Consider the following 56,416-nt stretch of genomic DNA (forward strand, 5'->3'; position numbering starts at 1 on the left):
ACCAAGAAGCCGCGCATCTTCGAGACCGACGGCAAGTATGATTTCGACGCGACCGAGACCGAGCCGCCGAACACCAACTCGTTCTTCGGCCCCGGCGGCTATTCGGTCTGGGCCGCCGACGTCACCGCGCAGAAGGTGCGCGGCTGCATCATCATCTCCTCCGGCCTCGGCTCCGATATCTCCAAATGCCTGGACATGACGTTCCAGTGAGGGGGCTGGGCATGGTGTGTTCAATCGCCGCCTCGTAGGAGGTGCGCTCCCTCCCCCGCCTGCGGGGGAGGGTGGGGAGAGGGTGTCTCCGCATTGGGACAATCCCCTAGAGGAAAGAGCCCTCACCCGGCGCACGGGACGATGCTGCGCATCGCCCGGCCGCGCCGACCTCTCCCGCATGCGGGAGAGGCTGCACCGAGCCTGCGACACGAGCGCTCGATCCTCATATGAGGCCGCTCATCGCCCACTGCGCCACGTCGCCGCACCTGTCCGGTTCCCGAAAAGATCGAGCCGGATCGGCCATTTGCCGCAGTCCTGTTTTGCCTTTTGGATGGGTTGACCCGCACCCCTCATCCGGCCAATTTCGCCGCCGGTTTGGGGAGTACAACAACCATGAAACGAACGATTTTCGGCGTGGCCGCGGCTCTTGCTCTGGCGGCGTCGGCACCTTGCGCGCAGGCGCAATCCTTCATCAACGTGCTGACCGGCGGCACCTCGGGCGTCTACTATCCGCTCGGGGTCGCGATCGGAAAGATCTACGGCGACAAGATTCCGAACGTGAAGACGCAGGTGCAGGCCACCAAGGCGTCGGTCGAGAATTTGATCCTGCTGCAGCAGGGCCGCGGTGAGCTGGCGTTCACGCTGGGCGACTCGCTGAAAGCGGCCTGGGACGGCGAGGAGGAGGCGGGCTTCAAGACCAAGCTCGACAAGCTCCGGACCATCGGCGCGATCTATCCGAACTATATCCAGATCGTCGCGACCGCGGACAGCGGCATCAAGACGCTGGCCGATCTCAAGGGCAAGAGCCTGTCGGTCGGCGCGCCGAAGTCGGGCACCGAGCTGAATTCCCGCGCGATCCTCAGCGCAGCCGGCATGAGCTACAAGGATCTCGGCAAGGTCGAATATCTGCCGTTCGCCGAATCCGTCGATCTCATGAAGAACCGGCAGCTCAACGCCACGCTGCAATCGGCCGGGCTGGGCGTCGCCTCGCTGAAAGACCTGTCGACCTCGAGCCCGATCACGGTGGTGTCGGTGCCCAAGGAGACGGTCGACAAGATAGGCCCGCCCTTCGTCTCCGCGATCATTCCGGCCAACACCTATACCGGCCAGGACAAGGACGTGCCGACTGCGGCCGTGATCAATTATCTCGTCACGAGCTCGGCGGTGTCGGACGATCTCGCCTATCAAATGACAAAACTGGTCTACGAGTCGCTGCCCGAGCTCGCCAACGCGCACGCGGCCGGCAAGGAGATCAAGCTCGAGACGGCCGCCAATGGCAGCCCGGTTCCGCTGCACCCCGGCGCGATCCGCTATTACAAGGAAAAAGGGCTGATCAAGTAAGTCGCTCGGTCGTCATTCCGGGGCGGCTCGCCAGAGCCGAACCCGGAATCTCGAGATTCCGGGTTCGATGCTGCGCCTCGCCCCGGAATGACGGAGAGAATGATCGTGGATGCCCGGGATAATCCCGGGCATGACGTTTTTGGGGCCCCGTGCCAATGCTATCTGGCATGGACAGGCTGAGGACGAATGAGATGCTGGAAAAGGTAGAGGGCACTGAAGCTGCGCCCGTCAAGGTCGAGTTCGACAATTTCGAGCATGGCTTTCCGGAAGGGTTCGGCCCGGGCTGGTGGGGCGCGCTCGCCTATTGGGTCGGCATCGCCTTTGCCACCTTCCAGCTCTATGTCGCTGCCTTCAACTATCTGCCGAGTCAGGTGGTGCGCGGCGTCCACGTCGGCTTCCTGGTCCTGCTCACCTTCGGCCTGATCGCCAACTTCACTGCCAAGAGCAATTTCGGCCGCGCGCTGGGCTGGCTGATCGGCGCTGCCGGCTTTTTCTGCGGGCTCTATCAGTGGATCTTCTACGCGGACCTGATCGCGCGCGACGGCGATCCGACCAGGCTCGACCTCGCCGTCGGCACGCTGCTCGCGGTGCTGATCTTCGAGGGCACGCGGCGGCTGATGGGCGCGGCGCTGCCGCTGATGTGCGGCGCGTGCCTCGTCTACTGGTTCTTCGGGCAGTACCTGCCGTCGCCGCTCAACCATCGCGGTTACGATTTCGACCAGATCGTCACGCACCTGTCGTTCGGCACCGAGGGCTTCTACGGCGTGCCGATCTACGTCTCGGCGACCTACATCTTCCTGTTCATCCTGTTCGGCTCGTTCCTGGAGCGTGCCGGCATGATCCAGCTGTTCACCGACGTTTCGCTCGGCCTGTTCGGCCGCACCCGCGGCGGACCTGCCAAGGTCGCGGTGTTCGCCTCGGGCATGATGGGCACGATCTCCGGCTCGGGCGTCGCCAATGTCGTCACCGTCGGCCAGTTCACGATTCCCTTGATGATCAAGTTCGGCTACCGCCGCGCCTTCGCGGCCGGTGTCGAGGCCACGGCCTCGATGGGCGGCCAAATCATGCCGCCGGTGATGGGCGCGGTGGCCTTCATCATGGCCGAGACGCTCGGCGTGCAATATTCCGAGATCGTGAAGGCGGCCGCGATCCCCGCCATCCTCTATTTCGCCTCGGCGTTCTGGATGGTGCATCTGGAAGCCGGCAAGCACGGTCTCACCGGCATGAAGCGTTCGGAAACCCCGAGCGCCTGGAAGGCGCTGGTGAAGGGCTGGTATCTCGTGCTGCCGCTCGCAGCCCTCGTCTACATGCTGTTCGAAGGCTTCACGCCGCTCTATGCCGGCAGCATGGGTCTCGCGCTGACCGTGGCGCTGATCCTGGGGACCAGCATCACGGCGGGCGTCTCGGCGACAATCATCCGTTATATCTTCTGGATCGGGCTCGCGCTGGTCGTCGCCGCGCTGTCGCGCGATGGCCTCCAGATCGTGCCGGTCGCGTCCGTCGTGGTCGGGCTGATTTTGATCACCGCCTTCGTCCGCGGTGGACTGAAAGCATTGCGCGCCTGCCGCGACGCGCTCGCCGAGAGCGCGAAATCCGCCATCACCGTCGGCATGGCCTGCGCCATCGTCGGCGTCATCATCGGCATGATGTCGCAGACGGGCGTCGGCACCATCTTCGGGGGTTGGGTGATCGGTCTCGGCGAGAAGAGCCTGTTCCTGGCGCTGGTCATGACCATGCTGCTGTCGATCCTGCTCGGTACCGGCATTCCGACCATCCCGACCTACATCATCACCGCCGCGCTTGCCGCGCCAGCGCTCGCGAAACTTGGTGTGCCGCTGATCGCGAGCCACATGTTCGCGTTCTACTACGGCATCATGGCCGACCTGTCGCCGCCGGTGGCGCTCGCCGCGCTCGCAGCCGCGCCGATCGCCAAGGAGAACCCGGATAAGATCGGCTGGGAGGCGATGCGCATCGCGCTCGCCGGCTACGTCATTCCCTTCATCTTCGTCTATTCGCCGGCATTGATGCTGCAGGCCGGCGATCCCATGGCGGCCAAGCTCGGTTTCTATGGCGCAGTCGCGCTGGCAAGCTTCAAGGCGCTGGTCGCGATCGCCCTGTTCGGCATGGTCGCAATCGGCTTCCTGTTCACGCGACTAGCGCTGATCGAGCGCCTGGTCGCGCTCGGCGCCGCGTTCTGTCTGCTCGGCGAATTCCCGTTCAGCGACACCGCGGGTTTTGTGCTCGCTGCGGCGCTCGTGCTGTGGCAATGGCGGCAGCGTCCGCCGGCAGTGGTCGAGGCGGCGTGAGCCTCTGCTTCGCAACGGCGGTCGGCGTGAAGGCGCTGGCGCTGTCCGCGTTCACGCTTGTCTGGACGCATTCGATCGCGAAGGTCGACTGGCAGGAGGACTGGCGGGTGACGCCCGCCGGGCTCGCGCTGGTGCAGGCCCGCGTCAAGGGCACCGGCCCCGGCATGGAGCCGCCGCCGGAGGCGCGGCTGATCGACGACTGGTTTCAGTGGCAGCCGAAGCGGAGGCCGATGCAAGAGGTCGTGCTTGGCAATTCTGGTGCGGCCGGGGAGTGGAGGCTATGCCATGATGGAAAGTGCCGGACGTTGTCGGAGATTGTCGGGCATCCGATCGGTGCTAACGTCACGACGATGAGCGTCTGCAAGGATCCGTAGCCCGGATGAGCGCAGCGATATCCGGGAACGGCTGTCCCGAATGTCGCTGCGCTCATCCGGGCTACAAGAACAACAAGGGAGATACGCGATGGATCGGCTCAAGGGCAAGGTTGCGATGGTGGTGGGGGCCGGCTCGATCGGACCGGGCTGGGGCAATGGCAAGGCGACCGCGGTGACCTTTGCGCGCGAGGGCGCGCAGGTGTTTTGCGTCGATCGCAATGGTGCGGCGGCCGAGGAGACCGCGAAGATCATCGCCGACGAAGGCGGCAAGGCGACGGCGTTCACGGCCGACGTCTCACGGCCTGCCGAGATCGAGGCGATGGTGGCGGCGTGCCTGAAGGCCTATGGCCGCATCGACGTGCTCGACAACAATGTCGGCATCGCCGAGATGGGTAGTGTGGTCGAGGTGAGCGAGGAGAGCTGGGACCGCGTTTTCAGCGTCAACCTCAAGAGCGCCTATTTCGCCATGAAGCACGTCATCCCCGTCATGGTGAAGCAGGGCGGCGGTTCGATCATCAACATCTCCTCGATCGCCTCGATCCGTCACATGGGCATCTCCTATGTCACCTACGGCACCTCGAAGGCGGCGATGAACATGATGACGCGCACCACCGCGATCGAGTTCGCGCGCCACAATGTTCGCGTCAACGCGATCCTGCCCGGCCTGATGAAGACGCCGATGGTGGAGCATTCCGCCGGTCTCGCCGCCAGCTACGCCAAGGGCGATGTGGAAGCGATGTGGCGCGCCCGCGACGCGCAAGTGCCGATGGGCCATATGGGCGATGCCTTCGACGTCGCCAACGCCGCGCTGTTCCTGGCCTCGGACGAGTCGAAATATGTGACGGGGATCGAGCTGGTCGTGGACGGCGGGATCACCTGCAAAGCGGGGGCATAGGCGCCTCATACTCCACTGTCGTCCCGGACAAGCGCGCCTCAAGCGCGCGCCGATCCGGGACCCATAGCCACAGGGTGGAGTTGTTTTGCCAAACAGTAACTCCGAATCATCGTAACCACATCTGCCTGTGGTTATCGTGACGAGCGCAAGCGCTCGCGCGGGGGTCCCGGATCTGCGCTCCGCTCCAGTCAACGCTGCGCGTTGTCCATAGCTGCGCTTGTCCGGGACGACAGCGGAGTGTTGGGTGGCTTACTGCGCCAGCGCCAATATCCCGCCGGCGAACGAATGCCACGCTGCCGTCTCGCTGACTGGCCAGTTCAGCACCTTCACCGCCAAAAGCGCGAGCGTGCCGTAGATGTAGACCGGATGCACGCGACCTTCGGTGCGCCAGTCGCGTACCATGGCGACGACGAGCAGAAGGGACGCGACCACAGCCGGCGCAATCGTCACGGGCACCGGCGGCGGGCCGGGCGGTCCGGGAGGTGCGAGGAAGGTCAGGAACCAACGCGCAATCGCGGCATCGAGGATCGAGACCGCCGCCAGCAGCATCAGGCGCTTGTGGATCTCGGGCCTGCGCGTGTTCACGATCGCCAGCACGAACACGATTGCGAAGAACGCAATCCCGCTCATTGGCACGATCGAGAAAGCAATACCGGCGTCCTTCTGCCCGAGCGCGGCGGAATGCTGCATCACGTGCACGGAGGCGAGGAAGCCGAAAATCGTCATCGCCGTCGCGAGCGAAACGCCGGCGATGCCGAGCGAACGGTGATTGACCACGCGGCCCGAGGCCGCGAGCCAGGTCTGGACCACGAAATAAAGCGACCAGGTGAAAAACAAGAGTCCGTGAAAGTGAATCACGGGACTTGCGGAGAAGGTCCGCTGGGCGAGCGGCACCCAATAGGTTGGTGCGAAGCCGAGAAAGGCGGTGGCCGCGCAGGCGAGGGCCATGTGGAAATAAAAATATCGTGCAGGCGACGCATCACGCGCGCGTACACGACGGTCGTCGATCAGGGTCGTCATCAGGAGTGAGTCTCGGGAGGCGGGGTTTGGTTCAACGTCCGCTGTCGTCTCGGACAAGCGCAGCGCAGATCCGGGACCCATAATCAAAGGCCGTGGTTATTGCACTCGCTGGCAACTCCGAGTCTTCGCCAAACACAATGTCGTGGCTATGGGTCCCGGATCGGCGCGCGCCTTTGGGCGCGCTTGTCCGGGACGACGGCGAGATTGTTGGATTCATCCCCCCGCGCTCAATTCTGCGCGATCGAGCTCTTCCTCGAGCCGATGGAACGCGTCGTCGCCGATCACCTCGGTGGCGCGGAGATCGAAGATCGATTTGCGCGCCGCTTCGATGGCGCGGCGGCGCAGGGGATCGGCGGGCAGTTCGCGGTTGGCAATGCCGCCGTTCGGATCGGTCTCGGTCTGCATCAGGATGGCACGATATTCGAGCCGCAGGATCTCCGCCTCCTCCGACGGATCGCTCTCGATCGCATCGAGCGCGGCGCGATAGGCGACCGCGCGCCCGCGGGCGACTTCGATGCCGACGGGATCATCGTCCTTGAGGTCGAAGGCGAGGATCAGCGGCCGCAGCGTCAGGCCCTGAATCACCAGCGATCCCAGCACCACCGCAAAGGCGATGAAGACGATGAAGTCGCGATAGGGAAAATTCTCCGGCAGGGCAAAGGCGGTGGCGAGCGTGACGAGGCCGCGCATGCCGCACCAGGAGATGATGAGTCCGCCCTTGGCCGAGGCGACCTGCTTCGGATCCTTCGGATGATAGATCCCGTGGGCGACCAGCACGCGCAGCGTCGTGCGGTAGAACGTCACCCAGAACAACCGGACCAGAACCACTGTGAGCAGTATCCAGGCAGCGGCCACGCAATATTCCCAGCGCACGTCCGCGTCCAGCCGCGTCCAGATCGGCCGCATCTGCATGCCGATCAGCATGAAGGCGAGCACGTTGAGCACGAACACCGTCGTCTCCCAGACCGCATAGGACGGCACCCGCAGCCGCGCCGGCATGCGCTCCCCTGCCGTGCGCGCGAGGGTGATGGCGTAGACGACGATGGTGAGGATACCGGAGAGGCCGAGATGCTCGGCGGCGATCCAAATCATGAAGGTGGTGGCGAATTGCACGATGATGGCGCTCGGCGCCTCCGTCACCCGCTCCATGAACAGCGGGATGATGCGGCCTGCGGCGAGCCCGGCGATGACGCTGCCGACCAGCGCCAGCGCCATGGTCGGTGCGACCTGGCTCCACGCCAGATGCTCGGTGGCGACCGCGCCGACGGCGATGCGATAGATCAGAAGCGCGCTGGCGTCGTTGAGCAGGCTCTCGCCCTCCAGGACTTTCACCATGCGGTAGGGCAGTTTCACCTGGCTCAGGATCGCGACCGCGGCAGCCGCATCCGGCGGTGCCACGATGGCGCCAAGCGCGACCGCTGCGGCCCAGGGCATATCAGGCATCAGCCGGTGCGCGACGAAGGCGACACCGGCCGTGGTCAGGCCGACCGCGGCGACGACCAGGGTCGAGACCGGAACCCAGTTGTTGCGCAGATCGCGCAGCGAGGTGTCGAAGGCGGCGTCGAGCAGGACCGGTGCGACAAAAAGGGCCAGCGCCAGGTCCGGCTCCAGCGTCCAGGACGGGCTCGACGGCACGAACGCGATCAGCGCGCCGCCGATGGCGAGAAAGGTCGGGTAGGGGACCTTGATCCGCCGCGCCAGCGCCGATAAGCCAACGGCGCCGAGAAGCAGCGCGATGATCCATTCGAATGTCGACACGTTGATCCCCGAAGCCGATTTGATCGGTACTACAAGCTAGCACCAATCTGGCCGTATGATGGATAGTACGGCCCCAAGGCAAGACCTAAGGCAAGCCCTCAAGACAAGACCTCCGACTGTAACAAGCATGCGTTTTCTCATTCACCTGTTCGGCGCCGGGCTGCTCTATGCACTCTCGCTGGCTCCGGCCGATGCGGCGACCGGCGACGAGCCGGTTGCCGTGACGCAGGTCGATGTCGCGCCGTGCCTCGCGGCGACCGCGGCCGATGATATGGACAAGGCTGCCACGGCCTGCGCCGCCGTGATCGACAATGAGAAGACGGCGAAGGGGGACCTGATCAAGGCGCTGATCGCGCGCGGCGCGCTCTATGCGCGGCACGACCAGGTCGACCGTGCCATCGCCGACGACAGCCGTGCTTTGCTGCTCGACCCCGGCCTTGCGGACATCTTCAATGCGCGCGGCGAGCTCTGGCTGAAGAAGGGCGACAAGCCCAAGGCAGTGCAGGATTTCGGCGCGGCGCTCAGAATCGATCCGAACCACGCGAAGGCCAAGGCCAATCACAAGGCGATGGCGCGCGAGATCGAGCGGATAGGCGCGCAGATGGCGGTCGCCGGCAAGCCCAGCTTCAATTGCGCCCGAGCGCGTCGTGCGGTGGAAAGAGCGATCTGCGGCAACCGCGAGCTAGCCGATCTCGATCGCGAGGTCTTTGCCTCCAATGCCCGTGCGATCCGGGAGGCGCGCAATGCGGCTGAAGCGAAGGCGCTCCAGCGCGAGCAGGACGAGTTCATCGCGCGCCGCAACGCCGATTTCGGCCGGCCGGGCTACGACCTGAAGAAGGCGATGCAGGAGCGCTTGCAGCGGCTGAACGGGGTGGATGGGTATTGAGCTGTTCGCCTCTCCCCGCAAGCGGGGCGAGGGAGAGAAGCGCCGGTGCTCGCCCGACAGCCCCTCATTGAACCCATCCCTTGCCAGCCGCGACAACGGTGAGAACCCGACGTCACGGAGCCCTATGTCATGTGCGGCACTCTAGCCTCCGCGCACGCGCTTTCGCCTGCTAAAATCTCGCTTCGCGCCTTCTTCCTTGGCGCGGCAATGAGTCTTGTTCTCGCGGCCCCAGCCTCGGCAAGCACCGAGTGTGTGCTGGGCAGCAAGTCTGTCCCGGACGAGTTGATCCCGGCGTGCAGCGCCATCATCGACCAGACCGCAAATCCGACCTCCGATCGTAGCGCGGCCCTCGTCGTCCGCGCCGAAGCCAATGCGCGAACCCTCGGAGGCCAGTCACAGGCGCTGCGGGATCTGGACCGCGCCATTGCGCTCGACGGCAAGAATGCAAAGGCCTGGCGCGTGCGCGGCGACCTCCTGCGCGAGGCCGGCGGCAACCTCAATCGGGCCGCGGCGGATCTGACCAAGGCGATCGAGCTCGATCCGCAGGATGCGGAATCCTACGAGTTGCGCGGCGTCGTCTACACCAATCAGCGCCGGCTCGACCGTGCGCTCGCTGATTACGACCAGGCGATCAAGCTGAAGCCGGACGATGCGCAAGCCTGGTCCGACCGCGGGGTGGCCTATTATCTCGGCGGCGACAACGAGAAGGCGATCAGGAATTTCGACGAGGCGCTGCGGCTCGATCCAAACCGCGCGCGCACCTACACCAATCGCGGTGCGGCCTATAAGAAGCTCGGCCAGCTCGACAAGGCGGTCGCCGATGACGGTGAGGCGATCAGGCTCGATCCGAAGGTGCCGGAGTATTACGACAACCGCGGCCTGACCTATGCTGCGATGGGCGAGTACGACAAGGCGATTGCCGATTACGACCAGGCGATCCGGCGGGAGCAGCGCGCCAACTTCCTGACCAACCGCGGCGATTCCTATCAGTTCAAGGGCGAGCTCGGGGCAGCGCTGAGCGACTACGAGGCGGCGTTGAAGCTCGATCCTAATTTCGCAAAGGCCTACAACAACCGCGCGGTGCTCTACAAGAAGATGGGGGAGCGCAAGAAGGCGCTGGCCGATTATGAGACGGCGCTCAAGCTGGACCCCGGCAACGAGAATGCAGCGAACGGCCGCCGCAGCATGATCGCCGAGATCGCCAGGTTCGGCGCGGCGCCCACGGGCCCGATGCATGCGCGCTCGGCCGACGATAGCGGTCCGTCCTTCGATTGCGCCACGGCCAAGCGCGAGGTCGAGAAGGTGATCTGCGCCGATCCGCAGCTGGGCGTGCTGGATCGCCAGATCGCCGAGGCCTATGAGCGCGTGCTGCGGGCTGCGAAAGGACGTTTCGCGGGCGACCTGCGTAAGACGCAGCGCGATTTCCTCGTCACGCGCGATGCGAGCTTCCGCCGGCCCGGCTACGATCTGAAGAAGGTCATGCAGGAGCGGTTGCAGAAACTGAATGCGATGGAGAGCTAGCTGCTCTTCGCCTCTCCCCGCCTGCGGGGAGAGGCCGGAATTTGCGACAGCAAATTCCGGGTGAGGGGGACTCTCCGCGAGTCCAACTCTCACCGCCCCCGGGGAGAGTCCCCTCACCCCAACCCTCTCCCCGTAAGAACGGGGCGAGGGAGTGCACTGCCGATGCGGCAGGCACCAGCTGCGCCTCCCCCGAAAGGCCCATCCTTTTCGACTTGAACCGCGGCCCGTTCCCGCGAAAATAAGCCCCACAACAAGGCCGGCAATTGATCCTGGTCATGGCGGGGCGCCTGTCCTGCCACAAGGGTCAAGGCCAGGCGAATAAAGGCACGGGAGCGCGGGAATGAACGTCCAAGGAAACGTCGACGGCAAAAGTCGTTATCATGAGGTCCATGCGCGCTCGCTGGCCGATCCCGAAGGTTTCTGGGCCGAGGCGGCCAAGGAGATCGACTGGATCGAGCCTCCGACGAAGATCTTCGATCCCTCGCAGGGAACCTACGGCCACTGGTTTGCTGGCGGCGTCGTCAACACCTGCTATAACGCGCTCGATCGCCATGTCGAACGCGGCCGCGCCGACCAGGTCGCGCTGATCCATGATTCGCCGCTGACCAATTCGGTCACCAAGCTCACCTATGCCGAACTGCTGAACGAGGTCCAGGCGCTCGCCGCAATCATGCAGGACTTCGGTGTCGCCAAGGGCGACCGTGTCATTCTCTATATGCCGATGGTGCCGGAGGCGGTGGTCGCGATGCTCGCCTGCGCGCGGCTCGGTGCGGTTCACTCGGTGGTGTTCGGCGGCTTTGCCGCGAAAGAGCTTGCCACCCGCATCGACGATGCGCAGCCCAAGCTCATCCTCTCCGCGAGCTGCGGCATCGAGCCCGGCCGCATCGTGCAGTACAAGCCGCTGCTCGACGAGGCGATCAGGCTTGCCGGCAGCAAGCCGAAGGCCTGCATCGTGCTGCAGCGCCCGCAGCTCACCTGTGAGATGACGCCAAGCCGCGACTACGACTGGGCGAGCCTGCGCCGCAAGGCGCTGAACGACGGCAAGAGCGCGGCTTGCGTGCCTGTCGCCGCGACCGATCCGCTCTACATCCTCTATACCTCCGGCACGACCGGCGTGCCGAAGGGCGTCGTGCGCGACAATGGCGGCCATCTCGTTGCGGTGAAATGGTCGATGTTCAACCTTTATGGCGTCAAGCCGGGCGAGGTCTGGTGGTGCGGCTCCGACATCGGCTGGGTGGTCGGCCACAGCTACATCGTCTACGGCCCGCTGCTGCACGGCGCGACCACGATCATGTACGAGGGCAAGCCGGTCGGCACGCCCGATGCCGGGGCGTTCTGGCGCGTGATCTCCGAGCACAAGGCGGTGGCCTTCTTCACCGCGCCGACCGCGTTCCGCGCGATCCGGAAAGAGGATCCGGAAGGAAAGTTCATCCGGCAGTACGATCTCTCCAAGTTCCGCACGCTGTTCCTCGCCGGCGAGCGCGCCGATCCGCCGACGGTGGAATGGGCGGAGCAGCAGCTGAAGGTGCCGGTGATCGACCATTGGTGGCAGACCGAGACCGGCTGGTGCATTGCCGGCAATCCGGTTGGCCTCGGCATGCTGCCGGTGAAGCACGGCTCGCCGACGGTGCCGATGCCGGGCTACCAGGTCGATGTCGTCGATGAAGCGGCAAAGCCGGTCGGCCCCAACACCATGGGCTCAATCGTCATCAAGCTGCCGATGCCGCCGGGCTGCTTGCCGACGCTGTGGAATCAGGACGAGCGCTTCAAGGAGTCATACCTCAGCGAATTCCCCGGTTATTACAAAACGTCTGATGCCGGCTATAAGGACGAGGACGGCTATGTCTTCGTCATGGGCCGCACCGACGACATCATCAACGTCGCCGGCCATCGGCTCTCCACCGGCGGCATGGAGGAGATTTTGGCCTCGCATCCCGATGTCGCCGAATGCGCCGTGCTCGGCGTCAAGGACGCGATCAAGGGCGAGGTGCCCTGCGGCTTCCTGGTGCTGAAAGCGGGCGTGAAGCGCCCGCCTGCCGAGATCGAGAAGGAGATCGTCGCACTGGTCCGCGACAAGCTCGGTCCGGTCGCCGCCTTCAAGCTCGCCATCACCGTCGGCCGCCTGCCCAAGACGCGCTCGGGCAAGATCCTGCGCGGCACCATCAAGAAGATCGCCGATGGCGAATCCTGGACCATGCCGGCGACGATCGAGGATCCCAAGGCGCTCGACGAGATCGGGGAGGCGCTGAAGGGACGGGTGTGAGGCGATCGCGGGCCGTCTCTCCGACCTCAGCTGTCATCACCCGCCTTGTGCGCAATTGCGCACTGGGGCGGGTGATCCAGTACTCCGAGGCCGTAGTGTGACCCAATGACTGCCGCGGAGCACTGGATTCCCCGCCTTCGCGGGGAATGACCGCGCGTGGGGGAACAGCGTCCGGGGACTTACAATCTCCGCATTCCGCGCTAAACAAGGCCGGCCAATAGGGGACCCTCGATGCCACTCGCCGCCGCGCCGCGCCTGCTGACCGCCTTCGCTCTCGCCATCGCGCTCTCCGCCTGCTCGGCGCGCTACCAGACGCCGGTGGCCGTGGGCGGCGACGACGATGACGCGGTCTGCCAGAGCCGGGGCTATGCGCAAGGCTCGCCGGAATACGTGGCCTGCCGCAAGGACCGCGACGTCCAGCGCAATGCCGCGACCGCCCGCGCCGACCGCCGCCAGCGCGACCTCGGCGAGTACATGCTGAACCATCCCGAGCGGCCGTAGGCCGCCCCGCTCAACGGAGGCCGTTATGAACGAGGACCAGTTCAACACCAGCCTGCGCAAATTCCTGAAGCAAGTCGGCGTCACCTCGCAGCGTGAGATCGAGAAGGCCGTGCGCGATGCGATCGCGGCGGGCCGGATCAAGGGCCATGAGAAGCTCAACGCGAAGATGGTGCTGACGATCGACAGCGTCGGACTCGTCCACGAGGTCAACAACACGATCGAGCTGGGCTGATTCGCCGTTCGCGTGGACCGCACGTTGACGGCTCCCGTGCCGACCGCCGCCAGCGCGATCTCGGCGAGTACATGCTGAACCATCCCGAGCGGCCGTGAGCATGGGGTGCGGGAATTATCTTGCCGCGCCACTGCCTAGCACCTGCATAGGTCGTGACACATCTGCAACGCCACGGCCAAATCGTGTCGCGTTTGTCCCGATTTGATCGGCATCAAATCCTTCACCATCCCCTTTCTGCTCTGACGCTGATGTCGCGCAACGACGCGCGAGAGATGGCTGAAGGGGATTGAAATGCAGAGAACGACAAGAAATCTGGCGCGGCTCGCCACGATTGGCGCAATGCTCGTGGGCACTCTTGCCTCAGCGCAGGCTGCCGATCTGCCGGTCTACAAGAAGGCGCCGCCGCCGGTGGAGGCGTTCAATCCATGGATGGTGCGCCTGCGCGTGCTCGGCGTGTTGCCGGATGCAGGCGGGAGCACCGTCAATGTGGCGGGCGTGCCTTCGCTGTCGTCACCGAATTCCGGCCTCTCGATCAGCGATCAGGTCGTCCCCGAGCTCGACATCAGCTATTTCTTCACCAGGAACATCGCGGCCGAATTGATCCTCGGCGTGACCAGGCACTCGATCAGCGGCACCGGCTCGCTCGCAAGCCTGCCGATCGGCAAGACCACGCTGCTGCCGCCGACGCTGACGCTGCAATATCACTTCGACAATTTCGGCGCGTTCAAGCCCTATATCGGCGCCGGCGTGAACTACACCGTGTTCTTCAACAACTCCGCCGCCAACGTGCCGGCCGCCATCGTCGGACCGCCCGCGATCGTCGCCACCACCACGAACCTGCACGTCAGCAATGCCTGGGGCGGCGCCGTCCAGTTCGGCTTCGACTACATGATCGACCGGCACTGGGGTCTCAACGTCGACGTCAAGAAGCTCTGGCTGCGTCCGGACTACAGCGCGACCGTCTCCGGCCTGCCGGTCACCGGCACCGCGCATATCGATCCGTGGCTGGTCGGCGCGGGTGTGACCTACAAGTTCTGAGGCTGTTGCTGGTAAAGGGCACCCGCGCGGCAACAGATTCCGGTGTCGTCCCGGCGGAACGCCGGGACGACACCGTGGGCGCGGCGCGCTCTGTCGCTCAAACCCCTGTCACAAACAAAAACGCGGCAGGTTTCCCTGCCGCGTTTCTTGCGTTCGATCGAACGAAGAGTGGAGCCCTACTCCTCCTCGTCTTCGTGCTTCTTGCCGCCGAGCGTCTTCAGCTTGGCGAACACGGCGTCGACGTTGAGATCGTCGCTGGACTTCTCCGCGGGCTCGTACTCGTCCTTGCGGGTGGTCTCGGAGGCCGGCAGCAGGGTCGCGCCGCCATAGGTTGCGTCGATCGGCTTTTCCTTGGCGGCGCGCTGCACCTCGAAATCGAGCTCGATCTGCGAGCAGAGGCCGAGGGTGACGGGGTCGATCGGGGTCAGGGACGACGTGTTCCAGTGGGTACGATCGCGCACGCTCGCGATCGTGCTCTTGGTGGTGCCGACCAGGCGCATGATCTGGGCGTCCTTGAGCTCAGGATGGTTGCGCAGCAGCCAGAGGATGGCGCTCGGACGCTCGTGGCGGCGCGACACCGGGGTGTAACGCGGTCCCTTGCGCTTGGGCTGGGGCGGCAGCACCACCTTGCTCTCCTGGAGGCGGAGCCGGTAGTCCGGGTTCTTCTCGCCCTTCTCGATCTCCTCGCGGGTCAGCTGGCCGTTGGAGAGGGGATCCATGCCCTTGATGCCCTGGGCCGCGTCGCCGTCGGCGATGGCGCGCACCTCGAGGGGATGCATCTTGGTGAAATCGGCGACCTGGTCGAAGGTCAGCGCGGTGTTGTCGAGCAGCCAGACGGCGGTCGCCTTGGGCATCAGAGGTGCGTTGCTCATGGCAAATCTCCTTTGTGCTTCGCCCACCCCTCTGGAGGCGAAACCGGTGGTCATCAGCGATGACAGGGAATTCGCGCTATATAAGCCCGGAGGGGCTGGCCATGCAATGGTTCTGCTATAGATAGTGCCTTGACACCGCCCGAAAGGGGGCCCAATTCCCTTTGAACCGCTGTAAGGTTCAAGCCGACAGTCTTAAGCCCAATTCCCATCCATCGACCGCCCCCGCCAGAAGGCGAAACGGGTGATTCGGTCCCGAGATCGCTCAATGTCAGCCAAACCAGACCTCAAGATCGTGCTTTGTTCTCCCCGCGGCTTCTGTGCCGGCGTGGTTCGGGCGATCGACACCGTGGAACGGGCGCTGGATAAATACGGCGCCCCCGTCTATGTTCGCCATGAGATTGTGCACAATAAGTACGTCGTCGATGGGTTGAAGAAGAAGGGCGCCATCTTCGTCGAGGAACTGGCTGAAATCCCGGAGAGTACCACCGCCCCGGTGGTGTTCTCGGCCCATGGCGTGCCGAAATCGGTTCCGGCCGACGCCCAGTCCCGCAATCTGTTCTCGCTGGATGCGACCTGCCCTCTGGTGACCAAGGTGCACCGCGAGGCTGCGATCCACTTCAAGCGCGGCCGCGAGATCTTCCTGATCGGCCACTCCCATCATCCCGAGGTGGTCGGCACGCTGGGCCAGCTTCCGCCCGGCGCCGTGACCCTGATCGAGACCGCCGAGGACGCCAAGACCATCACGCCGAAGGACCCCAATAACCTCGCCTTCGTGACCCAGACCACGCTGTCGATCGACGACACCGCGGAGATCGTCGCGCTGCTCAAGGAGCGCTTCCCGAACATCAACGGCCCGCACAAGGAAGACATCTGCTACGCCACCACCAACCGCCAGCTTGCAGTGAAGAAGGTGGCACCGGTGGTGGACGCGCTGATCGTTGTCGGTGCCCCCAATTCGTCGAACTCGCAGCGCCTGCGCGAGGTTGCCGAGCGCGAGGGCTGCAAGATCGCGGTGCTGGCGCAGCGCGCCACCGACATCGACTGGAGCAAGTTCGGCAACATCAAGAGCCTCGGCATCACCGCAGGCGCCTCCGCGCCGGAAGTGATCGTCGAGGAGATCATGGACGCCTTTGCCGAGCGCTACACGCTGCACGTGGAGACGGTCTCGGCCGCGGAGGAGAACGAGTTCTTCCCGCTGCCGCGTCAGGTGCGCCCCGAAGCTGCCGCCGAGTAGACCTTTATGGCGGTCTACACCGACGTCGCCGCCGACGAGCTTGCGGATTTCCTGAAGCAATACGATCTCGGCGAATTGCTCTCCTACAAGGGCATCGCCGAGGGCGTCGAAAACTCCAACTTCCTGCTGCACACCAGCCAGGGGTCGTTCATCCTCACGCTCTATGAGAAGCGTGTGGCGAAGAACGATCTGCCGTTCTTCCTCGCGCTGATGACGCATCTCGCCGAGCACGGCGTCAATTGTCCGCTACCGGTGAAGGGACGCGACGGCGAGGCGCTGCGCGAGCTGTCGGGCCGTCCCGCCGCGATCATCACCTTTCTCGAAGGCGTCTGGCCGCGCAAGCCGAACGCGGCCCATTGCGCCGGCGTCGGCGAGGGGCTGGCCCGGATGCATCTGGCCGGCGCCAATTTCGCGATTAAGCGCGCCAACGCGCTGTCGGTCGCGGGCTGGCGGCCGCTGTTCGACGCGGCGGCGAACCGGGCCGACGAGGTGCAGCCCGGTCTGCGTGCGTTTCTCGCCACCGAGCTCGATTATCTCTCGAGCGGGATCTGGCCGACCAACCTGCCCGAGGGCGTGATCCACGCCGACCTCTTCAACGACAACGTCTTCTTTCTCGGCGACAAGCTGTCGGGGATCATCGACTTCACCTTCGCCTGTAACGACATGCTGGCCTATGACGTCGCGATCTGCCTCAACGCCTGGTGCTTCGAGCCGGATCATTCCTTCAACGTCACCAAGGCGCGCGCCTTCCTCAACGCCTATGGCCGCGTGCGCAAGCTCACAGAGGCGGAAGAGGCCGCGTTGCCGCTGCTGGCGCGCGGCGCGGCGATCCGCTTCCTGCTGACGCGGCTGGTGGACTGGCTCAATGTGCCGCCGGGCGCGCTGGTCAAGCCGAAGGATCCGCTGGAATATGTCCGCAAGCTGCGCTTCCATCAGAGCGTGACGAGTGTGCGTGACTACGGGCTGATGCCGTCAGGACTGGTCGCGTGAGCGAGCTCCCCAATGTCACGATCTATACCGACGGCGCCTGTTCGGGAAACCCCGGGCCCGGCGGCTGGGGCGCGATCCTGAAGTTCGGCGACAAGGAAAAAGAGCTGAACGGCGGCCAGCCGCACACCACCAACAACCAGATGGAGTTGATGGCGGCGATCTCCGCGCTGGAGGCGCTGAAGAAGCCGTGCACGGTCGATCTCTACACCGACAGCCAGTATGTCCGGCAGGGCATCACGGGCTGGATCTTCGGCTGGAAGCGCAACGGCTGGCGCACCGCCGACAAGAAGCCGGTGAAGAATGTCGAGCTATGGCAGCGCCTGGACGCCGCGCTGAAGCAGCATGAGGTCCGCTGGCACTGGGTCAAGGGCCACGCCGGTCATCCCGAGAACGAGCGGGCCGATCAGCTCGCGCGGGATGGGATCGTGAAGGCGCGGTTGCAGCAGCGGGTGCGGGAGTAGGGCGCACGGGGCGCGGGCAGGGCCACACTCTCCGCTGTCATCGCCCGCGCAGGCGGGCGATCCAGTACGCCGCGGCTTCTCGGTTCAACAACTACCGTCTCTGGAATACTGGATGCCCCGCCTTCGCGGGGCATGACAGTGCCACTTGTGGCTGCGAGTGGTGTAGCCTCGCAGCTTACAGCTGCCCGAGCAGCGTATCGCCGCCGGAGACCTCGACCTTGCCGGGCATGGCCTCGAGGTTCAGCTTCTTCACCACGCCGTCCTCGACCAGCATCGAATAGCGCTTGGAGCGGACGCCGAGGCCGTTGGCGGAGGCGTCCAGCTCCATGCCGATCGCCTTGGTGAAATCGGCATTGCCGTCGGCGAGGAAGATCGCCTCGTCGCGCTGGTCGGTGTCGCGCTTCCAGGCGTTCATCACGAAGGCATCGTTGACGGAGACGATGGCGATGCTGTCGACGCCCTTGTCCTTCATGGCGTAGGCGTTGAGGAAGATGCTCGGCAGATGCATCTTGTGGCAGGTGCCGGTGTAGGCGCCGGGCACCGCGAACAGCGCCACCTTCTTGCCCTTGAAGATATCGTCGGTGGTCTTCACCTGCGGGCCGTCCGCCGTCATCACGCGGAATTTCGCCTCGGGCAGCTTGTCGCCAGTCTGGATCGCCATCGTCAGTCTCCCTGAAAATCGGTCCCGCTTTTTAGACCGGGCGGCGGACCTGCACAATATTGCGAGCAGCGGAAGCGGCGAGGGCGGCGGCCGTTCACCATGATGTCATCAGCCGGAAAAGCCGCCATTGTCGAGGAACGCCTGCTCTTCCTCCGTCGTGTCGCGACCGAGGAGGCGGTTGCGGTGGGGAAAGCGGCCGAACCGCCGGATGATGTCAGCATGCTCCCGGGCGTACTTCTGGTTCTCGGTATTGTCGGTGTTCTGAAACAGCGCGATGCAGTGCAACTGGTCGGGCAGGTGCTCGGAATGCATGAAGGGCAAATAGAGGAATTCGAGCAGGATGGGGTCGATCCTGCGATCAACGCCCCGATCGATCGTGCGGCGGGCGACGTCGCGCGCCAGCGCGTCGCTGGCAAAGGCTTGCCGCGTGCCGCGGAACATGTTGCGGGGAAACTGGTCGAGCACGATGACGAGCGCGAGCGCGCCGTCGTCGCTCGCCTCCCATGACGCCAGCTCGCCGGCGGCCGCCCTCTGCCATAGCGAGAGGAAGCGACGTCTTATCTCCGCATCGAAAGCATCGCTGCGCTTGTACCAGCGTTCGCTGCCGGCCTCTCGCCAGAAGACGAGAACGCCTGATGGGGTGATGTCGCGAGCGTCGGTCATGAACGGGAGGCGAGCGTTACGCCGCCTCCGCCTTCTTCTCGTCGCGGAGCTGCCGGCGCAGGATCTTGCCGACATTGGTCTTGGGCAGATCGGTGCGGAATTCGATGTGCTTGGGCACCTTGTAGCCGGTGAGCTGTTCGTGACAGAACTTGATGACGTCTTCGGCCGTGAGGTTGGGGTCCTTCTTCACCACGAACGCCTTCACCGCTTCGCCCGACTTGGAATCGGGAATGCCGATCACGGCGCATTCCAGCACGCCCGGATGGCTTGCGATCACTTCCTCGATCTCGTTGGGATAGACGTTGAAGCCGGAGACCAGGATCATGTCCTTCTTGCGGTCGACGATCTTGGTGTAGCCCTTCTCGTCCATCACGCCGATATCGCCGGTGCGGAAATAGCCGTCCGCGGTCATCACCTTGGCGGTCTCTTCCGGCCTGTTCCAATATCCGGACATGACCTGCGGGCCCTTGGCGCAGATCTCGCCGGGCTGGCCGAGCGGGACTTCGTTGCCGTCGTCGTCGCGGATCGAGATCCAGGTCGAAGGCACGGGGATGCCGATCGTACCCGTGAACTCCGTTGCCGTCGCCGGATTGCAGGTCAGCGTCGGAGAGGTCTCCGACAGGCCGTAACCTTCGGCAATGAAGCAGCCGGTGATCGCCTTCCACTGATCGGCCACGGGGCGCTGCACCGCCATGCCGCCGCCGTTGGAGATCTTGAGCTTGGAGAAGTCGAGCTTCTTGAAATCGGGATGGTGCATCAACCCGTTGTAGAGCGTGTTTACGGCCGGGAAGCTGTTGACCTGGTATTTCGCCAGCTCCTTGACGAAGCCGGGGATGTCGCGCGGATTGGGGATCAGGAGATTGCAGCCGCCGGCGCGCACCGCGAGCAGGTAGCAGGCGGTCAGCGCGAAGATGTGATAGAGCGGCAGCGCGCAGACGATCATGAGCTGGTCGACATGCGGCGGCGCGGCGAGCGCCGGCTGGAGCCAGGCGTCGTTCTGCAGGACGTTGGCGACGATGTTGCGGTGGAGCAGCGTGGCGCCTTTGGAGACGCCGGTGGTGCCGCCGGTATATTGCAGGAAGGCGACGTCGCCCGGCGACAGTTTTGGCTTGTTGAACGTCATGCCGCGGCCGGACGACAGCGCGTCGTTGAAGGCCACTGCGCCCGGCAGCGACCAGGCCGGTACCATCTTCTTCACGCGGCGGACGACGAGATTGACGATCACGCCCTTGAAGCCGAGCAGGTCGCCCATGCTGGCGACGATGACATGCTTCACCTGCGTCCTGGTGATCACCTGCTCGACGGTGTGGGCGAAGTTCTCCAGCACGATGATGGCTTCGGCGCCGGAATCCTTGAGCTGGTGCTCCAGCTCGCGCGGGGTGTAAAGCGGGTTGACGTTCACGACCGCGTATCCGGCGCGCAGCACGGCGGCAGTCGCGACCGGATATTGCAGCACGTTCGGCATCATGATCGCGACGCGGGCGCCGCGCTGCAGCCCGCGGCCCTGCAAATAGGCGGCGAGGGCGACCGACATCTGGTCGAGGTCGCGATAGCTGATCGACTTGTCCATGCAGATGAACGCCTTGCGGTCGGCGAACTTGGTGAAGCTCTCCTCCAAGAGGTCGACCAGCGATGCGTATTGCGTCGGCTCGATATCGGCGGGCACGCCGGGCGGATATTGCTTGAGCCAGATGCGCTCCATGGAAGACTCCCCTCATTGACCAGGGCCCGTTGTTCTCGGGCTTGCCTCATTGCCGCCAGTATCCAGCTTGCCGGAACGGGTGGCAAGCCATCGTGGCTTAGGGCAAAGGTCGGGGCGCCGCTACTGGAATCGTCGCAAACCACGCTGCCGCAGGTGCGAAGCGCAGGCTGCGGTTTATTCCGAGGGCGTTAACTGTTGTTCGCCGGCTTGGCGGCGGCGGGCTTGGTCGCGGCTTTGGGCTTGGCAGGCTTTGCCGCCTGATCGCCGCTTGCCGCAGGCTTCTCGGCAGGTTTGGCCGCCTCGGGCTTGGCCGCAGCATGCTTGGCTCCGGCCGGCTTGGCTGCGGTCTTTGTGTCGCTCTTGGCGTCCGGCTTGGAGGCGGCAGGCTTGGAAGCGTCAGGCTTCGCTGCCGCCGTCTTGGCGTCCTTGGGCTTGTCCGTCGGCTTGTCAGCCGCATCGGGCTTCTTGGCGACGCGCGACTTCTTGCCACGTGGCTTGGACGCGGCCTGCTGGTCGGCGTCGGCCGCGACCGCCGCGATCAGCGCGGTGCCGGTGCGGGTCGGGCCGGTATAGACCAGCACGGGCTCGACCGCCGCGGCGGGCGAGGCCATCAGTTCGGATGCCTTCATCAGAGGCGGTTGCAGGCCCGCCGTGAAGAAGGTGACCTGAGCCTCGCCGCCGGTGGCGGAGGCCGATCCGGTCGCGCCGCCATTGGCCGCAATCAGCGCATCGTCGTCGTCGGTGGCCGGCCGCTTGCGATGGCCGCCGCACATCTCGTCGCGCAGATTCGGCGGAGTGGCGTCGACCGGCACGAGATTGTCGACGGTGCCGAGCGAGGGGCGCAGCCAGGTGAGATTGTCCTGAGCGAAGCCACGTTCGAGCAACTGCGCCGCCTTCACCGCGCGTGCGGTGCCGGAATTGGCACCCAGCACCACCGCGATCAGCCGGCGGCCGTTGCGCGTGGCCGAGGCGACGAGGTTGTAGCCGGAGGCGCAGATGAAGCCGGTCTTGAACCCGTCGGCGCCGGGATAGCGGCCGATCAGCTTGTTGAAATTGCCGGTGACGCGCTTGCCGAAGCGGATCGCCGGGATGTGCACGAAGTATTCGTATTCCGGCAGGTCGTGCAGGAACGAGCGCGCCAAAATGCCGAGATCGCGCGCCGACGTGATCTGGCCGTCGGCGGGCAGGCCGTTCGGATTGACGTAGCTCGTCTGCGTCATGCCGAGCTTCTTCGCGGTGTCGTTCATTATCGTTGAGAAGCCGTCGATCGAGCCGCCGACGCCTTCGGCGAGCACCACGGCCATGTCGTTCGCCGACTTGACCATCATCATCTTCAGCGCGTTGTCGACGGTGACCTGCGTTCCCGGGCGGAATCCCATCTTCGAGGGCGATTGCGAGGCCGCGGTCGGCGATACCGTGAGCAGCGTGTCGAGCGTCAGCCTGCCATCCTTGACCGCCTTCAGCGTGACATAGGCGGTCATGATCTTGGTGACGGAGGCCGGGTACCAGGGGATGGTCGCGTTATCGGCCTGCAGCACCTTGCCGCTGTCGGCCTCGATCAGCAGCAGCGCTTCGGCGCTCGCCGCGCGCGGCGCCAGCAATGCGGCACATGCGAGCGCTGCAGCGAACAGGTTGAACAGGGGCTTGCGAAGCAGCGGGCGAAGGGCGTGCACTATCCGATTCCGGTCCTTGGAGATCCGCCTGATACGGTCGGTTCTCGTGATCTGAGTTTCGGGTTCTGAAATCCGGCGCCGCCGCTTGCGGCGTCGCAAACCTATACCGGCTCGCGCGTCGAGAATAGAGGCTCCGGGCGGGTATTCCGCAACGAAGTAGGCCGAATTTCGACGGTCCTCTCGGGACTTGCTAGGGGGATTTGGCAGCTGTCGCGGCAGCCTCGGCGACCGTCACGCTGGCCCGTGCATTCTCCTGAACCATGAACTGGGCCCTGGCGAGCTCGGCAAAATGGCCGCCTTTGGCCACGAGTTCATCGAAAGTTCCGCTTTCGATCACCCGGCCGTTCTCGAACACCAGGATCCGCGTGGCATTGCGGATGGTGGAGAGGCGATGGGCGATCACGAAAGTGGTGCGACCCTTCATCACTTCGTCGAGAGCGGCATTCACCTTGGCCTCGGTGACGGCGTCGAGCGCGCTGGTCGCTTCGTCCAGGATCAGGATCGGCGGATCCTTCAGCAGCGCACGGGCGATGGACAGGCGCTGACGCTCGCCACCGGATAGCATGCGGCCGCGTTCGCCGGCATTGGTCTCGAAGCCGCCGCTGCGCTCGATGAATTCGAGCGCCTGCGCGCGCTCCGCCGCCTTGCGCATCTCGGCCTCGGTCGCGTCCGGCTTGCCGACGTGCAAATTCTCCGCGATCGAGCGGTTGAACAGCAGCGCTTCCTGGAACACCACGCCGATATTCCGCCGCAGCGAGGTCAGCGTGACGCCGCGCACGTCCATGCCGTCGATCTTGATGATGCCGGATTGTGGATCGAAGGCGCGATGCAAGAGCGCGATCGCGGTCGACTTGCCGGCGCCGGTCGGGCCGACCAGCGCAATGGTCTGGCCGGGCAGCGCGGTGAAGGTGAGGTCCTCGATCGCCGGCCGCTTGCCGTCATAGGAGAAGGTGACGTCGTTGAACTCGACGAGGCCCGACAGCCTGCCGGCATCGATTGCGTCGGGCCGGTCGTGGACCGCGGGCACGGCGTCGAGCACATTGAAAAACTCGCGCAGGCGCGGGGCTTCCATGAACACGTTGTTGATGAAGCTGACGACCTGCTCGAGCTTCTGGATCAGCATCGTCGCGAAGCTCACGAACATCACGATCTCGCCGACCGAGGTGAGCCCCTGGTCGTGCAGCGCGATGCCGACGGTGAAGATCGCGAGCACCGTGATGGTGGTGGAGGCGCGCGTGATGACGGTGACGAGCGCCCACCAGGACAGCACCGGCATCTGTGCGGCCAGCAGCTCGTCGGCGACGGAGCGCAGCCCTTTCACCTCGGATTCGACGCGGACAAAGCTCTGCACCAGCGCGACGTTGCCGAGCGCGTCCGAAGCGCGCGCGGAGAGTTCGCTGTAATGCTCCTCGACCTCCATCTGCATGCCGAACGTCTTGCGCACCACGAAGGTCGTGAGCGCAGTGAAGACGATGCAGAGCACGAACAGCAGGATCGCCAGCCGCCAGTTCAGGTAGAGCGACAGCGGCAGCAGCACCACGACCGAGAGGATCGCGGCAAAGTGCTCGCGGAAGAAGCCGAGCCACAGCCGCCACAGCGCATCGGTGCCGTTGAGCATCACCTTCATCAGCCGGCCCGAATGGGTCCCGGAGTGGAAGGTCAATGGCAGTTGCAGGATGTGCTCGAAATAATCAGTCAGCACCGCCTGGCGCTGGCGGTGCGAGAGCCGGTCGGCCTGCAAGGCCACGAGCGCGCTGCACGCGATGGTGAAGAGCCCGAACGCGACCCAGGCGGCCAGGAACGGCCAGGCCGAGTTCGACCCGGCCACCGTCTTGCCCGAGAGCACGTCGACGATCCGGCCGAACAGCACAGGCTCGGCGAATTGCGAGCCCGCAAGCAGGAGATTGGCGACCGCGAGCAGCCAGCCCAGCCGCGCCTCCTTGCCGAGCAGCTCGAGAACGCGGGAGTAGAGACGGAGCATGGACATGCGGACTGGCGACTCGGGCAGCTAATGGGGGCGGTATTGTAAGCCGGGATTGCCTGCCAGATACAGCGGAAGCTACCGGTTTTGCTCAGTTGATCAGCCGCTCCGCCACGGCCGGCAGGAACTGGCCGTCGAAGATGTCGCTCGCCGCCGGCCGTTTGCGGAATTTGAAATCCTGCGCGATCTGGTCGATCGAGCGCTCCAGGCGCGCCGGCTCGACGCCGCCGAGGCCGTTGCGCTTCACCTCGTCGGTCAGGACGTTGTCGGCGAGGACGGTGCGCAGGCGCTCCAGCTCGAGGTTGCGGTCGCCGTCGTCGATGCGGCTCGCGGCCTCCTCCGCCGCACGCCCCGGCTCCCTGACGGTGGCGTTGATGCCGGCGATCAAAGCGCGGACGAAGCCCTTCACGGCGTCCGGCTTTGCTGTGGCGAAGGCCGGATTGACCACCACGGCAAAGCCATAGGCTTCACAGCCGTAGTCTGCAGAGCGCAGCACGACGAGATCGGCTGCGGGCACACCGCGGTCGCGTAGATTCACCGCCGAGAGATAGCTGAAGCCGGCGACGGCATCGACCTGTCCCGCGGACAGGATCGGCTCGCGCACCGCCGCGCCGATCTTGCGGAATTTGACGCGCGATGCCTTGATGCCGTTCTGCTGCGCCAGCGCCGGCCACAGCCGCATCGACAGATCGCTGTCGGCAACGCCGACGGTCTTGCCGTCGAGATCGGGCAGGAGGTGGATGCCGCGGCTCCTGCGCGCGACCATCGCGTAGGGCGCGCGGTTGAACAGCACGAACACCGCCTTGACCGGCGCCGCGTCATCCTTGTCACGAAGGCGGATCAGCTCGTTGATGTCGACGAGCGCAAGCTCGCTGTCACCTTTGGCGACGCGTGCGAGCGCCTCCGGCGATCCGCTCGCATTGTTGAAGGACACGTTGAGACGCTCGGCGCTGAACCTGCCGTCTTTCGCCGCAAGGAAGAACGGTGCCACGCTCGCATCGATGGGACGGTCGAAGGTGAAGTGGATCGCTGTCGAGGGGACGCCGCTCTCGGCCCCCGGGGCCTCGCGCGCAGTCAATGCGGTGAACGAGATTGCAAGGGCCAGCAGGCAGTGAAGGGTGATCGTCTTGAATCCCGACATCGATTGCGCCGGTCCCGCATTGTTATGGTTTCGTGACGCTTGCAGCGCCGGCCCGCGACGAGCGTGCGCGCGCCAACATGAACGGCGGATGAGCGGCGGTTGCGTCACGATCACGCAACCCCGTTCAGCTTGTGTTGGGGTTGGGGAACCCAACTTAGGTTCTGCGGGTTTGAGAGGCATGAGCCTGTCCGCAGGCGTCCATTTCAGGTCCCAAAGGAGGGCCCAAGACATGTTCGAGCGATTCTCCAAGTTTGCGGGCCGAAAGGCCGTTCTTGCCACCGCCGCGGTGCTGGCGGTGACCACAATCGCCCCGACCGCTTCATACGCGGGCGGCCGCCACTGGCATGGCGGCGGTGGCGCGGCCGCTGCTGCGGCCTTCGCCGCCATCGGCACCGGTCTTGCCATCGCCGCAACCCGTGACGCCTACGCCTATGACTACGGTCCGGGCTATGGCTATTACGGCGGTCCCGTCTATTACAGCGCCCCTGCCTATGGGCCCTATTATGGTCCAGGCCCGAACTTCCAGTATCAGCGCTATGGCGGCACGGCTCCGTCCGAGTATTGCGGCCAGGGCTACTACCAGAACTGCTACTAGCTCCGGCCCCCGAAGGTTGACCATGACAGGCCGTCGCGCTTGCCGCGCCGGCCTGTTTTCTGCTTTTATTGTCGCGCGTTAACACGCCCGCCATTTGTTTAGAGTAGTTTTGAGTACCATGAGTGATTCGCTTGAGCGGCTATATCTGGCTGTGCTCGCGGCCAGGGATCTTGATCCGGCAACATCGCGCACGGCCCGGCTGTTTCAGCGTGGGCCCTCCAAAATGGCAAAGAAGCTGGCCGAAGAGGCCATCGAGGTCGTCATCGATGCGGTCAATGGCGATAGCGAGGCCGTGATCCGTGAGAGCGCCGACCTGCTCTACAATCTCACCGTGCTGTGGGCTTCGGCCGGAGTACGCCCCGAGGACGTCTGGCGGGAAATGACGCGGCGGGAGGAGTTGCTCGGGATTGCCGAGAAGCTGCCGAAGTCGCCGATGAAGCTGCCCAAAGTCGCGTCACCGCGCATGGCCTCACGGCGGCCAATTGTCGCGCTCGAAGGCCGCGCCGCGCGCAAGCGCCACTAGAAACGTCATAATTCGCCTCAATCTCGGCATGGACAAATCCGTCCCATGGTGCTTCATCGCGGCGCCATGCTGAAACGTATCTACGACTGGTGCATCGACGCCGCCCACAAGCCCTACGCGCTCTGGATCATGGGAGCCGTGGCTTTCGCAGAAAGCTCCTTCTTTCCGGTCCCGCCGGATGTGATGCTGATCCCGATGTCGCTGGCGCGCCCGCAGCGCGCCTGGGTCTATGCAACCGTCTGTACCATCACCTCGGTGGTCGGCGGCATCGTCGGCTACGCCATCGGCGCGCTGCTGTTCGACTCGGTCGGCCAATGGCTGATCCAGGTCTACGGCCTCGGCGACAAGGTCGACGCCTTCCGCGCCTCCTATGCGGAATGGGGTGCGATCATCATCCTGCTCAAGGGGCTGACGCCGATCCCCTACAAGCTCGTCACGATCACCTCGGGCTTTGCCGGCTACAACATCGTCCTGTTTATCCTGTGCTCGATCGTCGCACGCGGCGGACGCTTCTTCGTCGTGGCGATCCTGCTCAACCGCTATGGCGACTGGGTCCGGGTTCGGATCGAGAAGCATCTCGGCCTGTGGGTCGCGATCGGCGCCGCGGTGCTGGTGCTCGGCTTCGTGGTCGCCATCAAACTGATCTAGCACCAGCGGCTTTGCCGCCGCGCCGGCTTCGGCTACGGTTGCCGTCATGATGGTTCGATCCGGCAATCCGGCCGTGCGTCTCGGGACGCTGATATCGGCAGCGCTGCTGCTTGTGCTCGGTGGCGGCGGGCCCGTATGGACGCAATCCGCCCCGCCGTCGCTCGGTCTCCAGGAGCAGAGGGCGCAGACCGCGCCGCCGTCGACACCCGCTCCGTCGGCGCCGCCGGCGGGCGAGGAAAATCCCGGACTGATCAACGAAATGAGCAAGCTGTTCGACAAGCTGCCCTCGATCCTGCCGCCGATCAAGAGCCCCGGCGAGACCATGAACGACCTGTCGCGGCTGGCCAAGCCCTCGACCATGGTGTCGGGGCGCGTGGTCTGCCCGGTCTCGTCGAACGGCGCGCCCGACTGCAAGCAGGCCGCCGACCAGCTCTGCCAGGGCAAGGGTTACAAGGAAGGCAAGAGCCTCAACGCCGACTCCGCCGAGAAATGCTCGGCCAAGGTTCTCATCCCGGGCAGGCAACGCAAACCGGACGACTGCCGCACCGATACTTTCGTGACCAGCGCGTTGTGCCAGAATTGACGTGATGGCCTAGCGCGCGAGCAACAAGGAGCGCCCATGAGCCGGACGGAGCAGGACTTCCTCGGACAGCGTGAGATCGCCGACGACATCTACTACGGCGTCCAGACCATCCGGGGTAAGGAGAACTTCCACATCACCGGCATTCCGATGAGCCAGGAGCCTTACTTCGTGAAGGCGCTTGGCTACGTCAAGAAGGCTGCTGCCATGGCCAATCGCGATCTCGGCGTGATCGACGCCAAGGTCGCGGATGCCATCATCATCGGCTGCGACCGCGTCATCGCCGGCGACATGATGGATCAGTTCGTCACCGACTTCATCCAGGGCGGCGCCGGCACCTCCACCAACATGAACGCCAACGAGGTGATCGCCAACCTCGCGCTGGAAGCGCTCGGCTTTGCCAAGGGCGACTACCAGCACGTCAGTCCCAACGATCATGTCAATTACGGGCAGTCGACCAACGACACCTATCCGACCGCCTTTCGGCTGGCGCTGATCCTGCGGCTCGAGAGCTACATGACGGCGCTGCGCCAGCTCCAGGAGGCCTTCTTCGCCAAGGGCCGCGAGTTCGACCGCGTGCTGAAGATGGGCCGCACGCATCTGCAGGACGCGGTGCCGATGTCGCTGGGGGCCGAGTTCCGGGGATGGGGAACCACGATCGGCGAGGAGGTCGAGCGCATCTCCGAGGCCCGTGCGCTGCTGCGCGAGATCAATCTCGGTGCCACCGCGATCGGCACTTCCGTCACGGCCGCGGTCGGCTATCCCAAGCTCGCGGTCCGGCACCTCAGTGCGCTGACCGGCGTCGAGTTCATTCTCGCCAGCGACCTCGTCGAGGCGACCTCGGACACCGGCGCCTATGTGCAATTGTCCGGCGTCCTGAAGCGCACGGCGAGCAAGCTGACGAAAATCTGCAACGATATCCGTCTGCTCGCCTCCGGCCCGCGCGCCGGCCTCAACGAGATCAACCTGCCCCAGCTTCAGCCGGGCTCCTCGATCATGCCCGGCAAGGTCAATCCGGTCATTCCCGAAGTGGTCAACCAGACCAGCTTCCTGGTCATCGGCCTCGACACCACGGTGACGCTGGCGGCCTCAGCGGGCCAGCTCCAGCTCAACGTGATGGAGCCGGTGATCTCGTTCGCGCTGTTCTTCTCGATCCGCACCATGGAGCGTGCGGTCAACAGCCTGCGCGAGAATTGCGTCGTCGGCATCACCGCCAACGAGGAGCACACCCGCAACATGGTGCTGAACTCGCTCGGCATCGTCACGGTGCTGAAGCCGCTGCTCGGCTACAAGCAATGCGCCGAGATCGCGCGCGAGGGCTACAAGAGCGGCAAGTCGCTGCACCAGATCGTCGTGGTCGAGCGGAAACTGCTGACGCAGGAGAAGTGGGACGAGATGTTCTCGTTCGAGCGGCTGATCAATCCGGATTTGATCGGGTAGGCGCTGGTCTCTCCTCGCGTCATTCCGGGGCGACGCGCAGCGTCGAACCCGGAATCCATTTCGCCGCGCGTACTGACGCCCGATGGATTCCGGGCTCGCGCTTCGCGCGCCCCGGAATGACGGAAGGACGAATTCCGCTGCTTGGAATTGCGGTAACCGCATCCGCCACGGCGCCAAAACGCAATACTTGACAGTGGAAAGATTGCCTTGTTGGTATGGCTCCCAGCTTCAATTTGACCGCCAGAAGAGGATCGTTCCGCAATGTCCATGCCTGCCTTGTTCAAGGGACGCCTGTCGATCCCCGTGATCGGCTCGCCGCTCTTCATCATCTCGGTGCCCGATCTCGTGATCGCGCAGTGCAAGGCGGGTGTGGTCGGCTCGTTTCCGGCGCTGAACGCGCGTCCGCCGGAGCTGCTCGACGAATGGCTGGCGCGGATCACCGAAGAGCTGGCGGCCTATGACCGCGCCCATCCCGACAAGCCGTCGGCGCCGTTTGCGGTCAACCAGATCGTGCACAAGTCGAACAACCGGCTCGACCACGACATGCAGCTCTGCGCCAAGTACAAGGTGCCGATGATCATCTCCTCGTTAGGGGCGCGCGAGGAGCTGAACCAGGCCGTGCACGGCTGGGGCGGCATCGTCTTCCACGACGTGATCAACCAGAAATTCGCGCACAAGGCGATCGAGAAGGGCGCCGACGGCCTGATCCTGGTCGCGGCCGGCGCCGGCGGCCATGCCGGCACCATCTCGCCGCTGGCTTTCGTCGCCGAAACGCGAAAGTGGTTCGACGGCCCGATCGCGCTGTCGGGCGCGATTGGCAACGGCAAGGCGATCCGCGCAGCGCGCATCCTCGGTGCCGACTTCGCCTATATCGGTTCGGCCTTCATCGCGACCAAGGAGGCCAATGCCGTCGAGAAGTACAAGGAAATGATCGCGGGATCGTCGGCGGACGACATCGTCTATTCCAATCTCTTCACCGGCGTGCACGGCAACTATCTGAAGCCCTCCATCCTCGCCGCCGGCATGGATCCGGAGAATCTGCCGACGTCCGATCCCTCCAAGATGAATTTCGGCACCGACGCCTCCGGCGAGCGCGCCAAGCCGAAGGCGTGGAAGGAGATCTGGGGCTCGGGCCAGGGCATCGGCAGCATCGAAGGCATCGTGCCCGCCGCCGAGCTGATCGCGCGCTTCAAGAAGGAATACGACGAAGCGGTCGATCCGCCGTTGTGATCACTCTCGTGTCCCGGACGCGCTGCAGCGTGTAACGCTGCTGCGCAGGGCCGGGACCCGTGGCAACGAATGGACCCCGGCTCAGCAGCGCATCGCTTACGCGCTGCGCTGCGTCCGGGGAACGCCAGCCGAGATATCGAACAAATATGTCCCCCATCTACCGCGTCGACGGCAACAGCGTCGTCACCAGTCCGGATGCGGCCGGTCCCTGGGACCGGCGCATGCAGCACGGCTCGGCACCGGCTTCGCTGGTGACGTGGGCGGCCGAACGCATTCCGACGCCAGTTGCGATGGACATCGCGCGGGTCACGATCGATCTGATGCGCCCGGTTCCGGTCGCGCCGCTCACGATTGCGACCGAGGTCCTGCGCGAGGGCCGCAAGATCCAGCTCTGCGAGATCAAGCTGCTCGCCGATGGCGTGCAGGTGGTCGGCGCCACCGTGCTCAAGATCAGGCGCCAGGCGCTGAGCCTGCCCGACGACGTCGAGGAGCTGCCGGTCACTCTGCCGTCTCCGGAGGACTCGCTTGCCGAGGACGGTCATGCCGCCACCAGCCCGTTCGTGCGATCGGTCTCGATGCGTGCCGCGCGCGGCCGCTTCGGCCAGGCCGGTGCCGGCGCGATCTGGTTTCGCGTCGACCGTCCGCTGATCGAAGGCGAGGCCGTCTCGCAGGCGATGCGCGCCGTGGTCGCCGCCGACTTCTCCAACGGCACCGCCTCGACGCTCGACTTCCGCGCCTGGACCTACATCAACGCCGACCTCACCGTGAGCTTTGCGCGCCAGCCGGTCGGCGACTGGATCCTGCTCGACGGCGATTCCTGGATCGGCCCCGATGGCGCGGGCCTTGCGATGTCACGGCTGGCGGACAGGCAGGGCTATTTCGGCCGCGCAGTGCAGAGCCTGGTGATCGAGAAGCGGTGAGGGCCGCCTCATTCCCGGTGTCTTGACCCGCGGAGGCGGGGCATCAGTACGCCGCAGCCCATCGGCTCAATCACCGCCGTCTCGGAGCATTGGATCGCCCTGTCAAGCCGGGCGATGACACCTGCTGTGTGAGAACTATGTCGCGCATTGCGCGCTTGAACGGCAGGCTTCCGCCGCCGCGGAAGGGATGCTTGGCATCCTGCCAGTTCACATTCCGTAGAAGATCTTGATCTCCCACAGCACCACGATGATAGCCGTGATCAACGTAACCGCGGCGACTGCACTTTCCAGGGAAGCGACTCTCATGTCTTACTCCGCTTCCCAGCCCCGTCAGCGGTCTAGGTGATTCCCTGATTCGCCGGCAATCGGGTGGGGATCGCCGGCGCGCACTCCGCCGCGCGCTGTGGTGCCGGGGCCACAACGACACCGTAAAATCCCGGGGGTTTTACCCCACCATCCGGTCCCGCCCGCTCCAGAAGCCCGCCCGCAGCACCTTCTTGTCGACCTTGCCGACGCCGGTCATCGGCAGCTGCTTGACGAACTGGATCTGTTTCGGCGCATGCGCCGGGCCTTTTCGCGTCTTCACGAGATTGATCAGCTCGTCTGGATCGGGCCTTGCGCCGTCACGCGGGACGACGATGGCGGTAACGGCTTCGCCCCATTTCTCGTCGGGGATGCCGACGACGGCGACCATCGCGACGCCGGCATGCTGCGACAGCACGTCCTCGACCTCGCGCGGGAAGATGTTGAAGCCGCCGGAGACGATCATGTCCTTCTTGCGGTCGAGGATGAACATGTAGCCGCGCTCGTCCTTGCGCGCGATGTCGCCGGTGTGGACCCAGCCGCTCTTCAGCGTCTCGGCGGTGATGTCCGGCTGCTTCCAGTATTCCGCCATCGCATGCGGCGCGCGCACGCAGATTTCGCCGGCCTCGCCCGTCTTCACGTCCTGGTCGTCGTCGTCGAGGATCCTGACCTCGCACGCCGCGATCGGGAAGCCGCAGGACAAAAACAGCTCCGGGTTTCTGGGATCGTGATCGGCCTTACGCAGCACCGAGACGGGATAGCATTCGGTCTGGCCGTAGAGCTGCGAGAACACCGGCCCGATGCGTTCGATACCCTCGAGCAGCCGGCTCGGCGACATCGCGGAGGCGCCATAGAGCACGAGCTCGAGCGACGAGAGGTCGGTCTTGCCGAGCGCGGGCTGATCGAGCAGCACGTAGATCATGGTCGGCACGAACAGCGTGAAGTTGATGCGCTCGCGTGCGATCGTCGTCAGCACCGCCTCGGGATCGAAACCCTTCAGCATGTGCACGGTGCCGCCGCGCATCAGGGTCGGCAGCACCTTTGTGCCCGCGACATGACTGATCGGTGCGACCGTGAGATAACGCGCAGCCTCGGGAATCTCGAAGTCGGCGAGGATCGCGCCGGCGGCCCCGCTGTTCTCGCGATGGTAGCGCAGCGCGCCCTTGGATTTGCCGGTGGTGCCGCCGGTGTAGTTCAGTGTGGCGAGATCGTCGGGGCCGGCGAGGCACAGCGGGCTTGCATGTCCCGCATGTGCGATCGCGGCCAGCAGATCGACGCCGTAGCCGGCGGGGCCCGCGGTGAAAACCGCCTTCAGCCGGGACGCCCTCGCAGCGAGCTCGCCGCCGCGGTCGCGAAAGGCGGCGGCATCGACCACCAGCATCTCGGCCTCGGAATCCTCGAGCTGAAACAGCTGGTCTTCCAGCGATCCCAGTGGATGCAGCCAGGTGATGCAGAGCCGCGCCAGTTGCGCGGCGACGCCGGCGCACCAGGTATCGGCGCGGTTCGCGGTGAGGAAGGCGACGCGCGCGCCGGGCTGTAATCCAAGCCGCATGAACACGCCCTGGATCCGTCCGATCAGGTCGATGGTGCCCCGATAGCTCAGCGATCCCTCAGGCCAGGCGAAAGCGGTGCGGTCGGGATAGCGCGACAACGCCCGTAGCGTCTGCGCACAAGCCGGGGATGTTGCGTGGAGCGGATCAGACATGTGTTTCCTCGTTGCTTTGTCACCGGCTTCTGGCGTGCCAATGTTGCTGACGACGCTAGCACAGAGACTGCGGGAGGAAACGACAAAGCCCGCGAGAGGGAGGCATGCATGCCATCGGATCGACTGCAACGCTTCCGCGATCGTCTCGCTCTGCCGCTGATCGCGGCGCCGATGTTTCTGGTATCGGGCGTCGAGCTCATGGTCGCGGCCTGTCGGAGCGGTGTGATCGGCAGCTTTCCCACCGCGAATTGCCGTGGTGCGGAACAGCTCGATACGTGGCTCAGTGAGATCGAAGCGCGGCTGCTGCAGCACGAACAACAGGCCGGCCGCAGGGCAGCGCCGCTGTGCCCCAACCTGATCGTGCACCGTTCCAATGCGCGGCTGGAGCAGGATCTCGCCGTGCTGCTGCGGCACAAGCCGGAGCTCGTCATCACCTCCGTCGGCTCGCCGGCGCCAGTGTTGAAGCCGCTGCACGACGCCGGCGCACTGGTGTTTGCGGACGTCGCCTCGATCCGCCACGCCGAGCGTGCCGTGGAAGCGGGGGCAGACGGGCTGGTGCTGCTCACGGCGGGCGCGGGCGGACAGACCGGCTGGCTCAATCCGTTTGCCTTCGTCCGCGCGGTGCGCGCATTCTATGACGGCATCATCGTGCTGGCGGGTGGCATCAGCGATGGCCGGGCGCTGCATGCTGCCGAAGTGCTCGGCTGCGATCTCGCCTATATGGGCACGAAGTTCATCGCCACGCGCGAGAGCATGGCGGATGACCGTTACAAGCGGATGCTGGTCGAGAGCAGCGCCGACGACATCCTGCTCACCACCGCCTTCACGGGCTTGCAGACCAGCATGCTGAGGCCGTCGATCATCGCTGCGGGTCTCGATCCCGACGACCTGCCGGCGCGCGGCGCGATCGACATCGCAGAGGATATCGACGTCGCCGCGCGCGAGAACCGGCCAAAGCGCTGGCGCGACATCTGGAGCGCCGGCCACTCGGCATCGGGGGTGACCGACGTGCTCGCGGTCGATGATCTGGTCGCGCGGACGATCGCGGAATACCGCGAGGCAGGTGGGCGCAATCGCATCCGTCACGGTTAATCCCGCAATGCTCCCTATCCCTCATTTAACGGCAGATTAACCATCGCCCGCCAAGAATCCCCTTCACGGCCGCCAATCAGGACCGAGAGGGACAGGCGATGGACTTCAATTATCTCGACGGCAAGACAGCTGCGACGCTGGACGAGATCCGCGTTCGCGTCGCCCATGCCCTGGCCCGCCACCCGCTGTGCCGCAACGTCCGTTTCGACATCGTCAGCGTCCCCCGGACCCGCCGCGGCGGCAATTGGACGGTGACGCTGCAGTCGGTCGAGCCGCGCGCGGTCTGGGAGGCCTCGGAGATCGTGGCCGACATCCAGGACGCCTATGATCTTGCGGCAGCTGCCTGATTTCCTTGGGCTTTCCCGGCGATGTCGCCACAGTCCGCGCGATTGCCGCTGCAATGGCACGGTTAAGCCTTAATTCTCGCCCAGTTTCCGGGCAGTGATCACGTGGACTTGAAGTCGGACGCGGAGGGACGTTTGTCCAAAGCCATCACCATCGTCGCGCTGACCTGTTTCCTCGTCCTCGGCGCCGCCACCACTGCCATTCTCGGCCGCGACAGCGTGCCCAGCGTCAGCGCCGCGATGATTGCCCAGACGCCCCCGCCCGAGCCGCTCGCAACCACCCGCGCCGCCAAGCCCGACCCTCTGGTTCCGACGCTCGCGCTGGCCTCGGCCGCGATCGAGCCGGTCCAGGTCGCCGCCGACAAGCTTGCGCAGGCGCCCGTCCTGACCGAGCCGCTGCGCCAGGCCTTCGCCGCCGCCACGCCCTCCGATTTCCCCATGCCGAAAGCAAGCGCGCACGAGGCGCCCGCCACGACCGAGGTCCCAGCCGTCGAAATTCCGGCCAAGCCGAAGGTCGTCGCCAAGCCGCAGCCGCAGAAGTCCTATTCGCTGCTGTCCGACGTGCAGATCGCGGGCATCAGGGATCGCCTGAAACTTTCGTCGTCGCAGGAATATTACTGGCCCTCGGTCGAGACCGCGCTCCGCAACGTCGCCCGCAAGATCCAGGCGAACAAGCTGTCGAATCCGAACGCGCCGCCCAGTGCGCAGATCGATCCGAATTGCGACGAGGTGCAGCAGTTGAAGTCGGCCGCGATGCCGCTGTTGTTCCAGCTCCGTGACGACCAGAAGGAAGAAGTGCGCAAGCTCGCCCGCCTCATCGGGCTCGAGAAGGTCGCGCAGCAGATCTGATGCGCGCGGTTCCTCTTTGAGGAGCCGCAGCCAGCAGGAACATCTGGCAATCCCCACGCGTTGCCCGCTCCAAAAGAGGGAGTGGATGAATGCGCGCCTCGACAGCCTATTTTGTCGGTGCCGGAACCATCATCGTAGCCATCGCCATTGGTCTCGGCGGCGGTATCGTTGCCGGCAACATCATGAATCCGATCGCGCCCAAGCAGGGCCCGGACACCGGCAAGGTGGCGCAGCGCACGGAGGCGAACGCGCCGCCTGAGCGCGTGAGCTATCTCTCCGGCTCGCAGGCCTTTGGCGCGATGATCGCTGCGCCCGCGCAGGCCGAGGCAAAGCCCGAAGCCGCAAAGCCTGATACGCAAACCACGCAGGCGAATGTTGAGCCGCCGGCGCCGCAGCCTTCGCAAGCCGCTGCAGTCGAGCCACCCAAGCCGGCACCGGCATCGCCTCCGCGCGCTGCGAAACCCGTCGAGCAGCAGGCTTCGACTGAGCCTTCCTCTCCCGACAACGCCTATGCCAAGGCGCGGGATTCCGACGTGAAGCGCGCCGCGTCCGAACGGCGCCGAGCCGAGCGTCGCGAGCGCTGGTACGAGCGCCGCCATTATTACGAGTCGCGCGAGCCGCGCGGCATGCGCGACCGCACCGATTGGGACGATGTCGCGCGCAACATCCGCGAAGATTCCGATGCGCGCGATTACGCGGCCCGGCCGCGCGGCGGCTTCCCCCAGATCAGGCTGTTCGGGCCTGACGACGATTAGCCTAACCGAGGATCGCCGCAGCTGCGCATTCGGCAATCAAGATCGTCGGCGCCTGGATATTGCCTGAGATCATGATCGGGATCACCGAGGCGTCGGCGACGCGCAGACCGTCGATGCCGCGCACCTGCAATCGCTTGGGATCGACGACGGCCAGGTCGTCCGTGCCCATCCGGCAAGTCGATGCGGCATGATAGAGCGTCGTGCAATGGCCGCGGATATAGTCGGCGATCTCGGCATCGCTGATCGCTTCCGCGCTCGGCGTGACCTCGCTTACGATCATCTCCTTGAGCGGTGATTGCGCGGCGATGCGACGGTTGATGCGTACGCCTTCGACCATGGTCGCGATGTCGCTGCCGCTCGGGTCCGACGCGAAATAGCCGGGGTCGATCGCGGGATCTTCGATCGGGTCGGCCGAGCGCAGCGTGATCCGGCCGCGGCTGTTCGGCCGCTGCAAGGTCGCATGCAGGGTGATGCCCGGCCTCGACGACAGGAAGCGGACATAGTCGCGGTGGGGGCTGATCGCGCCATAGAGCTGGAGATCGGGCTCGACATCGGGGCGGCTGCGCACATGGGCGCCGGCGGCGACCCAGGGCGAGGTGCGCGGACCGCTGCGATGCGCCTGCCACTCTGCAAGGCTCGCCGCGAGACTTTCGTCGGTCCAGGCGCCGACGCCGATCCTCTCCTTCGTGTAGAAGGTGATGGGAATGTTGATGTGGTCCTGCAGATCCTTGCCGACGCCGGGCAGGTCATGCAGGACGTCGACGCCGACCGCCTTCAGTTCGTCGGCCGGGCCGACGCCTGACAGCAGCAGTTGTTGTGCCGAGCCGATGGCGCCGGAGGCGAGCACGATCTCGCTGGTGGCGAAGGCGCTCTTCAGTTGCCCATTGTCGAGATATGCGACGCCGATCGCGCGGCCGCGCTCGATGATGATGCGAGTGACGCGTACGCCGGTCTTCAGGACGAGATTGGGACGCGCCAGCGCCGGGCGCAGATAGGCCTTGCCGGTGCCGAAGCGCTCGCCGTTCCTGATGACGAACTGGAAGAAGCCGGCGCCTTCCTGGGTGGCACCGTTGAAATCGGGGTTGTGCGGAAGCCCCGCGGCCTGGGCTGCCTCAAGCCACTTCAATTCGTTGGGATCGACGAAGGGCACGTCGGCGACGTGCAGCGGCCCGCTGGTGCCGTGGAAGGGATCGTCGGCGAAGCGCGTATTGTTTTCGAAGGCGATGAATTTCGGCAGCACGTCGCTCCAGGCCCAGCCCGCGCAGCCCGCCCGCGCCCATCCGTCGTAATCCGACGGCAGGCCGCGGATATAAATCATCGCATTCATCGCGCCGGAGCCGCCGACCATCTTGCCGCGCGGCCAGAAGATGCGCCGTCCCCGGCAGCCTGCTTGCGGCTCGGTGTAGTAGCCCCAGTCGGCCGCCGTATTGAACATCGTCGGCCAGTCGGACGGAATGTCCGAGGCGGGCGGGGCTGCGCGACCGGCCTCCAGCACCAGAATCTTGCGATTTGGATCGACCGACAACCGGTTGGCCAACACACAGCCGGCCGAGCCGGCGCCCACGATGATGGTGTCGTACATTGAAGAGCGCTCCGCGAACATTCACGTCGCGGAGCGCTTGCAAGATTCGTGCTCTGCGGATTGGCGCACTGCAATTCCTCTCCCGTGACAAGGCAGGGCTATCGCATTTGAGAGCTTTTCTCTGCTGCCATCCTTCGAGACGCCCGCTTTAGGCGGGCTCCTCAGGATGAGGGCGGAGTGTGCGGCAGCAGTTTCAACGGGTACTGAAGCCGATTAGCCTCATCCCGAGGAGGCGCGTCAGCGCCGTCTCGAAGGACGAGGCGTGCGCGCAGGCTGCCGCCACGAGTCATATGCGATAGCCCTGCGTGACAAGGGGGAAGGGGCGCTGTCAGCGTCGCGCTTTACCTCATGCCTGCGCGACGCAGGCCTTCGAGATAATGCGCACGATCCTCTTCCCGCAGCATCGGCAGCTCGCGCGTGATCCAGGCAAGCGAGACCTCTGGCTGGGCGCGGCGCAGGCCGTCCAGGGCGGACGCCGCGAGTGCCGGATCGCCGAGCATGCCGGCGGCGGCCGTCAGCACGCGGTGCGCGCCGACGAAATCTCCGCGCTGGCGCATCGATTCCCGTGCCATCTGCACGGCGCCTTCGTAGTCGCGGCCGACGAACCGGGCGTAGGCCGCAACTCCGCAATAGATCGCCGCGAGCGGGTCGCGCGGGCTCAGCCGCAGTGCCCGGCGGGCGGCGGCATCGCCATCCTGCCATCGTCCGGCATAGCACAGCGTCACGCCGTGGAAGGCATGCGCCATCGCGAAATTCGGATTGAGCCTCAAGGCCAGTTCGAATTCGGCCAGCGCGTCGTCGAAGCGGCGGCGGAACAGATAGGTGTAAGCAAGGCCGTGATGAGCCCAGGCATCCTCGCGATCGGCCTCCACGGCCGCGAGCGCCGCACGTTCGGCGACCGGCACGGTCGCGGCCATGTCGGCCCAGCCCATATGCGCGCCGAACATATGGCTGGCCGCGAGCAGGCCCAGCGCCTTGCCATAGGCGGGATCGACCGCGACGGCTTCTTCCAGCAGCTTTTGCGCGGCGGCATTGTCCTCGCGGGTGATGCGCCAATAATGCGACAGCGCGCGCATCACGAGGTCCCATGCATCCAGGCTGCCCGGCGGCTTCTGCTGGGCCCGGAAGCTTTCGGCGGCATAGAGCTGCGGCTCGACGGCGGCGACGATCGCTTCGGTGATCTCGTCCTGCACGGCGAAGATGTCGGCGAGCTCCCGGTCGTAGCGTTCGGCCCAGAGATGGCTGCCGGTCGAAACGTCGTTGAGCTGGGCCGAGATGCGCACCCGCCCGCCGCTTCGCCGCACGCTGCCTTCGACCACGTAGCGCACCCCGAGCTCCCGCGCGACCTCGTGGATGTGGACGGCGCGGCCCTTGTAGACGAAGGAGGAGTTGCGCGCGACGACGAAGAACCAGCGCAGCTTCGACAGCGCGGTGATGATGTCCTCGCTGATGCCGTCGGAGAAATAATCCTGCTCGGCCTCGCCGCTCATATTGGTGAAGGGCAGCACGGCGATCGCGGGCCGCTCGGGCAGCGCGAAGACTGCCTGAGGCTGGACGATGCGGACCGGCTCCGGTGGAACCGCGCCGTGCTGTGTCTGGACGTCGCCGACGAAGCGAAAACCCTTACGGGCAATGGTGCGGATCAGTGCCTGGTTCGCGCCATTGTCGCCGATCGCCTTGCGCGCTGCGTTGATCCGGCTGGTCAGGGTGGACTCGGAGACACTGCGCCCGCGCCAGATCTTGTCGATCAGCTCGTCCTTGCTGACCACCCGGTTGCGGTTCTGCATGAGGTGGACGACGAGATCGAAAACCTGCGGCTCCACGGCAATGGGAACCTGCTCGCGGCTCAGCTCGCGCCGGTCGGTATCGAGAAGGTGGTCCTGGAACAAAAACTGCACGTCGGAAACTCAGGCCTCATTACGAAATCGGGGCAAGCAAAATGACAAAATGAAATTTGGGTCGAAAATCGTGTGTCTGCCGAAGGGGACGCTTGGTTCATCGCGATCGCGTGATGGCAGCCATGCCGTTTTCGGAGGGGAATACAACCGCGACTGGAATGTTGCGGCCGGGGACCGCCGAGATCTGCTTCGCCCGGCACCGTCATCCTTCGAGGCTCCTCGTGCGCTGCTCCGCATCGCTCGCCTCGCGCCTCAGAATGACGGAGCAACAGGGGGACGTGCCGTCATAATGTCGCCGCGCGATAGATGTGGCGAACGGTGAATGCCCTTTGCCGAATTGGGCCGGCTGCGTAAGCTAGCGCCACACAAAACGCTAGCCACGAAGAAACGCCCATGCCTGCTTTTTCCGCCGCCACCACCGTGCTCGACTCCATGCTGTTTCGCGATGCCTTCGGCACGCCCGAGATGCGCGAGGTGTTCTCCGATGTCGCGACGGTCGCCCGCTATGCCGAGGTCGAGGTGGCGCTGGCCAAGGCGGAGGCGGCATGCGGCGTGATCCCGCAGGACGCCGCTGCGGCGATCGCCGCGCGGACCGACGTTGCCGCGCTCGATTTCGATCTGCTCAGGCAGGAGACCGATGTCGTCGGCTATCCGATCCTCCCTTTGGTGCATCAGATGGTGAAGCAATGCGGCGAGGCCGGCCGCTACGTGCATTGGGGTGCCACCACGCAGGACGTCATGGACACCGCCGTGGTGCTGCAACTGCGCGCCGCGCTCGAGATCGTCGAGCGCGACATCGTCGAGCTGCGCAAGATCCTGGCTGATCTGTCGAAGCGCCATCGTGACACGGCGATGGCGGGCCGAACCCATCTCCAGCAGGCGCTGCCGGTGACCTTCGGCTACAAGACCGCGATCTGGCTCGCGATGTTCGATCGCCACGCCGAGCGGTTGGCGCAGCTGAAGCCGCGCGTGCTGGTCGGCCAGTTTGCCGGCGCTGCCGGCACGCTGGCCTCGCTTGGCGACAAGGGGTTCGAGGTGCAGGAGGCGCTCTGCACTGAACTGAAGCTCGGCGTCCCCGCCTCGACCTGGCACGTCGCGCGCGACGGCTTTGCGGAAGGCGTGAATTTTCTCGCCCTCGTCACCGGCTCGCTCGGCAAGATCGCGCTCGACATCATGATCATGGCCTCGACGGAATTCGCCGAGGTCTACGAGCCCTTCGTCAAGGGACGCGGCGCCTCCTCGACCATGCCGCAGAAGCGCAACCCGATTTCATCGGAACTGATGCTTGCGGCGTCCAAGGCGGTACGCCAGCACGCCGGCCTGATGCTCGACGCCATGGTGCAGGATTTCGAGCGCGCCACCGGTCCCTGGCACGCCGAATGGATGGCGATCCCCGAAAGCTTCGTGCTGACCGCCGGCGCGCTACGCCAGGCGAAGTTCGCGCTCGCAGGCCTCATCGTGGACGAGGCGAAGATGAACGACAATCTCGCCATCAGCCGCGGCCTGATTGTGGCCGAAGCGGTCATGATGGGGCTCGCGCCGCAGATCGGCCGGCAGGAGGCGCATGACGTCGTCTATGACGCCTGCCGTCAGGCCAACGAGAAGGGAATGAGCCTTGCTGATGCGCTGTCCTTGGATTCACGGATATCGAGCCGCATCGATCGCGCCACAATCGAGGCGCTCACCTCACCGAAAAATTACCTCGGCCTTGCACCGGCCATGGTCGACCGGGTGCTGAAATCGGCAACGCGTTGAAAACCAAAATGCGTGAAACTGCGTATCTTTCGCGCGTCGCAAGACGCTCGCACACTTGTGTCTTGCGATGCTAGACTTAGATTGAGCGAGAGACTTTCGGCAGAGGGCCCGGCATGACTGATCAACGCAATACTTCCACTCCCATCGATCCCGCGAAGCTCGACCGGCTGGCCGAGGTGGCGGTGAAGGTGGGCCTGGGCTTGCGGCCGGGACAGGACCTGCTTTTGACCGCGCCCGCGATCGCGCTGCCGCTGGTGCGGCGGATCGCCGTGCATGCCTATAAAGCCGGCGCGGGCCTCGTGACGCCGATCCTGTCGGACGAGGAGATGACGCTGGCACGCTACCGCCACGGCCACGACAACAGTTTCGATCGTGCCGCCGGCTGGCTCTACGAGGGCATGGCCAAGGCGTTTTCGGACAACACCGCACGGCTCGCCATCGTCGGCGACAACCCGATGTTGCTGTCGGGCGAGGACCCGTCCAAGGTGGCCCGCGCCAGCAAGGCGAATTCGATGGCCTATCAGCCCGCGCTGGAGAAGATCGTCAATTTCGACACCAACTGGAACATCATCGCCTATCCGAGCCCGTCCTGGGCGAAGCTGGTGTTCCCTGATGATCCCGAGGACGTCGCGGTCGGCAAGCTCGCGGATGCGATTTTCGCCGCGTCCCGCGTCGATCGCGAGGACGCGATGGGCAATTGGGCGAGCCACAATGCGGTGTTGCGCGAGCGCACCAACTGGCTCAACGGCCAGCGCTTTCGCGCGCTGCAATACTCGGGTCCGGGCACCGACCTCACCATCGGCCTTGCCGACGGCCACGAATGGGAAGGCGGAGCCTCGCTGTCCAAGAACGGCATCAGCTGCAACGCCAATATTCCGACCGAAGAGGTCTTCACCACCCCGCATTGCCGCCGCGTCTACGGCCATGTGGTGAGCTCGAAGCCGCTGTCCTATCAGGGCACGCTGATCGACAACATCGCGGTGCGCTTCGAGGACGGCAAGATCGTCGACGCCAAGGCCTCGCGCGGCGCCGAGGTGCTGAACAAGGTGCTCGACACCGATGAGGGCGCCCGGCGCCTCGGCGAGGTGGCGCTGGTGCCGCATTCCTCGCCGATCTCGCAGAGCGGCCTGTTGTTCTACAACACGCTGTTCGACGAGAACGCAGCGTCTCACATCGCGCTCGGCCAGTGCTATTCGAAATGCTTCGTCAACGGCGCCCAGCTCACGCCGCAGCAGATCGCGGCGCAAGGCGGTAACCAGAGCCTGATCCATATCGACTGGATGATCGGCTCGGCCGAGACCGACATCGACGGTATTTTGGCCGACGGCAGCAAGGTGCCCGTGTTCCGCAAGGGCGAATGGGCGAAGTAGCGCTTCACCTCTCCCGTAGGGAGAGGTCGGATCGCATCGCAGATGCGATCCGGGTGAGGGGTTACGCTCTCGCTGATCGTCGCGGCCCCTCACCCGGATTGCTGCGCAATCCGACCTCTCCCCGCCGGGGAGAGGTGAACGTCATCGCGACAGTCTCGCTACCCTCACGCGGCCGCGTTGCGCAGCATCGGGTTGTTGTCGATGCTGAAGCGGTTGAACAGCGTCGTGAACGGGCTGCCATCGGTAGCCCGCACGATGGCGTCGGAAGCAGCCACCGCCTCGTAGAGCGCGCCGATGGGATCATCCGTCTCCGGCAGCTCGAGCGCGCCGCGGATGTCTTCGCGAGCTGCATTGACCTCATCCTCGTCGTCGAGCGTCGCCTCCAGCGCATCCGCCGCGCGCCGCATTTCGGCAAGGTCGCCGCCCGCCGAGAATTTGAGGATGTCGAGCCAGTAGGGACGGGTGACGACGAGCTGGATGAAGGCCTCGAAGCTCTCCGCGATGATGCCCGCGCGGCCTTCCGACGAGACGTAGAGCACATTCTGCGATGGCAGCAGCACGAACGCGCTGCCGGAGCCGTCACTGCCGATGTGCCGTGGGCTTTCGATGCCGTCGATGGTGAACCAGGGCTCCTCGTCCGGCGCGAAGAAGACATCGAGACTGCGGAGCCGGGCGACGACCCCGCTGTTGGCTGTCAGAACCTCGGGCGTGAGGGGCATCGGTGCGGCTCCTTCCAATACTTCGCGCACTTTGTCGCACCCCGGGAAAGATCGGTTCATGTGTACGGATTCGCAGGAAAATCGTGACGTTAACCGTTTCGCACCTGCAACTAGGGGCTGATTGTCGAGCTCTGCGTAAGAAAGAATTAAAAACCGGCTACTAGCGTCCCAACTTCTTTCGAAGCAATCCGGGCCGAGACCCGGCCATTCATATTATATCTTCTGGGGAAGCAGATGTCGCGCGCATTGATTGAAATCGGTAGTTGTAATGTGGATCTCGAGCTGCGGCCGATCGAGCCATCCTGGATCATCGAGGGCAATCCGGTATCGCGCTCCCGCGTCTTGTCGACCAGCGCCGACGGCACCGCCCAGACCATCATCTGGCACTGCACCGAAGGGCGCTTCAACTGGTACTACGACATCGACGAGACGATCATGATCATGGAAGGATCGATCGTGCTCGAAAGCGAAGGCATGCCGCCGAAGCGCTATGGCCCCGGCGACGTCATCTTCTTCCGCGACGGCGCGCATGCCAAATGGCATGTCGAAGGCCACGTCAAGAAGATCGCCTTCTGCCGCAAGACCAATCCGGTGATGATTGGATTCCTGATCCGCGTCGTCAACAAGCTGAAGAAGATGTTCGCCTTGACCGGCGAGCGCCGTCCGGCCTCGCTGATGGGTGCCGGCTAAAGCGGACAATAGGGTTTCAAGGACGCTTCCCAGCGGCCACGACGAAGAGGGGGCGGGATCGACATCCTGGCCCCTCTTTTCGTTTCCATATTATGGCCTGACGATGTTCATGGCCTGCGCCGTCGCGCCCTGACCTCCACCATCAGCTGCCAATCTTGCGCTGCTACCGACTTGGCTTCGCCAAGCCAATGGAAGGAGTCGTCCGTGATCCCGGTAAAGCTCCAGCGCGTCAGCTCGCCGGATTCGGTCGTGCCTTCCTGCACGATGTCGTCGCCACGCGGACGGCCGATCTGCTGCCGGAACACGCGGCGGCCCGGATCGAACCAGGAAATCCGCCACGCATCCATGGCCGGATCGTAGACGCGGAGTGTCGTGCCATACCAATTGCCGGCGATCGGAAAGGCCGCGCTGCCCGCCGGCCGGGGAATGATCCAGACGTCCTGCACGGCGCGCCCTTCCAGCACCCAGCCGAAATGGATTTCGCCTGGCGCGGTGTGTTTCGTTCCGTCCGGTCCATGAGCGGTGATCTCGGCGTCCCAGTCGCCGACGAAGCGGCCGTAAAGCTGGAGCGCGGCGGCGTGCTCGGGGTTGGGTCCGTCCGCGTGCAATAGTCGCGCAAAGTCGGTCATGTCGCTCTCCTGTTGCAGGGAAATCAGCATGACCGGCCGATCGCCGGCTTGGAAAAAATTGCGCTCTAGACCCCGTCGAGGATGATCACCGTCGGCTTGGTCGGCAGCGTATCCCGCGACATCCGGAACGAGCGCTCGATGCGCCGGTCGATCTCGAACTGCTGGCCGATCCGGCGCATGAAGTCGTCGAGCGGGGTGGCGAAGCGGTGCATCGGCAGCACCACCGAGGCGCGCAGCCGTTTGGTGATCTCGGAGATGCCGTCCAGTGACATGGTATAGGTGCCGTCGATCGGCACCATCACGATGTCCAGCCGCCCGATCTGGGCAAAATGGCTGTCGTCCAGCTTGTGGTGAAGGTGGCCGAGATGGCCGATGCAGAGGCCGGCCGCCTCGAAGATGAAGATGGAATTGCCGTCGCGGATCATGTCGGTGCCGACATCGTCGCCGAAATAACGGCGGATGTCGGTCGTGACGTTGCGGATGAAAGTGTCGCTGATGCGCTCCGACACGATCGCCGGCTTGCCGTCCTCGCCCCAGCCATGCAGCACATGGGGAATTCGTTTGTCGGGATATAAGGAATAGTGCGTGCTATGCGCCCGGTTCATGGTGACGACATCGGGCAGTCGCCCCACCTGGTATGCACCGCTATAGTCGGTCGCGATGCGCAAGCCGGCGGGCGTGTCGATGAAATAGGTGGAATGGCCGGCATAGGTGATCTCGACCTCCGCGGCAGCCGCCGCCTGCCTGAAGACGACCGGCACGGCCCGCGGCGCCGCATCGGCCATCGCCAGGCATTCGCTGCGCTGTGGCTGCTGGGCGAGGGCAGGTGCCAGCCAGCCGAGGAACGCCAAAGCCGTCAGCAATAGTCGAGACATCACTGGTCCGTCCGCCATTCAGTCGACGATCCGGTCAATGTAGCTTCGAATTGTTCCGGCGTCATGCCGATGCCGCGACCGCTCGCTGCATTAAGGATAGAGTCAACCTTGGCCTGTTTCAGCGGGTGGCCTCGCCTACCCGTTTTTCGATGGCCTCGGCTGAGAACATCTCCCGATATCGTGCGCTCGACAGTTGGCGCGGCATTTGCGCCTGCATGGTCGCGCTGTTTCACTTCGACGTGATCAGCCATCTGTCCTTCCTGCCGCTCACCAGGCATGCCTATCTGTTCGTCGATTTCTTCTTCGTGCTGAGCGGCTTTGTCATTGCTTCGAATTATCGTTCGCGTCTCGCTGAGGGCTTCGGCACGGGCCGCTTCCTCGCCCTGCGGCTTGGGCGGATCTATCCGCTGCATCTCGTGACGTTGCTCCTGTTCATTCCCATTGACGCTGCGAAGGACGGCATCGGTCCGAACCTTCTTCAGGCAATCGTCACAAACGTCCTTATGCTGCAGGGGCTCGGCGTCAATCCGCAGAACTGGCTGAATTTTCGCGAGTTGGAGCATCAGTACCGAGTTCTCCGCCTATGTGATCTTCGCCGTCGTCGTAAGCCGGATCGGGTCGGCGATCTGGCCCTGGCTGCTCCCGATCATGGCCGGACCGGCCGTGCTCGCCACCATCAGCCCCGATGGGATGAATGCGACCTACGACTATGCCTCGTGCGTTGCCTCTATGGCTTTGCGCTTGGCGTTGTCTGCTTCGACTTGCGAGAGCGCTTCCCGGTGTTGCGCGCACGCCAGGCGCCATCAGGCGAAACATGGCTCGAGGCGGCGAGCCTCATGCTCGTCGTGTTCTATGTTTCGGTCGCCGGTAGCAACGTCATCCTGCAGGTGGCCTCGCCGCTGGTCTTCACGCTTGTCGTTCTCGTGTTCGCGCGTGAGGCTGGTGGGGTCAGCCGCTGGCTGACGGTGCCGTTCATGCTCATGATCGGCACGCTGACTTATTCGATCTACATGCTGCACCCGTTCGTCAGAGCCGTTGTGCGGGCGATCCTCATGGTCGTCGAACGTCTCGCGCATATGGAGCTGTTTGTCTCCTATGCGCTGAGCCCGGGTCATGAACCGACGAAAGTGGTCTCCATGAATGGATCGCTCTGGCTCGGCGATCTCCTGCAGATTGCGATGCTGCTGTTGACCGTGCTGCTGTCGGTTGCAACCTATCGCTTCGTGGAAGAGCCCGGGCGCAACTGGGTCAGGCGCCTGGCGGATCGGCGCAAGGCCGCCGCAGTACGCAGCGCACAACCGGCCTTCGACACCTGACGCGGCGGCCTTGCGGGCGACTGATGCCCGTTATTCCCGCATTCTAGTCGCGCCTTGGGCTGAACTTCCAGGTGACGGCGACGAGGCCAGCGGTGATCAGGCCGCTGATCAGGCCGGCGATCGGCAAAGTGAGCAACAACGCGGCGCTGGCGGCCCAGCCGATCGAGGAGAAGGCTTCGGCAAAGGTTGCAAGCCGCGAAGACGTCTGGCGGCGGCGGAATTGGCTGCGCCTTGCCTGCACCCGGAACCAGAGCTGGATCGCAGTCGCCGAGGCCGCGCTGACGACGATCGCTCCGGCACTCACCGCGGCCTGGAACGGCGAGGCGAAGGCGAGCGCTCCGACCAGCGGGCAGAAGATGGCGGCGATCGCGATCAGCACCACCTCGATCTTGGCACGGATGACGCTCGACGGTGTCAGCGGCGCGGTGGCGACGAGATCGGGAGCATCCTCCCCCGAGATCGTCAGCCAGGCGAGCCCGCCGGCAAGCTGTCCGGCCGCCATCACGATGACAGGCGTGATCAGCGTCAGCGCCGCCGAGTTGTCGGCAAAGTTGCGCCAGAGCAGAAGCGCCGGCGGCACCAGATAGAGCAGCTGCATCAATGTCTGCGAGATCAGCCAGGGATCGCGCCACAGCAGCATGAATTCTTTGCGCCGCAGCGCCTGCTGGCGCGATCCGCCGCGGAACGGGCGCTCCGTGGCGCGGACGCGGCCGGATGTGCCGTACGCCGCCGCATCGATCGCGGTGTCGGCGAAGCGGTGCGAGAAGATCGCCATGACGCTGCCGAGCAGCACCAGAGCGAGCGCAAGAAGCAGCAGCAGTGCCTCGGTGTCGCCCATGGTCGCCCGCGCCGGCCACCACCAGATGCTGTCGACATCAGGCGCGTAGGCGGCAAGGCTTCCCGAGGTCAGGATGGTGAAGCGCGACAGCGTGCCGTAGGACATGATCGCGGCGACCTGAAGCGCGATCACGAAGCCCGCGCCGATGATCGCGGCGAGGATCTGGGCGATCAGGCGGGTTCGCGCCGGGCCGATCAGCCGGAATAGGAGAATGGTGACGGCGATGGCGATCGCCGCGGCCGACAGGCCCATCGCAATGACGACGCCGAAGGCGGCGAGCCAGCGCGCGCCACCGCCGATCACCAGAACGTCGATGAAGGGCGTCGAGAACAGCAGCGCGAGCACGGTGACGGTCAGCGCGATCGCGGCAATGCGGACCGAGAACAAATTGGCCAGCCTCGCCGGCGAGGACATGATCAGGTCGAGATCGGCGCGAGCGTAGAATACCCGCGTCACCGATTCGATCGCCTGCGACAGCATCAAGGTCCAGGCGAGAAAGATCGTCGCCGAAATCATGATCAGCGGGGATTTGTCGAGCGGCAGCTGCAGGTCGGCGAAACGGCCGATCACCGCCCAGGCCGGCAGGTGCAGCAGCGCGGCGAAGCAGAAGAGGCCGATCACCGCAGCGCGTGTACGCTTGCGCCGGCCGCCCGTCATCATGGCGAACCATTCGCGCCAGGCGAGCCGCAGCTCGTGGCGGGCAAACCAGGAGAGCGCGGTTGCCGAGCTCATGCCGCGGCCTGAAGCGTCACCAGCGCAATGAAGAGATCTTCCAGGCTGGTGTCGGCATGGCCATTCTGCTGGCGCAGCTCGGTAAGCGTGCCCTCCGCGACCAGGCGGCCAGAGGCGATCACGCCGATGCGGTCGGCCATGCGCTCGGCGACCTCGAGAATATGCGTGGTCATGATGACGGTGCAGCCGGCGCGGACGCGCGCGCTGAGCAGGCCCTTCACGTGGCGGGCGGAGACGGCATCGAGCCCCGTCAGCGGCTCATCGAGGATGATGAGGCGGGGGTCGTGCACCAGCGCCCCTGCGAGAGCGACCTTCTGGCGCATGCCCTTGGAAAAGCCCTCGCAGCGCTCGTGTCGGTGCGCCTCGAGCCCGAGCGAGCCGAGCAGCTCTTGCGCGACCGGTTCCGAGGCCGACGGGGCGATGCCCCAGAGCCCGGCGACGAATTCGAGATATTCGAGCGGCGTCAGCTTGTCGTAGATCATGGGCTCGTCGGAGACCCAGGCCATCACCTGCTTGGCGGCGACGGGGTCCGCCAGCGCATCGATGCCGAAGATCGAGACGGCGCCCGCATCGGGCCTGAGCAGGCCCGCAACCATGCGCAAAGTCGTGGTCTTGCCGGCGCCGTTGGGGCCGACCAGCGCGTAGAATTCGCCGGCGTGAATGGTGAGATCGAGGCTGTCGACCGCCGGACGGTCAAAACGCTTCGTTAACCCTCGGACTTCCAGGGCCGAGTTGTCCGGCTTCATGACGGCCACACCATCCGGTTCTGCATCACCCGAGACCATGCCCCCAAGATGTTTCGGCACCGTGAATCGCACTGCCGCAAATTCCGTCATCCGGATTGGACTAAAGGCAAGGCACCCCGACAAGTCACCGTTTGTTGACAGCGCGCGGGCGTTCAGGCTGAATTGATTCCGGACAAATGGCGCTAACGCAGCGAAACGACTGCGTAGCGACTGGACACAAGATGCGGCAAGGCGGCCAAAAGAACCGCCGGTTGCATCGGGAGGATGCGCGGCGATGCTGGATTTCGTTCAGCAGCTGGTCAGCGGTGTTGCGCTCGGCTGCGTTTACGGCCTGATCGCGCTCGGCTTCGTGCTCGTCTACAAGGCCACCGAGGTCGTCAACTTCGCCCAGGGCGATTTGATGATGCTGGGCGGCTTCTTCGCTTTCACCTTCATCGGCATGATGGGCCTGAATTACTGGATCGGCTTTGCCGGTGCGGTGGCCGCGATGGCGCTGTTCGGCATGCTGGCGGAGCGCGTGGTGGTGCGGCCGATCCTCGGTTACCCGCAGTTCTCGATCATCATGGCGACGATCGGGCTGGGCTATTTCCTGCGTTCGATCGCCGGCATGATCTGGGGCACCGACGACCTGAAGATCGAGACGCCGTTCAGCCAGGGCGTGCTGCGCATGGGCTCGCTGGTGCTCGCCTACGACAAGCTCTCGGTGATCGCGGCGACGATGATCCTGTGCACGCTGCTCTGGCTGTTCTTCAACAAGACCATGCTCGGCACTGCGATGCGCGCCAGCTCCGAGAACATGCTGGCGGCCTACTATATGGGCATTCCTGTCAAACGCGTGGTGTCGGTCGTCTGGGCGATCAGCGCGGCGGTCGCGACCTGCGCCGGCGTGCTGCTGGCGCCGATCACCTTCATCCACTCCAATGTCGGCCTCGTGCTCGGCCTGAAGGCGTTTCCCGCCGCCGTGCTCGGCGGCTTCGGCTCGATCCCGGGCGCCGTGGTCGGCGGCGTCCTGATCGGCGTGATCGAGAGCATGGCCGGCTTTTACCTGCCCGAGGGCTGGAAGGACGTCGCGCCCTATGTCGTGCTGCTGACCGTGCTGCTCTTGAAGCCCGAAGGCCTGTTCGGCCTTCACGTCCGCAAGAAGGTCTGAACACCATGCGCTTCCTGTTCAAGACCGACTACGAGGACGACATCAAGCTGTTCCCGCATTCGGGCTACGTCGTCTCCTACGGCATCCTGCTCGCGCTGCTGCTGATCGCGCCCTATGTGCTCTCCAGCTATTTGATGAGCCAGCTCGTTTTCGTCTGCATCTATGCGATCGTCGGCGTGGCGCTCCTGATCTTGACCGGGTTTACCGGCCAGGCCTCGCTCGGGCACGCCGCGTTCCTCGCCATCGGGGCCTACACCGCGGCTTACTTGCAGAAATATAACGTGCCGTTCCCGGTCTACTTCCTCGCCGCCGGGCTGTTGACCGGCATCATCGGCGCGATGGTCGGCTTTCCCGCGCTGCGCCTGACCGGCATCTACCTCGTGATCGCCACCATCTCCTTTGCCCTGATCGTCGAGGAGATCCTGGCGCGCTGGGAGAGCGTCACCAACGGCAACGAGGGCATGCGGGTCAAGACGCTGTCGCTGCTCGGCGTCGCTGTGCCGCGCGACAGCCCGACCTTCTATTACCTCTGCCTTGCCGTGCTGGTGCTGACCATCGTCGGCACGCTCAATCTGCTGCGTTCGCCGACAGGCCGCGCCTTCGTCGCGATCCGCGACTCCGAGACGGCGGCGCGCAGCATGGGCGTCAACGTTGCGCTCTACAAGGTGAAGTCGTTCGCGATCTCGGCCGCGATCACCGGCTTTGCCGGCGTCCTGTTCGCGCACAAGCTCTCCTTCATCTCGCCGGAGATGTTCACGCTCCAGCTCTCGATCGAGTTCATCATCGTGATCCTGATCGGCGGCACCTTCAGCCTGCACGGCGCGGTTCTGGGCGCGATCTTCATCGTGATGATCGATCCGTTCCTGACCTATCTCAAGGACGACATGCCCGGCATCATCGCCGGGATCGCCGCGACGTTCGGCGCCAGCCCGGCCACCGCGGGAAACATCCAATCGAACGTCGCGGCCTTCGCCTCGCTCAATGGTTTGAAGGGCGCGATCTACGGCATCATCATCGTGCTGTTCGTCCTGTTCGAGCCGCTCGGGCTCTACGGCCGCTGGCTCAAGATAAAACTCTTCTTCCAGCTGTTCCCGCTCTACAAGCGTGCCACCTTCAAGCGGCAGAAGATCTACGTGAAGTCGGAGCGCAACCGATGAGCTATTTTCGCGCCGAGAACCTGTCGCTGCACTTCGGCGGCCTCAAGGCCGTCGATGCAGTCTCGTTCGCGGTCGAGAAGGGCGAGATCCTCTCGATCATCGGGCCCAACGGCGCCGGCAAGAGCTCGATCTTCAATCTGATCTCGCGGATCTACCGGCCGACCTCGGGCCGGATCTTCTTCGAGGACCAGGACATCACCGAAGAGCCGCCCTACGACATCGCCAAGCTCGGCATCGCCCGCACCTTCCAGAACATCGAGCTGTTCGAGAATGCGACCGTGCTTTCCAATTTGCTGGTCGGCCGCCACCGGCATTCGACGACGCAGCTTTGGCAGGAGCTGCTGTTCCTGCCGAGCGTGCGGGCCAACGAGAAGGTGCATCGCCGCAGGGTCGAGCAGGTCATCGAATTCCTCGACCTCGAGCCCTACCGCGACAAGCTGATCTCGGGCCTGCCCTACGGCGTCCGCAAGGTGATCGAGCTGGCGCGCGCCCTGTGCTCGGAGCCGAAGCTGATCCTGCTCGACGAGCCGTCCTCCGGCCTCAATGTCGAGGAGACCGACGACATGTCGTTCTGGATCCGCGACATGCGGAGCGAGCTCGGCGTCACCGTATTGATGGTCGAGCACGACATGTCGCTGGTCAACCGCGTCTCCGATCGCGTGATTGCGCTGAACTACGGAAGGGTGCTCGCCATGGGTTCGCCCGCCGAGGTGCAGCAGCACCCCGACGTCGTCGCAGCATATCTGGGAGCCTGAGGAATGGACGCCGCGGCGACCCCGGATATCATCCTCAAGCTCTCCAACATCGAGAGCTATTACGGGCCGATCATGGCGATCCGGGGCATCTCGCTGGAAGTGCCGCGCGGCCGCATCGTCACGCTGCTCGGGGCGAACGGGGCCGGCAAGACCACGGTGCTGAAGACCATCTCGGGCATTCTCGATCCGCAGAAGGGGACGATCGAGTTTCTGGGCAAGCCGATCCAGCGCATGGAGGCTGACCGGATCGTGCGGCTTGGCCTCAGCCATGTGCCGGAGGGGCGCGAGGTGTTCCCGTTCCTGTCCGTGCGTGAGAACCTGATGATGGGCGCCTATCCGCGCAAGGACCGCGACGGCGTCGCCGAGGATCTGGAGCGCGTCTACGGCTATTTCCCGCGCCTGAAGGAGCGCATCAACCAGCCGGCTGGCCAGCTCTCCGGCGGCGAGCAGCAGATGCTCGCGATCGGGCGCGCGCTGATGAACCGGCCGACGCTGCTGCTGCTCGATGAGCCCTCGCTCGGCCTGTCGCCGCTGTTGGTGAAGGAGATCTTCACCATCATCCGCCGGGTCAACGAGGAGCAGGGCATGTCGATCCTCTTGGTCGAGCAGAACGCCAAGGTGGCGCTGGAGACGGCCCATTACGGCTATGTGCTGGAGATCGGCCGGATCGTGATGAACGACAGCTGCGACCGCTTGATGCATTCCCAGGATATCCAGGAATTCTACCTTGGCGCCAAGGAAGCGGGCGCGCGCGGCGAGCGGCGCTGGAAAAAGAAGAAGACGTGGCGGTGAGGAAGAGCTGGCGGTAAGATGAGCTTGCCATCCGTAACGTAGACCGCCGGCAAGGCAGGCAACGGAGGCAGGCGACAGGGAGGAGAGGTGCATGGCCCGACCGGCGGTGCTGACGGTCGCTGATACGATCGCGAAGAGCTTCTTGCGCGCCGCCGAGACGCGGGGCGACAGGCCGGCGATCCGCGAGAAGAAATTCGGCATCTGGCAGCCGACGAGCTGGCGCCAATGGCTGGAGATCTCGAAGGAGATCGCCTACGCGCTTCGCGCCGTCGGCTTCATGCCCGGCGACGTCGCCTCCATCATCGCCAATGCGGTGCCCGAATGGGTCCACGCCGACATGGGCATATTGTGCGCCGGCGGCGTCTCCTCCGGAATCTATCCGACCGATTCCCCGTCCCAGGTCGAGTATCTCGTCAACGACTCCCGCACGAAGGTGATCTTCGCCGAGGACGAGGAGCAGCTCGACAAGATCCTCACCTGCCGCGCGCGCTGCCCCTCCCTGCAGAAGATCATCGTGTTCGACATGGAGGGTCTCAGCGGCTTCTCCGACGACATGGTGATGTCGCTCGACGAGCTTTGCGCGCTCGGCCGCAACCACATGGTCGGCCGCGAAGCGCTGTGGCAGGAGATGATCGACAGCCGCAGCGCCGGCGATCTCGCGATCCTTGTCTATACGTCCGGCACGACCGGTCCGCCCAAGGGCGCGATGCACGCCAACCGCAGCGTCACCCATCAGATGCGGCACGCCAGCGACTTCATCCCGGCGCGAGAGGACGAAGACCGGCTGGTCTTCCTGCCGCTCTGCCACGTCGCAGAGCGCATCGGCGGCTACTACATCTCGGTCGCGCTCGGCTCGGTGATGAATTTTGCCGAGAGCCCGGAGACCGTGCCGGACAACTTACGTGAAGTGCAGCCGACCGCCTTTCTGGCGGTGCCGCGCATCTGGGAAAAGTTCTATTCCGCCATCACCATCGCGCTGAAGGATGCGACGCCGCTCCAGCAATGGGTGTATCGCCGCGCCATCGGCATCGGCTATCGCATGGTCGATTGCCGGCTGGAGGGCAGGGCGCCGCCGCTGTCGCTGCGCCTCGCCGACCGCATCGCTTACCTGGTCGCGTTCAGAAACATTCGCCGCATGATCGGGCTCGACCGCTGCCGCATCGCGTTCACCGGTGCGGCTCCGATCGCACCGGAGCTGATCCGCTGGTATCTGGCGCTCGGCATCGACATGCACGAGGTCTACGGCCAGACCGAGAATTGCGGGGTCGCCACCATGATGCCGGCGGACAGGATCAAGCTCGGGTCGGTCGGCACCGCGGTGCCCTGGGGCGAGGTCGCGCTGTCGCCCGACGGCGAGATCCTGATCAAGGGCGACTTCCTGTTCATGGGCTACCTGAACCAGCCGGAGAAGACCGCGGAGACGATCGATGCCCGCGGCTGGCTGCACACCGGCGACGTCGGCACCATCGACAATGAGGGCTTCGTCCGCATCACCGACCGGATGAAGGACATCATCATTACTTCCGGCGGCAAGAACATCACGCCGTCCGAGATCGAGAACCAGCTCAAGTTCTCGCCCTATATCTCGGACGCGGTCGTGATCGGCGACAAGCGACCCTATCTCACCTGCCTCGTGATGATCGACCAGGAGAACGTCGAGAAGTTCGCCCAGGATCACGACATCCCCTTTACCAATTATGCCAGCCTGTGCCGGGCGAGGGAGATCCAGGACCTGATCGGGCGCGAGATCGAACAGGTCAACGCCAATTTCGCCCGCGTCGAGACCATCAAGAGATTCTATCTGATCGAGCGCCAGCTCACCCCCGAGGACGAGGAGCTGACGCCGACCATGAAGCTGAAGCGCGGCTTCGTAAACAAGCGTTACGCGGTCGAGATCGAAGCGATGTATCGCGAGCGTGCGGTGGCGTGATGCGCATGCCCCCGGAAAAGTGGGAACCGGTTTTCCGATGAGGGGCATGCGCAGAAAAGAAAGTTTGTCGATTTGAGAAAGCGAAGGAGCTGTGGCCCTCGCCCTTCGTGCAACACGGGCCTTTAGGAGAGGAGACGTCAATGTCGAAATCGTTCAGCGCATTCGGCCTTGCTGTGGGTGCCGTGGCGCTCACCTGTCTGCCGGCCGCAGCGCAAACCAAGGTCACCAACGAGGGCATCTCGGCAACCGAGATCGTCATCGGCACGCACCAGGACCTGTCGGGTCCGATCAAGGGGTGGGGCGTGCCGGTCGCGAACGGCATGAAGATGGCGACCGAGGAGATCAACGCGTCCGGCGGAATCAACGGCCGCAAGATTCGACTGGTCGTCGAGGACAGCGGCTATGATCCGAAGAAGGCCGTGCTGGCGTCGCAAAAGCTGATCGAGCGCGACAAGATCTTCGCGATGGTGGGACCGATGGGATCACCGACAGTGCTCGCCGCGCAGGACATCCTCTTCGACGCCGGCGTGCTGCAGCTCTTCCCGCTGACGGCGGCGGAGTTCACCTTCAAGTTCGATCCGGCCAAGCCGCAGGAGCGACTGAAGTTCAACAATCTGCTGCCCTACGTCGAGAGCACGCGGGCTGCGCTGAAATACATGATGGAGTGGAAGGGCTTCAAGAAGCCCTGCATCATGCATCAGGATGACGAGTACGGTAAGAACGTGCTCGACGGCTTCAATCAGCAGCTTACCGCGATGAAGGCGCAGCCGGCTTC

General features: G+C 64.8%; 52 protein-coding genes (2 of these 52 cut by a window edge). 35 read left to right on the forward strand and 17 right to left on the reverse strand.

All coding sequences use genetic code 11. The features are described 5' to 3' along the window. The 5 genes from CVM73_RS12115 to CVM73_RS12135 form a co-directional block, all read left to right on the forward strand. Positions 1-210, forward strand: partial view of a hypothetical protein gene (locus tag CVM73_RS12115; RefSeq protein WP_167406794.1) — the 3' portion only. Its footprint begins 270 nt before the window's first position; the window shows 210 of its 480 coding nt (coding positions 271-480); its start codon lies off the left edge, out of view; it ends in the stop codon at positions 208-210. 393 nt (positions 211-603) lie between these two features. Beyond that, positions 604-1,551 (forward strand): TAXI family TRAP transporter solute-binding subunit, encoded by a 948-nt coding sequence (locus CVM73_RS12120; protein ID WP_100232218.1) that lies wholly within the window; start codon positions 604-606, stop codon positions 1,549-1,551. 191 nt (positions 1,552-1,742) lie between these two features. After that, on the forward strand, positions 1,743-3,857 hold the full coding sequence (locus CVM73_RS12125; protein WP_167406795.1) for a TRAP transporter permease: 2,115 nt from the start codon (positions 1,743-1,745) through the stop codon (positions 3,855-3,857). Beyond that, positions 3,818-4,231: a DUF1850 domain-containing protein gene (locus tag CVM73_RS12130; protein ID WP_100232219.1), complete on the forward strand. Its 414-nt coding sequence runs from the start codon at positions 3,818-3,820 to the stop codon at positions 4,229-4,231. The genes CVM73_RS12125 and CVM73_RS12130 overlap by 40 nt, the downstream gene beginning before the upstream one ends. An 88-nt stretch (positions 4,232-4,319) precedes the next feature. After that, positions 4,320-5,126, forward strand: coding sequence for an SDR family NAD(P)-dependent oxidoreductase (locus CVM73_RS12135; RefSeq protein ID WP_100232220.1), 807 nt, complete (start codon positions 4,320-4,322; stop codon positions 5,124-5,126). A gap of 249 nt (positions 5,127-5,375) precedes the next feature. Here the strand turns inward: CVM73_RS12135 and CVM73_RS12140 are convergent, their stop codons facing one another. Continuing rightward, positions 5,376-6,146: a hypothetical protein gene (locus CVM73_RS12140; RefSeq protein ID WP_100232221.1), complete on the reverse strand. Its 771-nt coding sequence runs from the start codon at positions 6,144-6,146 to the stop codon at positions 5,376-5,378. Positions 6,147-6,359: 213 nt separating this feature from the next. Beyond that, the gene (locus CVM73_RS12145; protein ID WP_100232222.1) at positions 6,360-7,904 is read right to left on the reverse strand and encodes a cation:proton antiporter; all 1,545 of its coding nucleotides are present in this window, start codon (positions 7,902-7,904) and stop codon (positions 6,360-6,362) included. A gap of 127 nt (positions 7,905-8,031) precedes the next feature. Here CVM73_RS12145 and CVM73_RS12150 point away from each other — a divergent pair, with 127 nt between their 5' ends. The 6 genes from CVM73_RS12150 to CVM73_RS12175 all read left to right on the forward strand — a co-directional run bounded on the left by CVM73_RS12150 (position 8,032) and on the right by CVM73_RS12175 (position 14,345). Next, positions 8,032-8,790 carry a tetratricopeptide repeat protein gene (locus CVM73_RS12150; protein ID WP_167406796.1) on the forward strand — a complete coding sequence of 253 codons (759 nt, stop codon included), beginning with the start codon at positions 8,032-8,034 and terminating at the stop codon, positions 8,788-8,790. Positions 8,791-8,919: 129 nt separating this feature from the next. Next, positions 8,920-10,311: a tetratricopeptide repeat protein gene (locus CVM73_RS12155; RefSeq protein ID WP_100232224.1), complete on the forward strand. Its 1,392-nt coding sequence runs from the start codon at positions 8,920-8,922 to the stop codon at positions 10,309-10,311. Between the two features lie 340 nt (positions 10,312-10,651). Then, positions 10,652-12,574, forward strand: a complete 1,923-nt coding sequence (locus CVM73_RS12160; RefSeq protein WP_100232225.1) for a propionyl-CoA synthetase — start codon at positions 10,652-10,654, stop codon at positions 12,572-12,574. Positions 12,575-12,805: 231 nt separating this feature from the next. Continuing rightward, a complete protein-coding gene (locus tag CVM73_RS12165; protein WP_100232226.1) occupies positions 12,806-13,075 on the forward strand; it encodes a hypothetical protein in 270 nt (89 codons plus the stop codon). A gap of 25 nt (positions 13,076-13,100) precedes the next feature. After that, entirely contained in the window at positions 13,101-13,307 is a 207-nt protein-coding gene (locus CVM73_RS12170) for a DUF6494 family protein (RefSeq protein WP_100232227.1), read from the forward strand. A gap of 291 nt (positions 13,308-13,598) precedes the next feature. Further along, complete coding sequence (locus CVM73_RS12175; protein WP_100232228.1) at positions 13,599-14,345, forward strand: OmpW/AlkL family protein; 747 nt, start codon at positions 13,599-13,601, stop codon at positions 14,343-14,345. Positions 14,346-14,521: 176 nt separating this feature from the next. Here the strand turns inward: CVM73_RS12175 and CVM73_RS12180 are convergent, their stop codons facing one another. Further along, positions 14,522-15,217 carry a DUF1013 domain-containing protein gene (locus tag CVM73_RS12180; RefSeq protein ID WP_035706675.1) on the reverse strand — a complete coding sequence of 232 codons (696 nt, stop codon included), beginning with the start codon at positions 15,215-15,217 and terminating at the stop codon, positions 14,522-14,524. Positions 15,218-15,482: 265 nt separating this feature from the next. Between CVM73_RS12180 and ispH the strand changes: the two genes are divergently transcribed. From ispH to rnhA, 3 genes are read left to right on the forward strand one after another with little or no spacing between them, the layout of a single operon-like run. Beyond that, the gene (gene ispH, locus CVM73_RS12185; RefSeq protein ID WP_100232229.1) at positions 15,483-16,451 is read left to right on the forward strand and encodes a 4-hydroxy-3-methylbut-2-enyl diphosphate reductase; all 969 of its coding nucleotides are present in this window, start codon (positions 15,483-15,485) and stop codon (positions 16,449-16,451) included. 6 nt (positions 16,452-16,457) lie between these two features. Then, positions 16,458-17,441, forward strand: a complete 984-nt coding sequence (locus CVM73_RS12190; RefSeq protein WP_100232230.1) for a homoserine kinase — start codon at positions 16,458-16,460, stop codon at positions 17,439-17,441. Beyond that, complete coding sequence (gene rnhA, locus CVM73_RS12195; RefSeq protein WP_100232231.1) at positions 17,438-17,902, forward strand: ribonuclease HI; 465 nt, start codon at positions 17,438-17,440, stop codon at positions 17,900-17,902. Before CVM73_RS12190 ends, rnhA begins: the two co-directional genes overlap by 4 nt. A 175-nt stretch (positions 17,903-18,077) precedes the next feature. Here rnhA and CVM73_RS12200 read toward each other — a convergent pair whose 3' ends face one another. The 6 genes from CVM73_RS12200 to CVM73_RS12225 all read right to left on the reverse strand — a co-directional run bounded on the left by CVM73_RS12200 (position 18,078) and on the right by CVM73_RS12225 (position 25,723). After that, entirely contained in the window at positions 18,078-18,563 is a 486-nt protein-coding gene (locus tag CVM73_RS12200) for a peroxiredoxin (protein WP_100232232.1), read from the reverse strand. 108 nt (positions 18,564-18,671) lie between these two features. After that, on the reverse strand, positions 18,672-19,226 hold the full coding sequence (locus CVM73_RS12205) for a DUF924 family protein (protein ID WP_100232233.1): 555 nt from the start codon (positions 19,224-19,226) through the stop codon (positions 18,672-18,674). A gap of 16 nt (positions 19,227-19,242) precedes the next feature. After that, positions 19,243-20,928: a long-chain fatty acid--CoA ligase gene (locus CVM73_RS12210; RefSeq protein ID WP_100232234.1), complete on the reverse strand. Its 1,686-nt coding sequence runs from the start codon at positions 20,926-20,928 to the stop codon at positions 19,243-19,245. Positions 20,929-21,116: 188 nt separating this feature from the next. Next, positions 21,117-22,601: a D-alanyl-D-alanine carboxypeptidase family protein gene (locus tag CVM73_RS12215; protein ID WP_100232235.1), complete on the reverse strand. Its 1,485-nt coding sequence runs from the start codon at positions 22,599-22,601 to the stop codon at positions 21,117-21,119. Positions 22,602-22,791: 190 nt separating this feature from the next. Further along, entirely contained in the window at positions 22,792-24,588 is a 1,797-nt protein-coding gene (locus CVM73_RS12220; RefSeq protein ID WP_100232236.1) for a glucan ABC transporter ATP-binding protein/ permease, read from the reverse strand. A gap of 85 nt (positions 24,589-24,673) precedes the next feature. After that, on the reverse strand, positions 24,674-25,723 hold the full coding sequence (locus CVM73_RS12225; RefSeq protein WP_167406797.1) for an ABC transporter substrate-binding protein: 1,050 nt from the start codon (positions 25,721-25,723) through the stop codon (positions 24,674-24,676). Positions 25,724-25,952: 229 nt separating this feature from the next. On the opposite strand from CVM73_RS12225, the gene CVM73_RS12230 reads away from it, so the two are divergent. The 7 genes from CVM73_RS12230 (at position 25,953) to CVM73_RS12260 (ending at position 31,659) form a co-directional block, all read left to right on the forward strand. Further along, complete coding sequence (locus tag CVM73_RS12230) at positions 25,953-26,318, forward strand: hypothetical protein (RefSeq protein WP_100232238.1); 366 nt, start codon at positions 25,953-25,955, stop codon at positions 26,316-26,318. A 118-nt stretch (positions 26,319-26,436) separates the two neighbouring features. Beyond that, complete coding sequence (hisE, locus tag CVM73_RS12235) at positions 26,437-26,841, forward strand: phosphoribosyl-ATP diphosphatase (protein WP_100232239.1); 405 nt, start codon at positions 26,437-26,439, stop codon at positions 26,839-26,841. Positions 26,842-26,886: 45 nt separating this feature from the next. Continuing rightward, entirely contained in the window at positions 26,887-27,489 is a 603-nt protein-coding gene (locus CVM73_RS12240) for a YqaA family protein (RefSeq protein WP_084299057.1), read from the forward strand. A 46-nt stretch (positions 27,490-27,535) separates the two neighbouring features. Further along, positions 27,536-28,072, forward strand: a complete 537-nt coding sequence (locus CVM73_RS12245; RefSeq protein WP_100232240.1) for a hypothetical protein — start codon at positions 27,536-27,538, stop codon at positions 28,070-28,072. Positions 28,073-28,108: 36 nt separating this feature from the next. Beyond that, complete coding sequence (locus CVM73_RS12250; protein ID WP_100232241.1) at positions 28,109-29,509, forward strand: aspartate ammonia-lyase; 1,401 nt, start codon at positions 28,109-28,111, stop codon at positions 29,507-29,509. Between the two features lie 261 nt (positions 29,510-29,770). Further along, positions 29,771-30,739, forward strand: a complete 969-nt coding sequence (locus CVM73_RS12255) for an NAD(P)H-dependent flavin oxidoreductase (RefSeq protein ID WP_100232242.1) — start codon at positions 29,771-29,773, stop codon at positions 30,737-30,739. A 146-nt stretch (positions 30,740-30,885) separates the two neighbouring features. Further along, complete coding sequence (locus CVM73_RS12260; RefSeq protein WP_100232243.1) at positions 30,886-31,659, forward strand: thioesterase family protein; 774 nt, start codon at positions 30,886-30,888, stop codon at positions 31,657-31,659. 445 nt (positions 31,660-32,104) lie between these two features. Here CVM73_RS12260 and CVM73_RS12265 read toward each other — a convergent pair whose 3' ends face one another. Beyond that, complete coding sequence (locus CVM73_RS12265) at positions 32,105-33,667, reverse strand: AMP-binding protein (RefSeq protein ID WP_100232244.1); 1,563 nt, start codon at positions 33,665-33,667, stop codon at positions 32,105-32,107. Between the two features lie 108 nt (positions 33,668-33,775). Between CVM73_RS12265 and CVM73_RS12270 the strand changes: the two genes are divergently transcribed. The 4 genes from CVM73_RS12270 (at position 33,776) to CVM73_RS12285 (ending at position 36,707) form a co-directional block, all read left to right on the forward strand. After that, on the forward strand, positions 33,776-34,759 hold the full coding sequence (locus tag CVM73_RS12270) for an NAD(P)H-dependent flavin oxidoreductase (RefSeq protein ID WP_167406798.1): 984 nt from the start codon (positions 33,776-33,778) through the stop codon (positions 34,757-34,759). A 98-nt stretch (positions 34,760-34,857) separates the two neighbouring features. Further along, positions 34,858-35,106 (forward strand): hypothetical protein, encoded by a 249-nt coding sequence (locus CVM73_RS12275; protein ID WP_100232245.1) that lies wholly within the window; start codon positions 34,858-34,860, stop codon positions 35,104-35,106. 132 nt (positions 35,107-35,238) lie between these two features. Then, on the forward strand, positions 35,239-35,952 hold the full coding sequence (locus tag CVM73_RS12280; RefSeq protein ID WP_167406799.1) for a hypothetical protein: 714 nt from the start codon (positions 35,239-35,241) through the stop codon (positions 35,950-35,952). Positions 35,953-36,041: 89 nt separating this feature from the next. Next, positions 36,042-36,707: a hypothetical protein gene (locus tag CVM73_RS12285; RefSeq protein ID WP_100232246.1), complete on the forward strand. Its 666-nt coding sequence runs from the start codon at positions 36,042-36,044 to the stop codon at positions 36,705-36,707. A gap of 1 nt (position 36,708) precedes the next feature. Here the strand turns inward: CVM73_RS12285 and CVM73_RS12290 are convergent, their stop codons facing one another. Together CVM73_RS12290 and CVM73_RS12295 are read right to left on the reverse strand one after the other, a co-directional pair. Next, positions 36,709-38,289 (reverse strand): GMC family oxidoreductase, encoded by a 1,581-nt coding sequence (locus CVM73_RS12290; protein WP_100232247.1) that lies wholly within the window; start codon positions 38,287-38,289, stop codon positions 36,709-36,711. Between the two features lie 341 nt (positions 38,290-38,630). Then, positions 38,631-40,187, reverse strand: a complete 1,557-nt coding sequence (locus tag CVM73_RS12295) for a winged helix-turn-helix domain-containing tetratricopeptide repeat protein (RefSeq protein WP_100232248.1) — start codon at positions 40,185-40,187, stop codon at positions 38,631-38,633. Between the two features lie 393 nt (positions 40,188-40,580). On the opposite strand from CVM73_RS12295, the gene pcaB reads away from it, so the two are divergent. After that, complete coding sequence (gene pcaB / locus CVM73_RS12300) at positions 40,581-41,942, forward strand: 3-carboxy-cis,cis-muconate cycloisomerase (protein WP_100232249.1); 1,362 nt, start codon at positions 40,581-40,583, stop codon at positions 41,940-41,942. Positions 41,943-42,055: 113 nt separating this feature from the next. Next, positions 42,056-43,312 carry an aminopeptidase gene (locus CVM73_RS12305; protein ID WP_100232250.1) on the forward strand — a complete coding sequence of 419 codons (1,257 nt, stop codon included), beginning with the start codon at positions 42,056-42,058 and terminating at the stop codon, positions 43,310-43,312. A gap of 164 nt (positions 43,313-43,476) precedes the next feature. Here the strand turns inward: CVM73_RS12305 and CVM73_RS12310 are convergent, their stop codons facing one another. Beyond that, positions 43,477-44,031 (reverse strand): hypothetical protein, encoded by a 555-nt coding sequence (locus CVM73_RS12310; protein WP_100232251.1) that lies wholly within the window; start codon positions 44,029-44,031, stop codon positions 43,477-43,479. 234 nt (positions 44,032-44,265) lie between these two features. Here CVM73_RS12310 and CVM73_RS12315 point away from each other — a divergent pair, with 234 nt between their 5' ends. Further along, entirely contained in the window at positions 44,266-44,721 is a 456-nt protein-coding gene (locus CVM73_RS12315; protein ID WP_027575442.1) for a cupin domain-containing protein, read from the forward strand. A gap of 107 nt (positions 44,722-44,828) precedes the next feature. On the opposite strand, the gene CVM73_RS12320 is transcribed toward CVM73_RS12315, so the two are convergent. Together CVM73_RS12320 and CVM73_RS12325 are read right to left on the reverse strand one after the other, a co-directional pair. Then, positions 44,829-45,350 (reverse strand): hypothetical protein, encoded by a 522-nt coding sequence (locus tag CVM73_RS12320; protein WP_167406800.1) that lies wholly within the window; start codon positions 45,348-45,350, stop codon positions 44,829-44,831. 65 nt (positions 45,351-45,415) lie between these two features. Then, positions 45,416-46,225 (reverse strand): MBL fold metallo-hydrolase, encoded by an 810-nt coding sequence (locus CVM73_RS12325; protein WP_100232253.1) that lies wholly within the window; start codon positions 46,223-46,225, stop codon positions 45,416-45,418. 50 nt (positions 46,226-46,275) lie between these two features. Between CVM73_RS12325 and CVM73_RS12330 the strand changes: the two genes are divergently transcribed. Next, a complete protein-coding gene (locus CVM73_RS12330) occupies positions 46,276-47,541 on the forward strand; it encodes an acyltransferase family protein (RefSeq protein ID WP_146006591.1) in 1,266 nt (421 codons plus the stop codon). A gap of 43 nt (positions 47,542-47,584) precedes the next feature. On the opposite strand, the gene CVM73_RS12335 is transcribed toward CVM73_RS12330, so the two are convergent. Together CVM73_RS12335 and CVM73_RS12340 are read right to left on the reverse strand one after the other, a co-directional pair. Further along, positions 47,585-49,111, reverse strand: a complete 1,527-nt coding sequence (locus CVM73_RS12335; protein WP_100232255.1) for a permease — start codon at positions 49,109-49,111, stop codon at positions 47,585-47,587. Further along, entirely contained in the window at positions 49,108-49,857 is a 750-nt protein-coding gene (locus CVM73_RS12340; RefSeq protein ID WP_167406801.1) for an ABC transporter ATP-binding protein, read from the reverse strand. The genes CVM73_RS12335 and CVM73_RS12340 overlap by 4 nt, the downstream gene beginning before the upstream one ends. A gap of 274 nt (positions 49,858-50,131) precedes the next feature. Between CVM73_RS12340 and CVM73_RS12345 the strand changes: the two genes are divergently transcribed. The 6 genes from CVM73_RS12345 to CVM73_RS12370 all read left to right on the forward strand — a co-directional run. Beyond that, a complete protein-coding gene (locus CVM73_RS12345) occupies positions 50,132-51,007 on the forward strand; it encodes a branched-chain amino acid ABC transporter permease (protein ID WP_100232257.1) in 876 nt (291 codons plus the stop codon). Between the two features lie 5 nt (positions 51,008-51,012). Further along, the gene (locus CVM73_RS12350) at positions 51,013-52,164 is read left to right on the forward strand and encodes a branched-chain amino acid ABC transporter permease (protein ID WP_100232258.1); all 1,152 of its coding nucleotides are present in this window, start codon (positions 51,013-51,015) and stop codon (positions 52,162-52,164) included. Further along, the gene (locus tag CVM73_RS12355) at positions 52,161-52,919 is read left to right on the forward strand and encodes an ABC transporter ATP-binding protein (protein WP_100232259.1); all 759 of its coding nucleotides are present in this window, start codon (positions 52,161-52,163) and stop codon (positions 52,917-52,919) included. The genes CVM73_RS12350 and CVM73_RS12355 overlap by 4 nt, the downstream gene beginning before the upstream one ends. Positions 52,920-52,922: 3 nt before the next feature. Beyond that, a complete protein-coding gene (locus CVM73_RS12360) occupies positions 52,923-53,711 on the forward strand; it encodes an ABC transporter ATP-binding protein (protein WP_100232260.1) in 789 nt (262 codons plus the stop codon). 91 nt (positions 53,712-53,802) lie between these two features. Further along, positions 53,803-55,641, forward strand: coding sequence for an AMP-dependent synthetase/ligase (locus CVM73_RS12365; RefSeq protein ID WP_100232261.1), 1,839 nt, complete (start codon positions 53,803-53,805; stop codon positions 55,639-55,641). 140 nt (positions 55,642-55,781) lie between these two features. Further along, positions 55,782-56,416: the 5' portion of an ABC transporter substrate-binding protein gene (locus CVM73_RS12370; RefSeq protein ID WP_100232262.1), read on the forward strand. It continues 565 nt past the right edge of the window; only the first 635 of its 1,200 coding nucleotides appear in the window; its start codon is at positions 55,782-55,784; its stop codon lies off the right edge, out of view.

This window comes from Bradyrhizobium forestalis (assembly GCF_002795245.1).
Classification (GTDB): domain Bacteria; phylum Pseudomonadota; class Alphaproteobacteria; order Rhizobiales; family Xanthobacteraceae; genus Bradyrhizobium; species Bradyrhizobium forestalis.

Excerpts from the sequence above, each read along its gene's own strand:
- CVM73_RS12120 (WP_100232218.1), top strand. The coding sequence starts at position 604 with ATGAAACGAACGATTTTCGGCGTGGCCGCGGCTCTTGCTCTGGCGGCG.
- CVM73_RS12125 (WP_167406795.1), top strand. The coding sequence starts at position 1,743 with ATGCTGGAAAAGGTAGAGGGCACTGAAGCTGCGCCCGTCAAGGTCGAG.
- CVM73_RS12130 (WP_100232219.1), top strand. The coding sequence starts at position 3,818 with ATGGCGGCAGCGTCCGCCGGCAGTGGTCGAGGCGGCGTGAGCCTCTGC.
- CVM73_RS12135 (WP_100232220.1), top strand. The coding sequence starts at position 4,320 with ATGGATCGGCTCAAGGGCAAGGTTGCGATGGTGGTGGGGGCCGGCTCG.
- CVM73_RS12140 (WP_100232221.1), bottom strand. The coding sequence starts at position 6,146 with ATGACGACCCTGATCGACGACCGTCGTGTACGCGCGCGTGATGCGTCG.
- CVM73_RS12150 (WP_167406796.1), top strand. The coding sequence starts at position 8,032 with ATGCGTTTTCTCATTCACCTGTTCGGCGCCGGGCTGCTCTATGCACTC.
- CVM73_RS12155 (WP_100232224.1), top strand. The coding sequence starts at position 8,920 with ATGTGCGGCACTCTAGCCTCCGCGCACGCGCTTTCGCCTGCTAAAATC.
- CVM73_RS12160 (WP_100232225.1), top strand. The coding sequence starts at position 10,652 with ATGAACGTCCAAGGAAACGTCGACGGCAAAAGTCGTTATCATGAGGTC.
- CVM73_RS12165 (WP_100232226.1), top strand. The coding sequence starts at position 12,806 with ATGCCACTCGCCGCCGCGCCGCGCCTGCTGACCGCCTTCGCTCTCGCC.
- CVM73_RS12170 (WP_100232227.1), top strand. The coding sequence starts at position 13,101 with ATGAACGAGGACCAGTTCAACACCAGCCTGCGCAAATTCCTGAAGCAA.
- CVM73_RS12175 (WP_100232228.1), top strand. The coding sequence starts at position 13,599 with ATGCAGAGAACGACAAGAAATCTGGCGCGGCTCGCCACGATTGGCGCA.
- CVM73_RS12180 (WP_035706675.1), bottom strand. The coding sequence starts at position 15,217 with ATGAGCAACGCACCTCTGATGCCCAAGGCGACCGCCGTCTGGCTGCTC.
- ispH (WP_100232229.1), top strand. The coding sequence starts at position 15,483 with ATGTCAGCCAAACCAGACCTCAAGATCGTGCTTTGTTCTCCCCGCGGC.
- CVM73_RS12190 (WP_100232230.1), top strand. The coding sequence starts at position 16,458 with ATGGCGGTCTACACCGACGTCGCCGCCGACGAGCTTGCGGATTTCCTG.
- CVM73_RS12200 (WP_100232232.1), bottom strand. The coding sequence starts at position 18,563 with ATGGCGATCCAGACTGGCGACAAGCTGCCCGAGGCGAAATTCCGCGTG.
- CVM73_RS12205 (WP_100232233.1), bottom strand. The coding sequence starts at position 19,226 with ATGACCGACGCTCGCGACATCACCCCATCAGGCGTTCTCGTCTTCTGG.
- CVM73_RS12210 (WP_100232234.1), bottom strand. The coding sequence starts at position 20,928 with ATGGAGCGCATCTGGCTCAAGCAATATCCGCCCGGCGTGCCCGCCGAT.
- CVM73_RS12220 (WP_100232236.1), bottom strand. The coding sequence starts at position 24,588 with ATGTCCATGCTCCGTCTCTACTCCCGCGTTCTCGAGCTGCTCGGCAAG.
- CVM73_RS12225 (WP_167406797.1), bottom strand. The coding sequence starts at position 25,723 with ATGTCGGGATTCAAGACGATCACCCTTCACTGCCTGCTGGCCCTTGCA.
- CVM73_RS12230 (WP_100232238.1), top strand. The coding sequence starts at position 25,953 with ATGTTCGAGCGATTCTCCAAGTTTGCGGGCCGAAAGGCCGTTCTTGCC.
- hisE (WP_100232239.1), top strand. The coding sequence starts at position 26,437 with ATGAGTGATTCGCTTGAGCGGCTATATCTGGCTGTGCTCGCGGCCAGG.
- CVM73_RS12240 (WP_084299057.1), top strand. The coding sequence starts at position 26,887 with ATGGTGCTTCATCGCGGCGCCATGCTGAAACGTATCTACGACTGGTGC.
- CVM73_RS12245 (WP_100232240.1), top strand. The coding sequence starts at position 27,536 with ATGATGGTTCGATCCGGCAATCCGGCCGTGCGTCTCGGGACGCTGATA.
- CVM73_RS12250 (WP_100232241.1), top strand. The coding sequence starts at position 28,109 with ATGAGCCGGACGGAGCAGGACTTCCTCGGACAGCGTGAGATCGCCGAC.
- CVM73_RS12255 (WP_100232242.1), top strand. The coding sequence starts at position 29,771 with ATGTCCATGCCTGCCTTGTTCAAGGGACGCCTGTCGATCCCCGTGATC.
- CVM73_RS12260 (WP_100232243.1), top strand. The coding sequence starts at position 30,886 with ATGTCCCCCATCTACCGCGTCGACGGCAACAGCGTCGTCACCAGTCCG.
- CVM73_RS12265 (WP_100232244.1), bottom strand. The coding sequence starts at position 33,667 with ATGTCTGATCCGCTCCACGCAACATCCCCGGCTTGTGCGCAGACGCTA.
- CVM73_RS12270 (WP_167406798.1), top strand. The coding sequence starts at position 33,776 with ATGCCATCGGATCGACTGCAACGCTTCCGCGATCGTCTCGCTCTGCCG.
- CVM73_RS12275 (WP_100232245.1), top strand. The coding sequence starts at position 34,858 with ATGGACTTCAATTATCTCGACGGCAAGACAGCTGCGACGCTGGACGAG.
- CVM73_RS12285 (WP_100232246.1), top strand. The coding sequence starts at position 36,042 with ATGCGCGCCTCGACAGCCTATTTTGTCGGTGCCGGAACCATCATCGTA.
- CVM73_RS12290 (WP_100232247.1), bottom strand. The coding sequence starts at position 38,289 with ATGTACGACACCATCATCGTGGGCGCCGGCTCGGCCGGCTGTGTGTTG.
- pcaB (WP_100232249.1), top strand. The coding sequence starts at position 40,581 with ATGCCTGCTTTTTCCGCCGCCACCACCGTGCTCGACTCCATGCTGTTT.
- CVM73_RS12305 (WP_100232250.1), top strand. The coding sequence starts at position 42,056 with ATGACTGATCAACGCAATACTTCCACTCCCATCGATCCCGCGAAGCTC.
- CVM73_RS12310 (WP_100232251.1), bottom strand. The coding sequence starts at position 44,031 with ATGCCCCTCACGCCCGAGGTTCTGACAGCCAACAGCGGGGTCGTCGCC.
- CVM73_RS12315 (WP_027575442.1), top strand. The coding sequence starts at position 44,266 with ATGTCGCGCGCATTGATTGAAATCGGTAGTTGTAATGTGGATCTCGAG.
- CVM73_RS12320 (WP_167406800.1), bottom strand. The coding sequence starts at position 45,350 with ATGACCGACTTTGCGCGACTATTGCACGCGGACGGACCCAACCCCGAG.
- CVM73_RS12325 (WP_100232253.1), bottom strand. The coding sequence starts at position 46,225 with ATGTCTCGACTATTGCTGACGGCTTTGGCGTTCCTCGGCTGGCTGGCA.
- CVM73_RS12335 (WP_100232255.1), bottom strand. The coding sequence starts at position 49,111 with ATGAGCTCGGCAACCGCGCTCTCCTGGTTTGCCCGCCACGAGCTGCGG.
- CVM73_RS12340 (WP_167406801.1), bottom strand. The coding sequence starts at position 49,857 with ATGAAGCCGGACAACTCGGCCCTGGAAGTCCGAGGGTTAACGAAGCGT.
- CVM73_RS12345 (WP_100232257.1), top strand. The coding sequence starts at position 50,132 with ATGCTGGATTTCGTTCAGCAGCTGGTCAGCGGTGTTGCGCTCGGCTGC.
- CVM73_RS12350 (WP_100232258.1), top strand. The coding sequence starts at position 51,013 with ATGCGCTTCCTGTTCAAGACCGACTACGAGGACGACATCAAGCTGTTC.
- CVM73_RS12355 (WP_100232259.1), top strand. The coding sequence starts at position 52,161 with ATGAGCTATTTTCGCGCCGAGAACCTGTCGCTGCACTTCGGCGGCCTC.
- CVM73_RS12360 (WP_100232260.1), top strand. The coding sequence starts at position 52,923 with ATGGACGCCGCGGCGACCCCGGATATCATCCTCAAGCTCTCCAACATC.
- CVM73_RS12365 (WP_100232261.1), top strand. The coding sequence starts at position 53,803 with ATGGCCCGACCGGCGGTGCTGACGGTCGCTGATACGATCGCGAAGAGC.